The 55712-nt window shown below is 64.7% G+C and carries 58 protein-coding genes (2 of these 58 cut by a window edge); 31 read left to right on the top strand and 27 right to left on the bottom strand.

The features are described from left to right. Positions 1–282, bottom strand: the start of a protein-coding gene (locus ACM42_RS24890; RefSeq protein WP_028178051.1) for a replicative DNA helicase. The gene continues 1224 nt to the left of window position 1, outside the view; the window shows 282 of its 1506 coding nt (coding positions 1–282); its start codon is at positions 280–282; the stop codon falls past the left edge of the window. Between the two features lie 541 nt (positions 283–823). Here ACM42_RS24890 and ACM42_RS24895 point away from each other — a divergent pair. Next, on the top strand, positions 824–1030 hold the full coding sequence (locus ACM42_RS24895) for a transcriptional regulator (protein ID WP_271530371.1): 207 nt from the start codon (positions 824–826) through the stop codon (positions 1028–1030). 110 nt (positions 1031–1140) lie between these two features. Here the strand turns inward: ACM42_RS24895 and ACM42_RS24900 are convergent, their stop codons facing one another. Beyond that, the gene (locus ACM42_RS24900; RefSeq protein WP_271530372.1) at positions 1141–2391 is read right to left on the bottom strand and encodes an SAM-dependent methyltransferase; all 1251 of its coding nucleotides are present in this window, start codon (positions 2389–2391) and stop codon (positions 1141–1143) included. 276 nt (positions 2392–2667) lie between these two features. Here ACM42_RS24900 and ACM42_RS24905 point away from each other — a divergent pair, with 276 nt between their 5' ends. From ACM42_RS24905 to ACM42_RS24915, 3 genes are all read left to right on the top strand, one after another. After that, positions 2668–3633 carry a hypothetical protein gene (locus ACM42_RS24905; protein ID WP_271530373.1) on the top strand — a complete coding sequence of 322 codons (966 nt, stop codon included), beginning with the start codon at positions 2668–2670 and terminating at the stop codon, positions 3631–3633. Between the two features lie 107 nt (positions 3634–3740). Continuing rightward, positions 3741–4337, top strand: coding sequence for a TetR/AcrR family transcriptional regulator (locus tag ACM42_RS24910; RefSeq protein ID WP_271530374.1), 597 nt, complete (start codon positions 3741–3743; stop codon positions 4335–4337). Positions 4338–4348: 11 nt separating this feature from the next. Next, complete coding sequence (locus ACM42_RS24915; protein WP_271530376.1) at positions 4349–4816, top strand: PaaI family thioesterase; 468 nt, start codon at positions 4349–4351, stop codon at positions 4814–4816. A 118-nt stretch (positions 4817–4934) separates the two neighbouring features. Here ACM42_RS24915 and rplI read toward each other — a convergent pair whose 3' ends face one another. The 4 genes from rplI to rpsF all read right to left on the bottom strand — a co-directional run bounded on the left by rplI (position 4935) and on the right by rpsF (position 7406). Further along, positions 4935–5534, bottom strand: coding sequence for a 50S ribosomal protein L9 (rplI, locus tag ACM42_RS24920; protein WP_194387725.1), 600 nt, complete (start codon positions 5532–5534; stop codon positions 4935–4937). Between the two features lie 48 nt (positions 5535–5582). Then, positions 5583–6560, bottom strand: a complete 978-nt coding sequence (locus ACM42_RS24925) for a DUF2232 domain-containing protein (RefSeq protein WP_271530377.1) — start codon at positions 6558–6560, stop codon at positions 5583–5585. A 133-nt stretch (positions 6561–6693) separates the two neighbouring features. Beyond that, positions 6694–6933 (bottom strand): 30S ribosomal protein S18, encoded by a 240-nt coding sequence (rpsR, locus tag ACM42_RS24930; RefSeq protein ID WP_007592020.1) that lies wholly within the window; start codon positions 6931–6933, stop codon positions 6694–6696. 5 nt (positions 6934–6938) lie between these two features. Further along, positions 6939–7406 (bottom strand): 30S ribosomal protein S6, encoded by a 468-nt coding sequence (gene rpsF, locus ACM42_RS24935; RefSeq protein WP_024338128.1) that lies wholly within the window; start codon positions 7404–7406, stop codon positions 6939–6941. Between the two features lie 340 nt (positions 7407–7746). Between rpsF and ACM42_RS24940 the strand changes: the two genes are divergently transcribed. From ACM42_RS24940 to gmk, 9 genes are all read left to right on the top strand, one after another. After that, positions 7747–8457, top strand: coding sequence for a TetR/AcrR family transcriptional regulator C-terminal domain-containing protein (locus tag ACM42_RS24940; RefSeq protein ID WP_271530378.1), 711 nt, complete (start codon positions 7747–7749; stop codon positions 8455–8457). Beyond that, positions 8454–9479: a fatty acid desaturase family protein gene (locus ACM42_RS24945; protein WP_271530379.1), complete on the top strand. Its 1026-nt coding sequence runs from the start codon at positions 8454–8456 to the stop codon at positions 9477–9479. Before ACM42_RS24940 ends, ACM42_RS24945 begins: the two co-directional genes overlap by 4 nt. Positions 9480–9652: 173 nt before the next feature. After that, positions 9653–10612: an ACP S-malonyltransferase gene (fabD, locus tag ACM42_RS24950; RefSeq protein ID WP_271530380.1), complete on the top strand. Its 960-nt coding sequence runs from the start codon at positions 9653–9655 to the stop codon at positions 10610–10612. A gap of 102 nt (positions 10613–10714) precedes the next feature. Further along, a complete protein-coding gene (fabG, locus tag ACM42_RS24955; RefSeq protein ID WP_271530381.1) occupies positions 10715–11452 on the top strand; it encodes a 3-oxoacyl-[acyl-carrier-protein] reductase in 738 nt (245 codons plus the stop codon). Positions 11453–11768: 316 nt separating this feature from the next. Continuing rightward, positions 11769–12008 (top strand): acyl carrier protein, encoded by a 240-nt coding sequence (locus ACM42_RS24960; RefSeq protein WP_008551805.1) that lies wholly within the window; start codon positions 11769–11771, stop codon positions 12006–12008. A 107-nt stretch (positions 12009–12115) separates the two neighbouring features. Continuing rightward, on the top strand, positions 12116–13381 hold the full coding sequence (gene fabF / locus ACM42_RS24965; RefSeq protein ID WP_271530382.1) for a beta-ketoacyl-ACP synthase II: 1266 nt from the start codon (positions 12116–12118) through the stop codon (positions 13379–13381). 125 nt (positions 13382–13506) lie between these two features. After that, positions 13507–14781 (top strand): endolytic transglycosylase MltG, encoded by a 1275-nt coding sequence (mltG, locus tag ACM42_RS24970; RefSeq protein ID WP_271530383.1) that lies wholly within the window; start codon positions 13507–13509, stop codon positions 14779–14781. 164 nt (positions 14782–14945) lie between these two features. Beyond that, positions 14946–15833, top strand: coding sequence for a YicC/YloC family endoribonuclease (locus tag ACM42_RS24975; protein WP_271530384.1), 888 nt, complete (start codon positions 14946–14948; stop codon positions 15831–15833). A gap of 3 nt (positions 15834–15836) precedes the next feature. Beyond that, positions 15837–16496 (top strand): guanylate kinase, encoded by a 660-nt coding sequence (gene gmk, locus ACM42_RS24980; protein WP_271530385.1) that lies wholly within the window; start codon positions 15837–15839, stop codon positions 16494–16496. Here the strand turns inward: gmk and ACM42_RS24985 are convergent. The 4 genes from ACM42_RS24985 to ACM42_RS25000 all read right to left on the bottom strand — a co-directional run bounded on the left by ACM42_RS24985 (position 16429) and on the right by ACM42_RS25000 (position 19957). Then, positions 16429–17649: a hypothetical protein gene (locus tag ACM42_RS24985; protein WP_271530386.1), complete on the bottom strand. Its 1221-nt coding sequence runs from the start codon at positions 17647–17649 to the stop codon at positions 16429–16431. The two genes, gmk and ACM42_RS24985, sit on opposite strands and share 68 nt — an antisense overlap. Before the next feature lie 149 nt (positions 17650–17798). Beyond that, positions 17799–18293, bottom strand: coding sequence for a hypothetical protein (locus ACM42_RS24990; RefSeq protein WP_271530387.1), 495 nt, complete (start codon positions 18291–18293; stop codon positions 17799–17801). Between the two features lie 28 nt (positions 18294–18321). Then, positions 18322–19668: a caspase family protein gene (locus tag ACM42_RS24995; protein WP_271530388.1), complete on the bottom strand. Its 1347-nt coding sequence runs from the start codon at positions 19666–19668 to the stop codon at positions 18322–18324. Positions 19669–19696: 28 nt separating this feature from the next. Next, positions 19697–19957: a hypothetical protein gene (locus ACM42_RS25000; RefSeq protein WP_271530389.1), complete on the bottom strand. Its 261-nt coding sequence runs from the start codon at positions 19955–19957 to the stop codon at positions 19697–19699. A gap of 267 nt (positions 19958–20224) precedes the next feature. Between ACM42_RS25000 and ACM42_RS25005 the strand changes: the two genes are divergently transcribed. From ACM42_RS25005 to ACM42_RS25015, 3 genes are all read left to right on the top strand, one after another. Next, the gene (locus ACM42_RS25005) at positions 20225–20734 is read left to right on the top strand and encodes a MaoC family dehydratase (protein WP_442868944.1); all 510 of its coding nucleotides are present in this window, start codon (positions 20225–20227) and stop codon (positions 20732–20734) included. 431 nt (positions 20735–21165) lie between these two features. Beyond that, positions 21166–21780, top strand: coding sequence for a cupin (locus tag ACM42_RS25010; RefSeq protein ID WP_271530390.1), 615 nt, complete (start codon positions 21166–21168; stop codon positions 21778–21780). 75 nt (positions 21781–21855) lie between these two features. Next, positions 21856–22176: a low affinity iron permease family protein gene (locus tag ACM42_RS25015; RefSeq protein WP_028182064.1), complete on the top strand. Its 321-nt coding sequence runs from the start codon at positions 21856–21858 to the stop codon at positions 22174–22176. A 20-nt stretch (positions 22177–22196) separates the two neighbouring features. Here the strand turns inward: ACM42_RS25015 and ACM42_RS25020 are convergent, their stop codons facing one another. Both ACM42_RS25020 and ACM42_RS25025 read right to left on the bottom strand, forming a co-directional pair. Then, a complete protein-coding gene (locus ACM42_RS25020) occupies positions 22197–22898 on the bottom strand; it encodes a Crp/Fnr family transcriptional regulator (protein ID WP_035680313.1) in 702 nt (233 codons plus the stop codon). Positions 22899–22914: 16 nt separating this feature from the next. Continuing rightward, on the bottom strand, positions 22915–23151 hold the full coding sequence (locus ACM42_RS25025) for a hypothetical protein (RefSeq protein WP_271530391.1): 237 nt from the start codon (positions 23149–23151) through the stop codon (positions 22915–22917). Positions 23152–23303: 152 nt separating this feature from the next. On the opposite strand from ACM42_RS25025, the gene ACM42_RS25030 reads away from it, so the two are divergent. Then, positions 23304–24041 (top strand): Crp/Fnr family transcriptional regulator, encoded by a 738-nt coding sequence (locus ACM42_RS25030; RefSeq protein WP_271530392.1) that lies wholly within the window; start codon positions 23304–23306, stop codon positions 24039–24041. 10 nt (positions 24042–24051) lie between these two features. Here the strand turns inward: ACM42_RS25030 and ACM42_RS25035 are convergent, their stop codons facing one another. From ACM42_RS25035 to lptF, 9 genes are all read right to left on the bottom strand, one after another. Then, the gene (locus tag ACM42_RS25035) at positions 24052–24771 is read right to left on the bottom strand and encodes a Crp/Fnr family transcriptional regulator (RefSeq protein WP_271530393.1); all 720 of its coding nucleotides are present in this window, start codon (positions 24769–24771) and stop codon (positions 24052–24054) included. Between the two features lie 521 nt (positions 24772–25292). Further along, positions 25293–25529, bottom strand: coding sequence for a hypothetical protein (locus ACM42_RS25040; RefSeq protein ID WP_271530394.1), 237 nt, complete (start codon positions 25527–25529; stop codon positions 25293–25295). Positions 25530–25604: 75 nt separating this feature from the next. After that, positions 25605–26663, bottom strand: coding sequence for an alcohol dehydrogenase (locus tag ACM42_RS25045; RefSeq protein ID WP_271530395.1), 1059 nt, complete (start codon positions 26661–26663; stop codon positions 25605–25607). Between the two features lie 93 nt (positions 26664–26756). Beyond that, positions 26757–27614 (bottom strand): 16S rRNA (adenine(1518)-N(6)/adenine(1519)-N(6))-dimethyltransferase RsmA, encoded by an 858-nt coding sequence (gene rsmA / locus ACM42_RS25050; protein ID WP_239623251.1) that lies wholly within the window; start codon positions 27612–27614, stop codon positions 26757–26759. Beyond that, a complete protein-coding gene (gene pdxA / locus ACM42_RS25055) occupies positions 27614–28663 on the bottom strand; it encodes a 4-hydroxythreonine-4-phosphate dehydrogenase PdxA (RefSeq protein ID WP_271530396.1) in 1050 nt (349 codons plus the stop codon). The genes rsmA and pdxA overlap by 1 nt, the downstream gene beginning before the upstream one ends. Then, positions 28663–29598, bottom strand: coding sequence for a SurA N-terminal domain-containing protein (locus tag ACM42_RS25060; RefSeq protein ID WP_271530397.1), 936 nt, complete (start codon positions 29596–29598; stop codon positions 28663–28665). Before ACM42_RS25060 ends, pdxA begins: the two co-directional genes overlap by 1 nt. Positions 29599–29659: 61 nt before the next feature. Then, positions 29660–32146 (bottom strand): LPS-assembly protein LptD, encoded by a 2487-nt coding sequence (locus ACM42_RS25065; RefSeq protein ID WP_271530398.1) that lies wholly within the window; start codon positions 32144–32146, stop codon positions 29660–29662. Further along, entirely contained in the window at positions 32146–33243 is a 1098-nt protein-coding gene (lptG, locus tag ACM42_RS25070) for an LPS export ABC transporter permease LptG (RefSeq protein ID WP_271530399.1), read from the bottom strand. The genes ACM42_RS25065 and lptG overlap by 1 nt, the downstream gene beginning before the upstream one ends. Then, positions 33240–34409, bottom strand: coding sequence for an LPS export ABC transporter permease LptF (lptF, locus tag ACM42_RS25075; protein WP_271530400.1), 1170 nt, complete (start codon positions 34407–34409; stop codon positions 33240–33242). The genes lptG and lptF overlap by 4 nt, the downstream gene beginning before the upstream one ends. A 338-nt stretch (positions 34410–34747) precedes the next feature. Between lptF and ACM42_RS25080 the strand changes: the two genes are divergently transcribed. The 3 genes from ACM42_RS25080 (at position 34748) to ACM42_RS25090 (ending at position 37354) form a co-directional block, all read left to right on the top strand. Further along, the gene (locus ACM42_RS25080; protein WP_271530401.1) at positions 34748–36247 is read left to right on the top strand and encodes a leucyl aminopeptidase; all 1500 of its coding nucleotides are present in this window, start codon (positions 34748–34750) and stop codon (positions 36245–36247) included. Positions 36248–36253: 6 nt separating this feature from the next. Beyond that, positions 36254–36706, top strand: coding sequence for a DNA polymerase III subunit chi (locus ACM42_RS25085; protein WP_271530402.1), 453 nt, complete (start codon positions 36254–36256; stop codon positions 36704–36706). Positions 36707–36871: 165 nt separating this feature from the next. After that, on the top strand, positions 36872–37354 hold the full coding sequence (locus ACM42_RS25090; RefSeq protein WP_271530724.1) for a hypothetical protein: 483 nt from the start codon (positions 36872–36874) through the stop codon (positions 37352–37354). Between the two features lie 35 nt (positions 37355–37389). On the opposite strand, the gene ACM42_RS25095 is transcribed toward ACM42_RS25090, so the two are convergent. Next, positions 37390–38373: a helix-turn-helix transcriptional regulator gene (locus ACM42_RS25095; RefSeq protein ID WP_271530403.1), complete on the bottom strand. Its 984-nt coding sequence runs from the start codon at positions 38371–38373 to the stop codon at positions 37390–37392. A 515-nt stretch (positions 38374–38888) separates the two neighbouring features. Between ACM42_RS25095 and ACM42_RS25100 the strand changes: the two genes are divergently transcribed. The 8 genes from ACM42_RS25100 to ACM42_RS25135 all read left to right on the top strand — a co-directional run bounded on the left by ACM42_RS25100 (position 38889) and on the right by ACM42_RS25135 (position 46368). After that, positions 38889–39191, top strand: a complete 303-nt coding sequence (locus ACM42_RS25100; RefSeq protein ID WP_271530404.1) for a hypothetical protein — start codon at positions 38889–38891, stop codon at positions 39189–39191. Between the two features lie 226 nt (positions 39192–39417). After that, the gene (locus ACM42_RS25105) at positions 39418–39618 is read left to right on the top strand and encodes a hypothetical protein (protein WP_271530405.1); all 201 of its coding nucleotides are present in this window, start codon (positions 39418–39420) and stop codon (positions 39616–39618) included. Positions 39619–39673: 55 nt separating this feature from the next. Then, entirely contained in the window at positions 39674–41617 is a 1944-nt protein-coding gene (locus ACM42_RS25110; protein WP_271530406.1) for an alkyl/aryl-sulfatase, read from the top strand. A 20-nt stretch (positions 41618–41637) separates the two neighbouring features. After that, positions 41638–43050 (top strand): DUF1254 domain-containing protein, encoded by a 1413-nt coding sequence (locus tag ACM42_RS25115; RefSeq protein WP_271530407.1) that lies wholly within the window; start codon positions 41638–41640, stop codon positions 43048–43050. Continuing rightward, positions 43047–43292: a DUF3302 domain-containing protein gene (locus ACM42_RS25120; protein WP_271530408.1), complete on the top strand. Its 246-nt coding sequence runs from the start codon at positions 43047–43049 to the stop codon at positions 43290–43292. Before ACM42_RS25115 ends, ACM42_RS25120 begins: the two co-directional genes overlap by 4 nt. Continuing rightward, a complete protein-coding gene (locus ACM42_RS25125; protein WP_271530409.1) occupies positions 43289–44230 on the top strand; it encodes an HlyD family secretion protein in 942 nt (313 codons plus the stop codon). The genes ACM42_RS25120 and ACM42_RS25125 overlap by 4 nt, the downstream gene beginning before the upstream one ends. Positions 44231–44243: 13 nt before the next feature. Beyond that, on the top strand, positions 44244–45260 hold the full coding sequence (locus ACM42_RS25130) for a SphA family protein (protein WP_271530410.1): 1017 nt from the start codon (positions 44244–44246) through the stop codon (positions 45258–45260). A gap of 142 nt (positions 45261–45402) precedes the next feature. Continuing rightward, positions 45403–46368 carry a tripartite tricarboxylate transporter substrate-binding protein gene (locus ACM42_RS25135; protein ID WP_271530411.1) on the top strand — a complete coding sequence of 322 codons (966 nt, stop codon included), beginning with the start codon at positions 45403–45405 and terminating at the stop codon, positions 46366–46368. 144 nt (positions 46369–46512) lie between these two features. Here ACM42_RS25135 and ACM42_RS25140 read toward each other — a convergent pair whose 3' ends face one another. From ACM42_RS25140 to ACM42_RS25150, 3 genes are all read right to left on the bottom strand, one after another. Further along, positions 46513–48372: an ABC-F family ATP-binding cassette domain-containing protein gene (locus ACM42_RS25140; protein ID WP_271530412.1), complete on the bottom strand. Its 1860-nt coding sequence runs from the start codon at positions 48370–48372 to the stop codon at positions 46513–46515. A gap of 46 nt (positions 48373–48418) precedes the next feature. Further along, positions 48419–48589 (bottom strand): hypothetical protein, encoded by a 171-nt coding sequence (locus ACM42_RS25145; protein WP_271530413.1) that lies wholly within the window; start codon positions 48587–48589, stop codon positions 48419–48421. 211 nt (positions 48590–48800) lie between these two features. Next, positions 48801–49055 (bottom strand): hypothetical protein, encoded by a 255-nt coding sequence (locus tag ACM42_RS25150; RefSeq protein ID WP_028178706.1) that lies wholly within the window; start codon positions 49053–49055, stop codon positions 48801–48803. A gap of 309 nt (positions 49056–49364) precedes the next feature. On the opposite strand from ACM42_RS25150, the gene ndk reads away from it, so the two are divergent. The 3 genes from ndk (at position 49365) to ACM42_RS25165 (ending at position 53243) form a co-directional block, all read left to right on the top strand. After that, the gene (gene ndk / locus ACM42_RS25155; RefSeq protein WP_271530414.1) at positions 49365–49787 is read left to right on the top strand and encodes a nucleoside-diphosphate kinase; all 423 of its coding nucleotides are present in this window, start codon (positions 49365–49367) and stop codon (positions 49785–49787) included. Between the two features lie 44 nt (positions 49788–49831). After that, complete coding sequence (locus ACM42_RS25160) at positions 49832–50692, top strand: TerC family protein (RefSeq protein ID WP_271530415.1); 861 nt, start codon at positions 49832–49834, stop codon at positions 50690–50692. 307 nt (positions 50693–50999) lie between these two features. Beyond that, entirely contained in the window at positions 51000–53243 is a 2244-nt protein-coding gene (locus tag ACM42_RS25165) for a TonB-dependent receptor (RefSeq protein WP_442868945.1), read from the top strand. Positions 53244–53250: 7 nt separating this feature from the next. On the opposite strand, the gene ACM42_RS25170 is transcribed toward ACM42_RS25165, so the two are convergent. After that, positions 53251–53562, bottom strand: a complete 312-nt coding sequence (locus ACM42_RS25170; RefSeq protein WP_271530416.1) for a DUF3240 family protein — start codon at positions 53560–53562, stop codon at positions 53251–53253. Next, positions 53559–55712: the 3' portion of an efflux RND transporter permease subunit gene (locus ACM42_RS25175; RefSeq protein WP_271530417.1), read on the bottom strand. The gene runs 921 nt beyond the window's last position; only the last 2154 of its 3075 coding nucleotides appear in the window; its start codon lies off the right edge, out of view; its stop codon occupies positions 53559–53561. The genes ACM42_RS25170 and ACM42_RS25175 overlap by 4 nt, the downstream gene beginning before the upstream one ends.

Consider the following 55712-nt stretch of genomic DNA (forward strand, 5'->3'; position numbering starts at 1 on the left):
GCCGACATCGGTATCGGCGGGCAGGAACGTCTTCAGCGTGACGGGCGTCGCGATCTTGCCCATCCGGATCAGGCTGCCGGCGGTCTCGAAGATCGTCTGGTGTAGCGGCTCGAAGAAATGCTTCGCCTCCAGGAAGTCGGAGACGCGGTAGAAGGCGTCGTTGTTGACCAGGATCGCGCCCAGAAGGCTCTGTTCCGCCTCGATATTATGCGGCGCGCTCCGATAGGCGGGAGTCCCGGCATCGGGCGCGAGTTTGAGAACGTTCGAATCAGTCAGGGCCATGGTCGGACGTGCTTAGCAATTTTCTTGGGCAGATGCGGGGCCGGGATAAAGCGCCGCCGCAGGCGAAAGCGGAAGCAAAAGCTGACCGCTATCAACCGCTCAGTTAAAATGGTGGATGATTAGCGGTCGCAGCATGCGCCGCGCTTGACGGATTTCCGCGGACCTCGCGCGGCGGAAGCGGCCGCGCCATCGAAAAATACCGGAACCCATGAACCCTATCGACGGGCGCGCAGACGTATGGAGAGCGCGCGAAATGACGCACGCTGGCCGCGGCCGGTTCGGTTCAGACCAGCAGGAGGTAGACCAGCGCAACCAAGGCGGCCCCGACGCCGGTGACGATCAGGGCATAATCGGTACGGAGGTCGTCCGGCACGTCCAATGAGGTTCGGGTCTCTTTGCTCATGGTGACGGTCTAAGACAGCCCTGACCAGACTTATGTGAAGCAGATCACATCTCCCCGGATTCTTTCGGGGATCATGCGGAACAGCCAGGCCGGCCGGGGATTGTCCATTTCCGCGCCAACAGAGACATGAGGCGAGCGATGCAGCCAGAACGGCAGCACCAGAACTGGCGAAGCGAGGCTGGCAGCCGGCTTTGGCTGTCCGGGCTGATCGCGGCCATGGAGCACGCGGAACGGCCTGACGTCCGTCGCCAGCCGGTCGCACCCGAGATCCTGCTGCAGCTGCGCGCGCAACTGGCGCTAAGGGCCGCTTTCCGGACCTCCCTGATGTCGACCTTGCGTCACTAAAGCATGATCCGGAAAAGTGCGCAGCGGTTTTCCGAAAAGATCATGCTTAAACAACAACCTAAAGCGCGATGACGATTCATCCTAATCGCATCGCGCTTTAGGACCAGGGTCTATTCACCAGCCAGCTTGAGCCTGGGCATGGCCGAGCCCTCACGCGCCCGCAGCCGGGCTTCCTCCCGCTGGATGTAGTCGCGGGTTATCGGCACCACACCCTGGCGACGGGTAAGCTGGATCTGGAAGTTCATCATGGCCTGCTTGCGGAACGTCATCTCGCAGGCCGCCAGATAGAACTCCCACATCAGGGCGAAGCGCTCGTCGTAGAGCTGCACCGCCTCCTCGCGCCGCGCCATGAAGCGCTCTCGCCAGGCCTTCAGCGTCTCGGCGTAGTGCAGGCGCAGAATCTCGATGTCGCAGACCAGGAGGCCCGCTCGCTCGATCGCCGGCAGCACCTCCGAGAGGGCGGGGATGTAGCCGCCGGGGAAGATGTACTTGGCGATCCAGGGATTGGTCGAGTCCGGGCCCTGCGAACGGCCGATCGCGTGCAGCAGCATGACGCCGTCCTCGCTCAGCAATTCGGCGCAGCGCTGAAAGTAGGCGTCGTAGAACCTTGCCCCGACATGTTCGAACATGCCGACCGAGACGATGCGGTCGAACGTACCGTCAATGTCGCGATAGTCCTGGAGCTGGAATCTGGCCGAGTCCGTCAGGCCCTTTTCGGCAGCGCGCGCATTGGCGACCTGCAACTGCTCGGTCGACAGCGTGATGCCGGTGAGATCGGCGCCCGCGATCTCGGCGAGATAGAGCCCGAGGCCGCCCCAGCCGGAGCCGATGTCGAGCACGCGCTGGCCGTCCTTGATGAGAAGCTTCGCTGCAATGTGCCGTTTCTTGGCAAGCTGTGCGTCGTCGAGCGGCATCTCGGGCGTTTCGAAATAGGCGCAGCTATATTGCTTGTCGGCATCGAGAAAGAGCGAATAGAGCCGGCCGTCGAGATCGTAGTGATGGGCGACGTTGTGGCGGGAGCGGGTGCGGGGATTGAACTGCTTCAGGTGCCGCGTCAGGTAGCGCAGGTGCCACCACGGTTTGGCCCAGTGCGGCAATAGGTCGGGTTGATCGAGCAGGATCGCGAGGGCATCAGCTATGGTGCCGCGCTCGACCACGAACTCGCCGTCCATGTAGGCCTCGCCGAGCCCGAGCTCGGGATTGATGAGGCTCTTCCGCTCCGCGTCCGCGGTGACGAAGCGCACCGCGACCGGCTCGCCGGAGCCGTCGCCGACCGTGAACTTCGATCCGCTTGCGCTGGTCACCGTCATCGACCCGCGCCGGATGAATTGAGACAGGAATTTACGCAACAAACGGTCCATCGACATTTCCTCTCGAGCGAACCCGAAAGATGCGACTAACCCGGCTTTCACATCTGACGCCCAGGCGCCGCAGCGGTTCCTATGCGTTTGCATCCAAATCTAGCGAGGCGGTTCCGGCCGCGCTATTGCGCTGTATTCAAAGCCGATATTCGAAAATGGCTTAATCACATCCTTGCGCGTGGAGCCTGCTTCCATTCGCGGCTCAATCGGTTAAAAGGTGACCGCCGCCGCGCCGGAGGCCGGCTGCATTCGCGGAATTCAATGGAGATGATGGGAATGTCGAGCCGAGCGCTCAGCCTCGCGACGGTATTGCTTCTGACCGGCTTCGGCGCGGCCGATACCGTTCTTGCGCAGGCGACGAACCTCGAGGCCGGCAAGACCCCGTCCCAGCTTTTCGCGCAGACCTGCAATGCCTGCCACAAGAGCCCGCGCGGACTCTTGAAGTCCGTGACGCCGGGTTCGTTGCCGGGATTCCTGCGCCAGCACTACACCACGAGCTCGGACATGGCGGGCGTCCTCGCCTCCTACCTGGTCTCCAACGGTGCCACCGACACCCGCTACCAGGCCAAGGACGGCAAGAAGGACGGCGCCAAGGAGAAGGAAGCCAACTCCGCTCCGGGCCAGTCGCCTGAGCATCAGGGCCGCCGCCACCGCTCGCAAGAGGCCGCCAGGCCGGAGGGCGAGGGTGCTGCTCCGGCCCCCGAGGGCGCGCGTCAGAAGCGCGCGGCGCGACCCGCCGAGGAAAGTGCGAAGCCGGAGGGACAGGCCGCGCCCGAGCCGCGCAAAGGCAAGCGGCGCGCCAAGCCGGGCACTGAGGAAGCCCCGAAGGTCGATGCTGCCGCCCCGGCGACCGAGGACAAGAAGAGCGAGCCAAAGCCTGAGGCCGTCAAGCCCGACAGCGCCAAGCCCGACAGCGCCAAGGCCGAGCCCGACAGCGGCAAGGCATCCGAGAAGCCCGTTGAGCCCAGGCCGGATGGCTCAAAGGTCGAGACGCGCGGCAGCGAAGCTCCGGCACTGCGATCCGACCCGGTCCCGCAGGTGACGCCGGCTGCACCTGCCGCGGCAAAGCCCGCCGAACCGGCGTCGTCCAAGCCGGCGGACGAGGCCGCTTCCAAGCTGGCCGCGCCTGCAGCGAGCCCCGAACCGGCGGCCAGGCCGCAGCAGGACCCGGCACCGCCCGCGACCGCTGCAGCCCCGCCGGCGCAGTCGTCCGGCCCGCCGGTGCCGCCGATCTCGCGCTAGATCCGCTACCCTCTCACCGACATGCGGAGGCCGCTTTCAATGCGGCCTCCGCATTGCATTGACTAAGACTAGAGTATTGCTCTAGAGTGCTACTCTAGGAGGCCTCGATGGCGGCGAGCGTGCGAGACGATCTGTTGGCAGCCGGGCTGCTGGTGTTCGACCGCGTCGGTTTCGAAGCCGCGACGGTGGCCGCGATCCGCACCCGGGCCCGCGCCTCCAACGGCAGCTTCTTTCATGTCTTCGGATCGAAGAAGGAGCTTGCCGGTGCGCTGTTCCTGGAGGTCTTGCGGCACTATCACGCCGCGGTGCTGGCCGCGCTCGATCCCGTGCCCGATGCGGAGCAGGGCATCGATCGCCTGATCCGGGCTCATCTCGACTGGGTCGTGACCAGCCGGCGCGAGGCGCGCTACCTCTTCGAGATCTCACGCAGCGAATGGGGCGAGGACGTGCGCGATGCCCAGCGCGCGCAGAACGCGCGGCTTGCCGAAGGCATCGAGCGCTGGCGGGCGCCGCTGGTTGCAGGCGGCGAGCTTTTGCCGATGACGCCGGTGATGTTCGTCAGCCAGCTCATCGGTCCGGCGCAGATCTTCTGCCGTGCCTTTCTGTCGGGGCGCGATCGCACCGATCCGCGCATTGAGGCCGACACGCTGATCGCTTGCGCCATTCGTGCGCTGAGGCCACTCGATCGCATCAACAAGCAATAGGGAGAGACCGCATGCGGGCCGAAGCTGATCCGGAATTCGCGCCAATTGCCGAACGCATCCACGCCAATGTCGGCCGGCAGGGTTTCATGAACCTGGTGGGCGCCGAGCTCTCCGAATTGTCGCGCGGCACCTGCACCATCGCCGTGGAGCGCCGGCCGGAGCTGCTTCAGCAGCACGGCTTCTTCCATGGCGGCGTTACCGCGTTCCTGGTCGACAACGCCACGACGATCGCTGCCGCGACCTCGCGCGGCCAGCCGGCGCTGACGGCCGAATACAAGCTCAATTTGTTGTCGCCAGCGGTCGGTGAAAAGCTGATCTGCCGGGCAAAGGTGATCAAGCCGGGCCGACAGGTCGCTGTGGTTGCGGCCGATGTGTTCTGCGTCAGCGACGGAGTCGAGAAGCATACGGCAACTGCGCTGGCCTCGATCGCGATGCTGAGCGAGGACGTCGCCGGCAGAACGAAAAGCCCGGCCGCCTGAGGCGACCGGGCTGATCTCTACTGCCGTCATTCCGGGGCTCGCGAAGCGAGAACTCTGGTGCGCAATTGCGCACCTGAGGTCTGGTCCTTCGGACTATCCCGGAATGACGGCTTGTGGCTTACTTCTCTTCCGCAGCCGGGGCCGGCTCGACTTCGTCGTGCTGGGCGTCCGGATCGAAGAATTCGCCGGCGGCGGCGATCGCCTCGGCCGCCGCATCGCGATCCTCGTTGCGGGTCGAGATATCCTCGCCGCGGTTGATGCGCTCGGCCTCGTCCTGGCTGCGCGCGACCGTCACGGTGATCTCGACCTCGACCTCGGGGTGAACGGCGACGGTGATCGTGTGCTTGCCGATGGTCTTGATCGGCGCATCGAGCTGGATCTGCGGGCGAGCCAGCGAAACGCCATCGGCTTCGAACGCGATGACGATGTCACGCACGTTGACCGAGCCGAACAGCTGGCCGGCTTCCGACGCCTGGCGGATCACGATGATGTTCTTGCCTTCGATCTTCTCGGCGACCTTGGACGCCTCGGCCTTCGAGGCGAGGTTGCGGGCCTCGAGCTCGGCCTTCATGCCGTCATACTTGGCCCGGTTGTCGGCGGTGGCGCGCAGCGCCTTGCCGCGCTTGAGCAGGAAATTGCGAGCGTAGCCGTCGCGAACCTTCACGACTTCGCCCATCTGGCCGAGCTTGTTGACGCGTTCCAGCAAAATGACTTCCATATTCGTTCTCCTCTTGAAGTGCTCTGTAGGTTTCAGTTTCGGGGTGACTTAAGGGGTTGGCAGTGGGGGCGGCTGCCGGCTGCGCAGGAAGCGCTCGCGAAAGCCGAACACGGCATCCGCTAGACCGAGGATGACCATGGCGATCACTGGCCATCCGAACACGACGACGACGGCGTAGGTCGAGCCGAGCCAGAATGTGCGGCTCTTCAACGCGAGTGTCAGCGTATGCAGCACGGCGAAACCGGTCAGCGCATAGGCCATCATCAGCGCGGCCGTGGCGATCTGCGCGACGATGGCAAGCAGCCCGCCGGTGAAGCAGAAGGCGAGCGCGATGCAGAGCGCCACCAGGGTCATCGGCGGCAGCTCGGCTGCCATCAGATCCGGCCAGGGACGGCGCAGCCGGCCCGACGTCGCGGTCACCTTGGCGCTGAGCCAGAGGTTGAGAGTCAGCGTCATCATCGCGATGATCGTGGCGCCGGCCGGTACCATGCGCACCAGCGCGTCGACGAACTGGCCGGCTTCGCCCGAGGTCTGCGGGTCGGTGGTGCGGAGGAGGCGCATCAGCCCGCGCCGCAGCGTACCGGTGATGGTCTCGGCGTCGCTGCCGAGCGTGAGCAGGGCGGCGATCGTGGTCAGCGTGGCGAAGCCTGCGATCCAGAGCAGGAGGCGGCCGACCGGATACCACTCGATCTCGGGCTTGGCCGGTGGTTCGCCGCCGGCGTCCGGCGCGAGGCTGCCCACCGGCCGGCCGAGCAGGGCGAGATGACCAAGCCACCAGGCCGGCAACGCGACGGTGACGGCGAAGGCGATGCAGTAGGGCAGGCCGAACAGGGCGCCGAGGCCGATCGCGGCGGCAATGCCGCCGAGGCTCGCGCAAAGCGGTCCCCAGCCGATCGCGGCGACCATCAGCGGCAGCGGTGCGAGATAGAACAGGACGAGCGAGATCATCGCGCCCGAGATGATCGAGGCGAACATCAGGGCCGACGCGGCGCCGGCGATCAGGGCAATGAGTACAAATGCCATCATCAGCTGTCCCGCTCCCTTCGAGCGGTTAGAGGCGTCGTTTGCCCCAACCATCGGCGACCGGACGACCCGGAAGCCTTATGAGTTCAGAAAGTCACGACCGGCGGCCCAGCGGCCGCCGGTCGAATTGGTCGTATCAGCGAATGACGTAGGGCAGGAGGCCCAGGAAGCGCGCGCGCTTGATGGCGCGGGCGAGTTCACGCTGCTTCTTTGCGGACACCGCGGTGATGCGGCTCGGCACGATCTTGCCGCGCTCGGAGACGTAACGCATCAGCAGCTTGGAGTCCTTGTAGTCGATCTTCGGCGCATTGGCGCCCGTGAACGGGCAGCTCTTGCGACGACGGAAAAACGGGCGACGTGCACCAGCTTCAGCCATTGTTCTTACTCCCCATCCGTGGTTTCAGCTTCGTCGCGCGGACGGCGCGGACCGCGATCGCCGCGGAAGCCGCCCTCGCGGTCACCCCGGAAGCCGCCTTCGCGCTCGCCGCGGAAGCCGCCGCCACGGTCGTCACGCTCGCGATCGCGGTCGGCCTTGCGCATCATCGCGGACGGGCCTTCCTCGAGCTCCTCGACGCGGACGCTGAGATAGCGGATCACGTCTTCGCTGATGCGCTCCTGGCGCTCGATCTCGGCGATCGCGGCGGACGGCGCGTCGATGTTGAGCAGCACGAAGTGCGCCTTGCGGTTCTTGTTCATGCGGTAGGTGAGGGAGCGTACGCCCCAATTCTCGGTCTTGGTGACCTTGCCGCCGAGGCCTTCGACGATTCCGGTCATCTGCGCAGTCAGCTCTTCGACCTGCTGCGGGCTCGCGTCCTGACGCGCGAGAAAGACATGCTCGTAAAGAGGCATGGAAGTCCTTTCCTCATGTTGGCGCATCGCCCGGCGTCAAGCCCTTGAGAGACCTTCGGAAAGGACTCTGGGATGAAGCTCAGAAGGCGGAAACACGGGACGACGGGTCGACTGGCCCTGCCACACCAAAATCACGAATGATTTGCTGAGACCGTCCGTTCAGCTCCCGGCCGGGGTCTGCGGATGCGCGCCTTATACGGATTTTGGCCGGCTTTGCAAGGTTGGGGGCAGGTTGTCGGCCCGGATCCCGCGCCGGTGAAACTGGACCACCCTCCCATACCACATCCGCTTGACCCGTTTGTTTGTATGTCATACAAATAAATCGACGGAGAGGACCTCCATGGCAGAAACCTCGGCCCGCGGGCCGCTCGAGGCGGCAGGCGATCCCAAGCACGCCGCGCGCGCGACGCGCTCGGCCGGCCGAAAAATGCGGTCGTTACTCTTGGATGCCGCGAGCCCGCTGTTTCGGGAGCGGGGGCTGTCCGGCACGGCAATCACCGACATCGCGGCCGCCGCGGACGCGTTCCCGAGCCAGATCACCTATTACTTCCGCACCAAGGAGGCGCTGTTCGTCGAATGCGCCTGCCGCGATCTGCTGTATCTGGCGCGTGCGACCGAGCAGGCGGCGCTGAGGGCGCGCACGCCGCGGGAATATACCCACGCGCTGGCCGAGACGGTCACGGCGAGCGATTCGGTCGCTTTCTTCGCGGAAGCGCTGACATTGACGCGCCGTCGCCAGGATCTCGCACCGCTGGTCGAGCGGACCATCGAGCGCCTGCACGGCGAAGGCGCGCGCGCCTATGCCAGCCAGGTGGCGCGGCACGGCTGGCGCTCCCTGCGCGCGCCCGACGAAAGCTCTCGGCGGTTCTGGGCCGTCGCCATCGGCGTCATTCTCGAAGGCTACGCCATGGGCCGTTCGCCCGAGGAGCTCTGCGCCGAGATGCTGCGCGTGCTGGGCGAGCAGGCGAAATCCACCGGCGACACCGGGCGCCTGCGTCTCGTCGAGGAGGCCGGCGCGTCCAGCGATTCGAATGGAGAGGGTAGGCCATGACCGCGCTTCGCATGCGTGCCCGCGATTTCCTGACCGACGATCAATTGGCCGACGTGCGCCAGCGCGTGACATGGAAAGGCGCTGCGCTGATCGCGCACGCCTGGGCGCTGATATCAGGGGCGATCGCCTTGGTCGCGTGGTGGCCCAATCCGATCACCTACGTCCTCGCCGTCGCCATCATCGGCTCGCGCCAGCTCGGCCTTGCGATCCTGATGCATGACGGTGCGCATGGCTGCCTGTCCGCCGACGAGAAGACCAATCTGGCACTGAGCCAGTGGTTCTGCGCCTATCCGCTGTTTGCGGAGACGCGCAGCTACCGGCGCTATCACCTGCAGCATCATGCGCGCACCCAGCAGGAGGACGATCCCGATCTCGTGCTGTCGGCGCCGTTTCCGATCACCAAGCTCAGCTATCGCCGCAAGTTCGTTCGCGACATCACCGGCCAGACCGGCTACCAGCAGCGCAAGGCGCAACTACTCAACGCGCTTGGGCCAAAGGACTGGCCGTGGCGGCAGCGCGTGGCGCATTTCTGGGAGAAGCTTGGCCCGCAATGTGTCGTCAACGCGATCATGTTTGCGGCGCTCGCTGCGGCTGGCGTGTGGTGGGCCTATCCGCTGCTATGGCTGGTGCCGCTCCTGACCTGGATGATGGTCATCACCCGCATTCGCAACATCGCAGAGCACGCCGTCGTCCCCGATAGCAGCGATCCCCTGCGCAACACCCGCACCACGCATGCCAATTTTCTCGAGCGCCTGTTCATTGCGCCGTACTACGTGAATTATCACCTCGAGCATCATCTCTTGTTCTACGTGCCCTGCTACAATCTGCCGAAGGTGCATTGTCTCCTGAGTGCGAGCCGGTATGCCGGCCGCATGGAAGTGCAGCCGAATTACGCGGCGGTGCTGCGGCTGGCGACGGCCAAGCCGAACCGCGAGGATCGGCCGGGGCAACTCGTCAACAGTGCGCGCCGCGCGCAGGCCGGGGCGGAAGTCGATGCCAACCAGACCGCCGGCGGGTTTTGAGGGGGCGCATTCCCGGTTGAATGCCGGCCGAAGCTCCCATCTCAGCTTGACAGTGCAGCCCCGGACGGTGTCTACGGCCCCCTTTGGAGCATGATCCGGAACCATGGCCTAAGGCCGTGCCACATCGGCTGCCGGTTCTCGCAGGGACCATGCCCGACAAGCAGGGAGCGCCGATGACGGCTGCATTCACATTTCCTGGGCAGGGTTCCCAGGCGGTCGGCATGGGCAAGGCCCTGGCCGACGCCTTTCCGGTGGCGCGTGCCGTGTTCGACGAGGTCGATGCCGCGCTTGGCGAGAAGCTGACGGCCATCATCTGGGAAGGTCCGGCCGAAACCCTCCAGCTCACCGAGAACGCCCAGCCGGCGCTGATGGCGGTGTCTGTCGCCACGTTGCGCGTGCTGGAGGCCGAGGCTGGTTTTTCCGTGGGACGAGATGCGGCGTTCGTCGCCGGTCATTCGCTTGGTGAATATTCGGCGCTGGCCGCGGCCGGCAGCCTGACGGTTTCGGATACCGCCCGTCTGCTTCGCACGCGCGGTCTCGCAATGCAAAAGGCGGTCCCGGTCGGCGCCGGCGCGATGGCCGCGCTGCTCGGTCTCGACTACGAAGCCGCCATGGAGGTCGCCAACGAGGCGGCGCAGGGCCAGGTCTGCCAGGCCGCCAACGACAATGGCGGCGGGCAGGTGGTGGTCTCGGGCGACAAGGCCGCGGTCGATCGCGCCGTCGAGATCGCCAAGGCCAAGGGCGCCAAGCGCGCGATGCTGCTGCCGGTGTCCGCGCCGTTCCATTGCAAGCTGATGCAGCCGGCTGCGGACGCCATGGCGGCCGCGCTGGCCGAGGTCACGATCAAGGCGCCGGCCGCGCCGCTGGTGTCGAACGTGCTGGCGAGCGCCATCACCGATCCCGACGAGATCCGCCGCCGCTTGGTCGAGCAGGTCACCGGCACGGTGCGCTGGCGCGAGTCGGTCGCTTACATGGCCGGGCAGGGCGTCACCCGCTTCTTCGAGATCGGCGCCGGCAAGGTGCTGACAGGTCTCGTCAAGCGCATCGCGGACGGTGCCGTGGGCGTTGCGGTCGGCGGTCCGAACGATATTGCCGCCGCCAGGGATGCATTGGCCGCCGCGAAGCAGGCTTAAAGCGCGACGAATGGTCGTCGCGCTTGAGTTCTCGAGTTGACGCACGATCTTTCCGGAAAACCGCTGCGCATTTTTCCGGGTCGTGCTTTGGAGGAGTTATCGATGTTCGATCTGACTGGCCGAAAGGCGCTCGTCACCGGCGCGACCGGCGGCATCGGCGGCGCGATCGCGCAGGCGCTGCACGCGCAGGGCGCCACCGTCGCGATATCGGGGACGCGGAAGGAAGTGCTGGACGAGCTTGCGGGCAAGCTCGGCGAGCGCGCCCATGTGCTGCCCTGCAATCTTTCCAAGGCCGACGAGGTCGAGGCGCTGGTGCCGGCTGCGGAAGCTGCGATGGGCCAGGTCGACATTCTCGTCGCCAACGCGGGCATCACGCGCGACAACCTCTTCGTGCAACTTCGTGACGAGGACTGGGACGAGGTCATCAACGTCAATCTGACCGCGACCTTCCGCCTGGCGCGCGCCGCGACCAAGCTGATGATGCGCAAGCGCTTCGGCCGCATCATCGCCATCACCTCGGTGGTCGGTGTCACCGGCAATCCGGGGCAGGGCAATTATACTGCGTCGAAGGCAGGCCTGATCGGCATGATCAAGACGCTGGGTGCCGAGTACGCCAAGCGTGGCGTCACCGCGAACTGCATCGCGCCCGGTTTCATCAAGACGCCGATGACGGATGCGCTCAACGACAAGCAGCGTGAAACGATTCTAAGCAAGGTTCCGGCCGCCCGCTTGGGGACGCCCGAAGACATTGCGGCAGCCGCGGTCTACCTGAGTTCGAACGAAGCGTCCTATGTCACCGGGCAGACCATCCACGTCAACGGCGGCATGGCCATGATCTGACGCCTCGTGCCGCACTGCCGTCAAGGCGGTGCCGGATGCCGGATGCGGCAAACGGCCGTTTCCGGAGCGAAATGAGGCTTGTAGTCAAGGCAATTGAAGTATGATAACCGGACCTTCAACGGATGGGCAAAGAACGCCATTGCAGGTTTTTGAAACCCTGTATATTGGCGATGCGGAGCCTTTGGCCGTCGTTCGCCGGGCCTGCATCGGTTAGGATGGGCCAAATCAAGTTCGTAAGCGAAGGCAGTCAAACGACCACGACGGCTCGTATCGTCCCGGGGGGTCGGGTCTACAGGGAACAACACGAGGTTAAGCAATGAGTGACATTGGCGAGCGGGTTAAGAAGATCGTGGTCGAACACCTTGGTGTTGAGCCCGAGAAGGTTGTCGACAACGCGAGCTTCATCGACGACCTCGGCGCCGACAGTCTGGATACCGTCGAGCTGGTGATGGCGTTCGAGGAGGAATTCGGTTGCGAGATTCCGGACGACGCTGCGGAAACGATTCTCACCGTCGGCGACGCCACGAAGTTTCTCGAGAAGAACGCGAAGAGCTAAGCTCTTCATTTTCGCGGGGACAACATTGAAACCGGACGGGCCGCTTCGCAGCGGTCAGCCGGTTTCTTGTTATTGGCCGTGAGTCTTTCGATGCGGAGTTTTCGGATATGAGGCGGGTTGTCGTCACGGGCCTCGGCATGGTCTCGCCACTCAGCTGTGGCGTCGAACCGACCTGGAAGCGCATCCTCAACGGCGAAAGCGGTGCGCGCAGGATCGAGAGCTTCGATGTCTCCGATCTTCAGACCAAGATCGCCTGCACGGTCGTGCGCGGCGACGGGACCAACGGCAGCTTCAATCCCGACAAGTGGATGGAGCCGAAGGACCAGCGCAAGGTCGACGACTTCATCATCTTCGGCATGGCCGCGGCCGGCCAGGCGCTCGACGACGCCAACTGGCATCCCGCGACTGAAGAGGACAAATGCGCGACCGGCACCATGATCGGGTCCGGTATCGGCGGGCTCAACGGCATCGCCGAAACCGCCATCCTCCTGAAGGAGCGCGGACCGCGCCGGGTGTCGCCGTTCTTCATTCCGGGCCGCCTGATCAATCTCGCCTCCGGCTACGTCTCGATCGCGCACGGGTTGAAGGGGCCGAACCATGCCGTGGTCACGGCCTGCTCGACCGGCGCACATGCGGTCGGCGATGCTGCCCGCCTGATCGCACTCGGCGATGCCGATGTGATGGTCGCGGGCGGCGCCGAGTCGCCGATCAGCCGCATCGGCATTGCCGGCTTCAACGCCGCGCGCGCGCTCTCGACCGGTTTCAACGAGACACCCGAGAAGGCCTCGCGTCCCTACGACAAGGACCGCGATGGCTTCGTGATGGGCGAGGGCGCCGGCGTCCTCGTGCTGGAAGAGCTCGATCACGCCAGGCGCCGCGGCGCCAGGATCTACGCCGAGGTGATCGGCTATGGCCTCTCGGGCGACGCCTATCACATCACCTCGCCGTCGCCCGACGGCGATGGCGGCTTCCGCAGCATGTTGGCGGCGCTGAAGCGCGCCGGCCTCACGCCGTCCGATCTCGACTACATCAACGCGCACGGCACCTCGACGCCGCTCGGCGACGAGATCGAGCTCGGCGCGGTCGAGCGTCTGCTCGGCAATGCCGCCTCCAAGGTCGCGATGTCCTCGACCAAGTCGTCGACCGGCCATCTCCTCGGCGCGGCGGGTGCGATCGAAGCGATCTTCGCGATTCTCGCGATTCGCGACAACGTCGTGCCGCCAACGATTAACCTCGACAATCCGTCGGTCGAGACTGCGATCGATCTCGTGCCGCACAAGGCGAAGGAGCGTGAGGTCAACGTCGCGTTATCGAACTCTTTTGGTTTTGGCGGTACCAATGCGTCGGTGATCTTCCGGCGCTTGGCCAGTTAGTTTGCGTTTGAGACGAAACCACCGTTTTGCCGCATTCGGCGATAGTCATGGACGTGGGCGCGTGCATTTTGGCAGGGCAAGCGATTGTCGGCCGCGTTTGAACCGGCAGGATTCAGGTTGTTTCGATGAGTGAAAGGCCGCCCATTTCACCCCGGAGTCCGCGGGCAGCGCTCGAGCCCGAGCAACTCCCGCCGCCGCCCAAGCGATCGGACCGCGCGCGCAACCCGCTCGTGATCGTCGGCAACGCCATCATCACCCTTCTACTGATTACCATGCTCGGTGCCGGCGGCGTCTACTATTACGGACGGCAGATGCTCGAGGCGCCGGGACCGCTGAAGGACGACAAGATCGTCAACATCCCGCAGCGCGCGGGCAAGCGTGACATCGCCGAGACGCTGAACAGGGAAGGCGTGACCGACGTCAACCCCTGGGTGTTCATCGCCAGCGTCGCCGCGTTGAAGGCGAGCTCGGACCTCAAGCCGGGTGAGTATTCGTTCCAGAAGAACGCGTCGCTGCGCGACGTCATCGCCACCATCGTCGAGGGCAAGGTGGTGCAGCATGCCGTCACGATTCCGGAAGGCCTGACCTCCGAGCAGATCGTGGCACGGCTGTCCGACAACGACATCTTCACCGGCAGCGTGCGCGAGCTGCCGCGCGAAGGCACGCTGTTGCCGGAGACCTACAAATTCCCGCGCGGCACACCGCGCGAGCAGGTGGTCCAGCGCATGCAGCAGGCGCACAAGCGCGTGCTGGCCGAGATCTGGGAGCGCCGCAATCCGGACATTCCGGTCAAGACGCCGGAGCAGCTGGTCACGCTGGCGTCCATCGTCGAAAAGGAAACCGGCAAGCCCGACGAGCGCAGCCGCGTCGCCGCGGTGTTCGTCAACCGATTGAAGCAGAGGATCAAGCTGCAGTCCGATCCGACGATCATCTATGGCCTTGTCGGCGGCAAGGGCACGCTGGGCCGTCCGATCAAGCGCAGCGAGATCACGCAGCCCTCGCCCTACAACACCTATGTGATCGAGGGCCTGCCGCCGGGCCCGATCTCCAATCCGGGCCGGGCCTCGCTCGAGGCCGCCGCCAATCCGGCCCGCACCCGTGACCTCTATTTCGTCGCGGACGGCACCGGCGGGCATGCCTTCACCGAGACCTACGACGCGCATCAGAAGAACGTCGCGAAGCTCCGCGCCATGGAGAAGCAGATCCAGAACGACACGGTCGAGCCGGCCGAGGAGGCGCAGCCGCCGGCGGGCAGCGCGCCGGCTGCCGCCGATACGCCGACCGCGACCACGCCGGCGCGGCCGAGCCAGCAGAAAAAACCGCCGGCCACCCGCCCCGCCAATCCCGCGCCGGCCCGGCAGGGCGCGGTGCAGTCCGCGCCGCCGGTGGTCCAGCGCTAAAGCATGATCCGGAAAAGTGCGCAGCGGTTTTCCGAAAAGATCATGCTTTAGGCTTGCGGAGCTTGCCTGCGGACATTGCGGATTCCACTTTCCGGCAAAATAGTCTTAAGATTCGCGTGGCTTGATAGCCTCGCGAATCCCGTGTTCCTGGAGAATCTGAACCGATGGCGCTGTCGTCCATGACCGGCTTTGCCCGAAGCCACGGCGCGAGCGGGCCGTACACGTTCGAATGGGAATTGAAGTCGGTCAACGCCAAGGGGTTTGACCTCAGGGTGCGGCTGCCGCAGGGCTTCGAGGAACTGGAGGCCCATGCCAAGAAGCGCGCCGGCGAGCTTCTGTCGCGCGGAACGGTCTACGCCAATCTGAACGTCAAGCGCACCAATGCGGCCGCCACGGTCCGCATCAACGAGGACGTGCTCAATGCGGTCCTCAAGGCCGCCGCGCTGATCTCCGGCAAGGTCGACGCGGTGGCGCCGAGCATCGACGGCCTGCTCGCCATCAAGGGCGTGGTCGAGATCGCCGAGCCCGAGGGCGACGAAGAGGAGGACAAGGCCGCGCGTGCCGCTGCGGCCGAAGCCTTCGACAAGGCGCTCGCCGACCTCGTCGAGATGCGCAGGCGCGAGGGGATTTCGCTCGGGCAGATCCTGACCCAGCGTGTCGACGAGATCGAGCAGCTCGCGAGCAAGGCGGAAGCTGCGCCGGGCCGCAAGCCTGAGGCGATCAAGGCGAAGCTCGCCGAGCAGATTGCAGCCCTGCTCGACACCTCCGACCGGTTCGATTCCGACCGCCTGATGCAGGAGGCGATCCTGATCGCGACCAGGGCCGATATCCGCGAGGAACTCGATCGCATCGCCTCCCACATCGCGCAGGCGCGCGAGCTGATGGGCAAGGGCGGCCCGATCGGGCGCAAGCTCGACTTCCTGGCGCAGGAGTTTCACCGCGAGGTCAACACCTGCTGCTCGAAGTCGAACGACATCGAGCTGACCAACACGGGCCTCGCCATGAAGAACGTGGTCGAGCAGTTCCGCGAGCAGGTCCAGAATCTGGAGTGATCGATGACGACGGGCGGTCACGGAACTGACGGTGTCGAGCGGCGCGGATTGATGTTCGTGCTGTCCTCGCCCTCGGGTGCGGGCAAGACGACACTGTCTCGTCTCCTGATCGAGCGGATGCCGGGCTTGAAAATGTCGGTCTCGGCGACCACGCGGCCGATGCGCCCGGGTGAGGTCAACGGCAAGGACTATACGTTCGTCGACAAGGCCACATTCGATGCCATGGTGAAGGCCGACGAGCTGCTGGAATGGGCGACGGTGTTCGACAACAGCTACGGCACGCCGCGTGGTCCCGTCGAGGCGGCGCTGTCGGCCGGGCAGGACGTGCTGTTCGACATCGACTGGCAGGGCACGCAGCAATTGAAGCACAAGGCCCGCGAGGACGTCGTCAGCGTCTTCATCCTGCCGCCGTCAGCGGCCGACCTCGAGAAGCGCCTGCATTCGCGCGCACAGGATTCCGACGAGGTGATCCGCAAGCGCATGAGCCGCGCCAGCCACGAGATGAGCCACTGGGCCGAGTACGACTACATCGTGATCAACCACGACGTCGACGAGGCCTTCGCCGAGGTGCAGTCGATCCTGAAGGCCGAACGCCTCAAGCGCGAGCGGCGGATTGGCCTCGTAGGCTTCGTGCGAAGTTTGCAAGGTCAGCTTCAAGGTTAGGCCGCGACAGGCGCGGCCCTTCCTTCGCCAGCTGTTCGAGCATCGTCGTGATGACGTCGATGTCGACCGCGTCGGTGTCATGACCTTGCGGCGCGCTATCGCGATTCTCGCCGATTTCGTTGGCGGCGAGCTGCGGAGCTGCGGCCACGGTCGCGATTGTCTTGCCGACCGCCTTCATCTCGACCTTGTCTCTTCTGACCTCGACAGGTTCTGCGGCCGGGGCGGCGGCCCGTTGCCTGCGCGCGTCGATCAGCTCGATCTCGCGACCGATCGCGGCGAGTTTTGTCCCTTGTTTCTTCGGCTGCGGACGTACCGCATCGAAGTCGATGGGGTGCGGCGGCCGGGCGTCGGCCGGCGTTGAAGCGAGCCAGGGCGCACGGCTTCCGTCTTCGTTCTGTATCTCCCGATCGCCCCAATGTCCGTGGCGGTCGGCGGACTGGCGGCGGGCGCGCACGCCGGCGAGGCGGTAGACGACGCTGCCAAGGATTCCAGCGAGCGCCAGCGCGCCGCCGATCACGAGCAACAGCGTCTGGAGCGAGCCGGTCGGCTTGTCGGTCGTGCTGTCTGCCGCGGCGAGCGTCACCGGGGACGGGGATTTTGACGGCTTTGCGCCCGGTTGTGCGGGTGCCGCGACGACGGTTGGTGCCGGCGGCGCAGGCGGAGCGGACGCTGTGGAGACATCGGGCCATGGCGGAGCGCCGGCGGGTTGCTGCGCGTTGCCGTCTGCGGTCTGCTCCGCGACTTGTTGGACCGGTGTCGCGGCGGCTTGCGCGGGGGCGTTCGGCGTCTTCGCGGCGGCGCTGCTCCGCGGCGTCAGATATTCGGCGCGCGCGTCCTGCACCGCGTGCTGCTGCGGCGCCGGCGCATCTGCCGTCGGAGTATCGCTCGGAGCCTGCGCAGTCTGTGCGGCTTTCGCGCTGTCCTTGTCGCCGGCGGCACGCAGGTACCAGCATTGCCGCTTGGTGGTGCGTTCGAGGCGGTAGTACCAGTGCTGTCCCTGCGGCGCGGCGCCCTTTGGCGCTGCGAGGCAGTCGGAAGCCGTGCTGGCAGCGCTCGATGGGGCCGGCGCGTTCTGCGACACGGCAGCCAGCGGTGCGCCGGCAATGATGCCGCCAATAAGCGCAGATACGAATTTTGCGGTTCGGTTGCCCATCCTGGTCTCCCGGTTACGCATGACGCAACTCTCAACCAGCCCTTTCTCGTCAAAGAGTTGGGTGGCAATGAGCCGCAAATCCGGAGAGGATGTGGCTTGAATCGGGCCTGTGGCGCGTGTGTTCCGCCGCGATGTCAGGCTTTTCCGCCTTACTGCTTGGCTGAACTCCAGGTTCCGCCGCAGCCGTCGGAGCGACGCCACGTCCCGGACCCGCTGCGGCCGCCGAGACGGCCGGAGCCCGTGAAGGTCACGCCATCGCCTTGACCGACTGTCCGAACGGAGCCGCTCGGGCTGACGGTACCGCTGACCCCCTGGCCGATGACCTTGCCCGAGGAGACGACGACCGCACCGGACGTGGTGCCACCGCAGCCGACGCTGGTCACCACCCAGGCGCCGTCAAAGCCGCCACCGCCGCTTCCGCCACCGCTTCGCCGGGATGACGAGCGCGGCTCGTCGGCCGGCTTGCTCCGGCGTGCGGACGGAGCCGGTTCGGCCGAGCGGTCCGAACGCGAGCCCGACAGCGACTTCTCGTCATTGCCGATCGAGCCGCCGGCGCTGCCGGACTGCGCGAAGGCGGACGACGAGGCGATGACGAGGTTGAGGAGAAAGGCGAGGGCAGTCGTACGGGTGACGGCGTTGGACATGAGCAAAAAATCCGAATGAAAAAAGGTATCAGCGGCCGGAGCCGTCCGCACAGACGGATCCGATAATGCGGCAAGCTTTGCCAGCCTTGCCGCATTCGTCAAGCGCAGCGTCTTTCGCGCGCTGCACGCTGTCGCGCTGGACCAGCGACCACGACTTGTCGGAAATGGCGAAGGCACCGCAGCTTCGGCCGTAGAACGAGAGCTCGATCGGACATTTGGCGCCGGCGCAATTGCCACGCGCATCCGCGACCGAGGCACGCCGCGAGGCGTGGTTCCACGACATGCCCCATTTGCTGCTGTCGGGCCCGTAGACGATCGAGCCCCAGGGCTTCAGGTCTTCCATCTTGCGCATTCGCAGCAGCAGGCCTTCGGTTGCTTCACCTGTCGCGGCCATCGAAATCCGCTGCTGGAGTTTCGTGATGGCGCGCGTCAGGCCGTCGGGCGTGTCAGGATCGAAATTGAGCTCGTAAAGCCGCTCGCTCAATTCACTGAGCAGCGCGGCATCGCGCAAGGGCACGCGGTCGGGGTCGGCGCGCAGGCGCTCCGCAGGCAGGGGATCGGGCTGCATCGCCGCGACCTGCGGCGGTGCGGTTTGCGTCGGCGGCACGAAATAGAACGTGCCGTCGATCGGCGAGGACGACACCCAGGGCTGCTGCGCGCCCGCGGTGGCGCGTTTCACGGCAAGACCGACCTGGTTGAAGGTCTGAAACACGTCGAGGCCAGCGACCCGGATCGTGGTCGCCAGCGCCTTGGTATAGGGACTGTGGCCGTCGCTGCCGTCCTGGGCAACGTTGCCGGGCTGGGTCGCGTAGGAGATCAGCGTGCCTTCGGGCGCGCGCATCTGTGCCAGGCCGCCGTCCGAGCCGCGCAGGCCGCGTGAGCCAAAGGGGTTGTTGCGACACGCATCGAGGATCACGAGGTTGAGCCGCGTGCCGGAGCCCTGCATCTGGCGCAGCACGAGGTTGACGTCGGTCATCTGGAAATCGACGTCGGCTTCGCGGGTCGGGTTGGCGCCGACGGGCACGAGGTAGTTGGAGCCCGCCACCTGCACGCCGTGGCCGGCATAATAGAACAGCGCGACGTCGGCGCCCTGGACCTGCCGGCCAAAGCTCTGCACCGCGATATCCATCGCGCCCTTGTCGAGATCGAGCTGCGCGCGTCCGCCGACCAGCGTGAAGCCGAGCACGCCGAGCGTCTCCGCCATCAGGCTCGCGTCCCTCGACGGGTTGTCGAGCGGGGTGATGTTCTTGTAGGCGGAGTTGCCGACCACGAGCGCGATGCGCTTCTCGGCCGAGGCTCGAAGCGTCGTGGCAGCGAGTATGATGGCGACCAGCGCGGCCAACCCCAGGACGCGATTGAAAATCCTCGCGCGCATCAAAATGCCTCAAAATAACGGCGCCATCCTACCAGCCCGGCGCGCGGACGGAAAGCGGCGTGACATGCCGTGCGATGCCGCCTGTCCATTCGAACCGACGAGCGCACATGCCTTCGCGATCTCGCGGCGTGTGTCGCCCGAGGCTTGCTGTCGTTCCCGCCCGATGGTGGCCAAAGGGCGCAGGGAAGGCCGGGCGCCGGCGACGGAAAGCGATCTTGCCGTCCGTGCCAAAGACTTCCTTCCCGATGTCGATGCCGATCGAGGCCAAAGGCTGTGTGGTGGTGTCCATGGGCTGTTTTTCCGCATGCTGCAGGGTAGTCTTTGCAGACTATCCCCGCGGAGGAAGCAGCCGGTCCATCCCATTAGCCGACATTGGTCGCAGCAATCAGGCCACTTGAATAGGCTCGCATCAACGGATCGGCATTGCCGCGTAGTTGCCGACCTAGCATGATTGACATACTGCCCATAAGTTATCTCTGGGACCATGCTTGGCCGGGTCATGGTAAGAAGCCGAATAACGGGCAAAGCGAGACTTGGGTATCCGAGGAAAGCAAGAGTGTCGGACACGGAACGGGCTGCAGAGGCCGAAGCGATCCGCAGCAAATTGATAGCGCTGGAAGAATACCGAAAGCTTCTCAACGGCAGTGAACTGACGTCGAATTGGCTGCTCGTCAATCAATCCATGATCGACACATTTGCTGATGCCACTAGAGATCATCAATTTATCCATGTCGATCCGATGCGCGCCAAGGCTGAAGCTCCGTTCGGAGGAACGATCGCGCACGGCTTCCTGACACTATCATTGCTATCTACCCTCGCTTTCGACGTCATGCCGGGCGTCGAAGGGACCCGCATGGGCGTCAATTACGGTTTCGAGCGCGTGCGTTTCCTGAGCCCCGTCAAATCCGGAACACGCGTGCGCGGGAGATTTCGTTTAATCGGTCTGACGGAACGCGCGGTATCCTTGCAATCCGCGTGGGAAACCGTGGTTGAAGCGGAAGGCGCAGCTAAGCCCGCGCTAGAAGCGCACTGGATTACTCTCGCGTTAGTAGACCCGCCGCAATGACTAGCTTTGTCATGCGCACAAGTCTTTACGAAAGCATAGGCTTCCTCCCCACATCAATTGGGAACAAGGAGGAGAGGCCCATTCTCGTTACTACGTCCTTAGGGTAGCAAAGGGGGCGGACCTACATTCCCCTAATCGCCGATTTCTGCAACTAGGCAAGCAGGTCTGCTGTTGCCCCTTAGCTGATGCCGCTGCGGCTGAGGTTGAGGTCAGCTGTGATCCGGAGCGAGACTTCTCTCGCATTTGCCTACGCCCTTGCTGGCTGCGCCAAATGGGTTTGGCGCCTTTTCCGACCTTCATGCTTCAAGCCACTTGCCGCATCCCTCAGGCGATCGGTCGTACGACGGATTGAGTCCTTGCGCCCGATCAAGCCCGTTCCACCTCGAAACTTCTCGCCTCCGCCGTCGTTGAATCGCGGCTGAGGAGCAAGCATGCCGGTCAAGGATCAGATCAAGAACTTTGCCAGAAAGCTCGTGGAGGAGCATCCCGATGCGGCGACGCTGCGGGCGCTGGTGCGGACGCGGAAACCGGCTGCCATCCATCTTCGCGACGATGGCATCGTGCCGAACAATCCGCGTTTTCCGGTGCTGCTTTATCGCGGGGCGGTGAAGCTGAAGGGCCGGCGTTTTCCGCCGGAGGTCATCATCGACACGCTGTTCGACACGAACGGCTGGCGCCGGTCGTGGCGCGACACCGTGTACGACTTCGTCCACTACCATTCGCAGATCCATGAAGTGATGGGCGTGGCGCGCGGCACGGCGAGGATCGAGTGCGGCGGCATCAAGGGTCGCATCCTGAATGTGAAAGCCGGTGACGTTCTGGTCCTGCCCGCGGGCACGGGACACCGGCTGATCGAGTCCAGCCGGGACTTTCTTGTCGTCGGAGCATACCCGCAGGACGGCACGTACGACGAGTGCACCGACACGCGGGAGCGTGCTGATGCCGTCAGGCGCATCGCCAAGGTCCGGAAGCCGAAGACAGATCCTATCCTCGGGCCCCGCGGCGCGCTGGTCCAACACTGGCGGGCGCAGCCGTCGCGATCGTAAAGGATTGGATGCGCGCGTGATCGACGCATGCCCGGTCTCTCCGGGAACGCTGGCGGCCTACGCGAGTTGCCGCACATGTCTCTTCCGAAGTCAAAAGGCTGGCTTACCGAGATCGGCGTCGCCACCTCGCGCCCGGCCGCGTTTGCCGTCTTCCTGGCCTATGGCATCGCCTGGATCACGCTGGGCAACGGACTCGAATGGCACTCGTTCGCGACGCTGGCGACATGGGGCATGACGCTGGTGATCCAGCGCGCCGAGCACCGCGACACCCAGGCGATCCATGCCAAGCTCGACGAACTGCTCAAGGTGGCCGGCCGCGACCACGTCATGAAGGTCGACGACGAGGACGCCGAGGAGGTCGAGACCCGGCGGGAGGAGATTCGACGCACGAGCTAGCACCTCCTATGCCGGCTCGCTCAGCTCAGATAGTCGGGCCTGAAGTCCGCAAGCCTGCGCAGCTCGTCGGGCTGGAGCAGCTCGATCTCGCTGCCCTCCCATGCAATCAGCCCGCGATGCCTCAGTTCCTGGATGGTACGATTGACGTGGACGATCGAGAGCCCGCAGGCGTCCGCAACATGCCGCTGCGTCATCGGAATCTGGAAACTGCAGTCCCTGACAAGGCCGACGATCTCCAGCCTTGCGGCAAGTTCGCAGATGAGATGCGCGACCTTGGGCAGCGCTGCCTGCGCGCCGAGGCGCGCGATCCATTGCCGCGAGATCGCCGCGTCGATCAGCGTCTCGCGCCAGAAGGCGCGGGTCAGGTGGATCGAGCCGTCGAGAAGCTGGCGCAGCTGGCTGTGCGCGACGGTGCCGACGATGGTCGGACCGAGCCCGACGAGGTCCGCATCCATCCGCGAGACCAGCAGGGTGTGCAGGCACGGCATGTCGCCGGGCACGTGGAAGGCGACGATCTGGCTGCGATCGGCGACGATGCGGGCCTGGTAGAGGAAGCCGCTGACGACGAAGACACAGCGTGAAGCGGCCTCACCCTGGCGCAGCACGATCTCGCCATCCGCAACCTGGCGCAGCGTGGACGGCAAGCCCGCGATCTGGCGGCGTTCGTCCTCGGACAGGCCTTCGACCGCCTGGAGACGTGCGATGAACTTCGGATGCGGCATGGGACCAGTGGCGCGCTCAGTCGTCCCGCCGGGTCGCGTCGAGCGGGCGCTGCGAGAGTCTTGCGATGGTCCGGTCCGAGACCGGCACGGAGCGGAACTCGCGGATGGCACGGGCCAGCTCCTGATCCGACATCGGGTGGGCCGGCTCCTGCAGCGTTCCCTTGAGCAGGGCGTCGCCGATGCTGTCCAGGTGCTCGTGCGTGTCAGATGCAAACAGGCCGCAGATGCGTTCCAGGATCGTGGTAGGGCTCATGAGATGGCCGGCTCGGTGCGAGATTAGGGATGCGGCTGCGATCCGGTACGTCGCAAGCCGGTTAGCAACCTGTGCTTCCGACCGGCGTTCTAGTCCGCTGAACCCAAGCCGGACGTATCATTTGATAGAACCGGCGCGATTTTTGGCGCTCCATGGAAAAAGCCCACGACGTACTGATCCGGAACCTCTCCGAGCATACCGCTCTGGCAGACGAGGACATCGCGGAAATCCGGGCGCTCACCTTCACGCTGCGCGATTTGGAGCCCAACGAGGATTTCATCCGTCAGGGCGACGAACCCGAACATTCGGTGCTGGTCGTCTCCGGCATGGTCGCGCGCTACCACCTGCTCGGGAGCGGGCGGCGGCAGTACCTGGCGTTCCATCTCACCGGCGACCTTCCGGATGCGCAGGGGCTGTTCATCGACCAGATGGACCACGGATTGAGCGCGCTGGGGCCGGCCTCAGTTGCCTTCATCCCGCATCGCGAATTGTTCATCGCCTTCCGGCGGCGGCCAACCTTTGCGCTGGCCGTGTGGCGCGAGACGCTGCTCGATGCCGCGATCTTTCGCGAGGCCATCACCAACAACAGCGCCCGGTCGATGCAGGCGCGCATGGCACACCTGTTTTGCGAGCTGTTCTACCGCGCCCGCTCGGCGCAGCTGGTCCGCGGCAATCGCTGCCGCGTGCCGATCAGCCTGGCCCAGCTCGGCGAGACGCTGGGCATGGCGATCGCGACGGTGAACCGGACGCTCGCCGACCTCAGGCGAAGCGGCATCATGGATCTGCGCGAGGGAGAGCTGATCGTGCTGAAATGGCGCGAGCTGCAGCGGCTCGGAGATTTCAGTCCGGTCTATCTGCACCTGAGGCGGCAGTCGCCGCCGGTTGCGTGAGGCGAGGACATTAGCCCTCGGCGGTTGCCGCTGCGCCTCGCACCTCATCGAAATACTTGTTCACCCAGTTGTTGCAACAGCAGGCTCTTGCTTCGAGTGCCGATGCGTCGAGGATCAGGATGGCGCCGCGGCGGGTCGCGAGGATGCGCCTCGCCTTGAACATCTGGATGACACGGCTGGCATAGCTGCGGGAGACGCCCAGCATGCCGGCGAGCTGCTCGTGGGTGAGAGGGATCTCGGCTCCGCCGATATGCTCCTGCGCGGAGATGATCCATTTGGCGGCGCGCTGCTCGATGGAATGGGCGGCGTTGCAGGCCGCGGTCTGCAGCAGCTGCGCGAACTGGCAGTCGGCATAGCGCAAGAAGACCTCCTGGAGCGTGGCCGACCTCTGCTGCGCCTGCTCGAGCGCGCGCAGCGGCAGCCGGACCAGGGTGCCGCCGAGCTTCACCACGATGCGCGAATAGGCGAGCGAAGGCGTGCGGCCGGCGGCAATGCCCACCGCACCCTCGCGTCCCACCAGCAGGCTTTCGACCTCGCGATCATCCTCGACCGGCACCGCGAAGGACACGAGGGCGGGACCGCAGGGGAAATGAACCGCTGCGACGTCGTCGCCGGCGTGATGCAGGATGTGGCTCGCCTCGAGTTCGACCGACTGGAGGTGAGGCGCGAGCAGTTCGAAGTCCTGGGGATTGAGCTGCCGGAGCAGATCGTTCTGGGGCCGACCGGTCACAATGTGTTCTCTTGGCGGGCCGCGAATCGGCGCCAGCGGAAACCTACTTTTCCGCGGCGGAACCGACGGTTCCAAAGTGCACACAACGGATGTTCGGACGTTGAAAACTACGCCTTCAGCTTCCGGGATTTCCGGCCTTGCCCGACGGCCACCCGTCCTCGATCCGGTCCTAAAGCATGATCCGGAAAAGTGCGCAGCGGTCTTCCGAAAAGATCATGCTTAAACAACAACCTAAAGCGCGATGACGATTCATCCTAATCGCATCGCGCTTTAGAGCGTGATGAGACGAGGCTTGATCGCTGCAACGACGGAGGTGCACTCCCTCTCCCGCTCGCGGGAGAGGGTCGGGGAGAGGGTAGTTCCGCGATGGGACAATCCCCAAGAGGAGAAAGCCCTCACCCGGCGCTTCGCGCCGAGCTCTCCCGCAAGCTTGCGCGAGAGGTGAACGAGCCGCGGCAATCGATTCAACCTAAAGCCATTCCGCTTTAACCCCGCCGGGCGGCGCGGGAGGCGATGATCCTTCATCTGAAGTGCGCTTCGCAGTCCGGCGAAGATCGGCTTAGCGCGGCGTGCGCGCGGTAGGCATCGATAGCCTTGTTCGCCAGCATCAACTGCCGGCGCTCACCGGTCCTGAGCTGCGCTTCGATGGAGTCGAGCAGGAAGTTCGCGCTCTCGTCCGGTGGACCGAGCTCGCCGCTCGTCTCCAGGCAGCTCCAGGCGATGAAGAACGCGCTTTCGACGGTGCAGCGAATGGACATGCGCAGCCAACGCGGCCGGGCTGAAGGCGTTCCGTGCGGCGGGCGAGACTTCGGTCAGGCCCGCCGCTCAGTGAGTCAGTTCTTCAGCACGATGCGGCCGACGACCTTGCCGGCACGCAGCTCGTCGATCCATTTCTGGACGTCGCCCATCGGCTCCTCGCGCATCGGCGTCGGCTTGATCTTGCCAGCGCGCGCCAGCGCCATCAGCTCGTGGGCTTCGGCGAGCGTGCCGACCATGAAACCTTCGATGGTCATGCGCTTGTAGACCCATTGCACCATGGGCAGCGTGAACTGGCCGCCCATCAGGCCGGAGACCACGATCTTGCCGCCGCGTGCGGCGACCGCAACCGCGAACGCCATCGACTTCTCGTTGCCGGCGAAATCCACGATCTCGTCGAAGCCGCCCTCGGTCTCCTTGAGGATGCGCTTGATGACGTCAGGCTCGGCCGGGTCATAGGCGACGGCCGCGCCGTTCTTGAGCGCGGTCTCGCGCGCGGCCGGCGAGAGGTCGGCGACCGTGATCGGCTGCTTGAACATCGCCTGCGCGAACGACAGGCCCATCATGCCGACGCCGCCGAGGCCGATCAGCAAGAGGTTGCGCTGGCGCGGACGATCGACCAGGCGCTTGAGCGCGCCGTAGGCGGTGACGCCGGAGCACATCAAGGTCGCAGCCTGGTTGACGGGAAGGGGATCGTAATCGAGCAAATATTTCGCGTCGGGCACCAGCACGTGGGTGGCGAAGCCGCCGTCGATGGAGACGCCGAGGAAGCGCTGCTTGACGCAGAGGTTCTCGTCGCCGTTCTGGCAATCGCGGCACTGGCCGCAGCCGATCCACGGGAAGACGGCTTTCTTGGCGCCGACGAGGCTGGCGGCGACATCCGGGCCGACTTCGTCGACGACGCCGGCGATCTCGTGGCCGAGCGTGAAGGGCAGCGTCATGCCGCGCGTGGTGTCGAGCTTCTTGCCGCCGCCGAGATCGGCATAGCCGTCCTGGATGTGCAGGTCGGAATGGCAGAGGCCGCAGCGCTCGATACGCACCAGCACCTCAGCGCCTTTCGGCTTGGGCGTGTCCACGATGGTCTCGCACAGCGGCGCATCGAACTTGACCAGGGATTGCCGACGCATCAACGCCATATTCCTTCCTCCGAAATTAGTTCATTGTTTGAGCATGACCTGTTTCGGAAGACCGCTTCGCACGTTGCGCTAACGCGGCCCTTCGGGTCCGGATCATGCTGCTTCGCTGCGTATATCGGCCAATTCGCGCGCCATGGCAACAAAGCCTGGAATCGGAATGGTCTCGGCGCGCCGCGTCGCATCGACGCCAGCTGCGCTCGCGAGCCGCGCGGGATCGACGCCGAGCGACTTCAGGCTTTGCCGCAGCATCTTGCGGCGCTGGCCGAACGCTGCGGCGGCGACCTGCTCCAGGAGCCTGCGATCGCAGGGCAAAGGCTCCGGGCGCGGCACCAGGCGCACGACGGAGGAGGTGACCTTCGGCGGCGGCACGAAGGCGGACGGCGCAATGTCGAACAGGATCTTGGTCTCGCAGCGCCAGTTGGCGAGCACGCCGAGCCGGCCATAGGCCTCCTCGTCCTCGCGCGCCACGATGCGCTCGCCGACCTCGCGCTGGAACATCAAGACCATCATCTCGTACCAGGGCGGCCAGGGCTCGATGGTGAGCCAATTTATGAGAAGCTGGGTCGCGATGTTGTAGGGCAGGTTGGCGACGATTTTTGCGCGTTCGCCCGAGAGCAGCGGGCGCGGATCGAACGTCATGGCGTCGCCATGCACGATCTCGAGCCGGCCGGGATAGCGCGCCGAAATATCCTGCAAGGCGGGGATCGCGCGCTCATCATGCTCGATGGCGATGACGCGCCGGGCGCCGAGCGCGAGGAGCGCCCGCGTCAGCCCGCCCGGGCCGGGGCCGATCTCGACGATGGTCGCCTCGTCCAGCGGCGCGGCTGCGCGCGCGATGCGCGCGGTCAGATTGAGGTCGAGCAGGAAGTTCTGGCCGAGCGATTTCCTTGCCGACAGCGCGTGCTGGCGAATGACCTCGCGCAGCGGCGGGAGGTCGTCGATCGCGCCCATCAGCTTTGGGAAGCGGCCATGCGGCGCGCAAGCTTGAGCGCCGCGATCAGGCTCGCCGGATTGGCCTTGGCCGTCCCGGCGATGTCGAAGGCGGTGCCGTGATCGGGCGAGGTGCGGATGAAGGGCAGGCCGAGCGTGACGTTGACGGCGTCGTCGAAGGCGACCGTCTTGATCGGGATCAGCGCCTGGTCGTGATACATGCAGACCGCACAGTCATAGGTCTGTCGCGCAGCCTCGTGGAACATGGTGTCGGCGGGCAGCGGGCCCCTGGCTTCGATGCCCTCGTTGCGCAGCACTTTCAGCGCCGGGGCGATGACGGTCTGCTCCTCGTGGCCGAGCGATCCGTCTTCGCCGGCATGCGGATTGAGGCCGGAGACCGCGATGCGCGGCTTTGCGATGCCGAAGCGGGACTTCAGTTCGGTGGCGACGATGCGTACGGTCGAGACGATCAGGGCGCTGGTGAGCTGGGCCAGCGCATCGCGCATCGAGACGTGGATGGTCACGGGCACCACGGCGAGCTGTGGCGACCACAGCATCATCACCGGCTGCGGCACGTGGCCGTCCTCTGCGGCAAGCTCGGCGAGGAACTCGGTGTGGCCGGGATGGCGGAAGCCGGCGCGGTAGAGCACGCTCTTGGCGATCGGGTTGGTGACGACGGCGCCGGCACGACCCGCGCGCACGTCCATGACCGCCTGACGGATCGAGGCGAGCGCGGCCGGCGCGCTGGATGCGTCGGGCTTGCCGGGCTCGGCGGTCGCGCGCTCGCCGGTCGCGACCACGGGCAGGGCATCAGTAAAGGCGGAAGCGGCCTCACTGGGGCTCACCGCAGCGATCCTGATGTCGGCGCCGAGCGCTTTGGCGCGCTGCGCGATCAGCGCCTCGTCGCCGAGCAGGTAGAAAGCGGGCAGGTTCAGCTCACGGCGCCTGAGCCAGGCCGCGATCGTGATGTCGGGGCCGATGCCGGCGGGCTCTCCCAGGGTCAGGGCAAGGGGCTTGGCTGCGGACTTGGCTGCGGACTTGGCGGAAGGCTCTAGAAGGGACTTGGCCATCAGCGGTTGCGATATTCGATCATCGCGGCCTTGCGGAGCTCATCGAGATAGGCCTTCTGGGTCTTCTCGTACTTCTCCTGGTACATCTTCTCGCGGACCTCGCGCTTCTTGGGCGTGTCGATCATGGTCGGCTTGCGCGAGCACAGGACGACCATCTCGATGCCCGCCTTGGTCACCTCGGGCGCGGTCAGGTGGCCGATCGGGGTGTCGTCGAGCACCTTGCGCAGCGGCTCGGGCAGCTCCGCGGTGGTCTTGGTGACGGTGTCGCGGATGGTGGCGTTCGGCGTCGAGCGGAACAGCGAATTGGCCTCTTCGCAGCTCCCGACGCGCGCGCGATAGGTCTCGGCTTCCTTCTTCCGTGTTTCCAGGAACGCGGGGGCCGAGCCGCGGGGCACGATCAGCACGATCGGCTGCATCTTGTATTCGGTGCCCTCGACCTGAAGCTTCTCGCCGGTCTGGGCCTGCACGGCCTGCGCGACGTCGCGCTCGCCGACCTGGAGGCGCTCCTTGTAGCGGCCGCGCACGAGGCTGGTCCAGACCATCTCGGCCTTCATGCGGCCCTTCAGCGTCTCGGGTCGGACGCCCTTGGATTCGAGGGACTTGGTGAGCTGATCCGGCGTGATGCGCATGCGCTGCGCCATGCCTTCATACGACTGGTTGATGTCGGAGACGCCGGGATCGACACCGTACTTCTTGCCTTCCTTGAGCTTCACCCTGTCGTCGATCAGCTCGTTGATGACCTCCTGGCGGCTCGGGGTCTTCTGCGTCGTCAGCTGGTCGAGCTTCGAGCGCTGCTCGATGTCGAAATCGGTGATCGGCTCGCCATTGACCATGACGACGATGTTCTGCGCGCGCGACGGCGAGGGCAGAGCGGTCAGCATCAGGCCGGCACCAATGGCGAGAAGGAGGCGGAAGACAGGGAATGGGGTCGTCATGATGTCGCTCGCATGTCAACCGCGTCGTGATGGGGCAAACGCGGCCGGCACTTCAAACCGTTCACTGGAGGCCGGAGGAACTGCTGGTCGTCGACGAGTTCGCCAGCGTGCGCAGGCCGATTTGGAGCATGAACGCGTGACTCAGCACGGGCGGTGCGGTGCCCGCGGAATAGCTATACGAAGTTACATAGTTCGCCGCCAGCACGAAGCAATCGTCGACATAGCCGGCCCCGACCACATACTGGTTGATCTTGTTGGCCTCGAGGTCCCAGCGCGCCGAGCCCGACACCACCCAGTTGGTCGCGATCTTCAGCGAGCCTGTGGTCAGGATGCCCTCGCGGCGGGTCAGATAGCCGAGCTCCGGCTGCGCCGCGTAATTGCCGTACATCATGCTGACCGACCAGCGATTGAAGTTGGCGCGGCCCTCAGCCTCGAAGCGCTGCACGTTCCAGGTCTGCTCGTCCATGCGGGAGCGGACGCTGAACGTGTAGGTGCTGTTGGGCGAATAGCTGGCGCTCGCGACGTAATCGGACCGCGGCTTGTCGAGGCCGGAATCCAGGCCGGTATTGATGCTGTCCCGGACCGCGTAGGAGTTCAGGCCGAACAGCTGATAGGACTGGCCGAACAGCACCTTGACGGCGCCGCCCTGGTCGAACTGCGTGGTGGACTGCACGCCGACATTGGCGCGGCCGCCGCCCTCGACGCGGTCGTAGCCGGAGAACTTGTCCACGCTGAACAGGTTCGAGGTGTCGAACACCATGCTCTGGGCGTCCTCGTTCGGCAGCTTGCCGGCATAGGTCTCGTTCGGGCGGATGATGATCTGCGCGATCGGCTCGATGGTGGTCGAGCCCCAGGGCTGGATGTTGATGAAGGGATAGCGGTACTCCAGGCCTACGGTCGGCATCAGGCGGAGCGCCTGGGTGTCGCCGACGGGCAGGTAATTCGACACGCCGGGCTGGTTGGAGACCGAGGAGTTGATCGCGTCGGCGCGCAGGCTGGCGAACGGCGTCCAGATCTGGCCGAGCGGATCGGTGAAGGATTTGCGCCACTGCGCCTCCGCCGTGAGGCGGGTGTAGGTGCCGGGGAAGCCGCGCAGCAGGCACTGCGAGGGCGTACGGGCCAGCGGATCGGCCGACGCCGTGGTGCACAGGCTGCTGGTGTTGGCGACCGTCGTGATCGGATCGAACACCGCCTGGTCACGCGACAGGTTCACGAAATTGGTCTTGTAGCTGAACTCGCCGCCGAACACGGGATAGTTGAGCACGTTGGAGTAGTCGATCACCGGATAGACGATCGGCACCTGGCTCTGGTTGCCCGAATAGCTCAGCCAGTACATCGTGCGCGCATCGAAGAAGCTGCGGTTGCCGACGCCGGTCAAATAGAGCTGCGACAGCGCTTCCGTCGGCAGAAGCAGGAACGAGCCGAGCGGGTCGCGGTACTGATAGAGCCGGTAGTCCGAGAAGAAATAATAGTCGGACATCAGGACGCCGTCCCAGCCCCAGACCCATTTGTCGTTCAATGCGAACTGACCCTTGGTGTCGATGGCGCCGCGGAAGTCGCGGTCGCCGGGCTGCCCGGCAAACGCTCCGGGATCGAGCTGGTTGATGCCGTACGCGCGGATCTGGTAGGCGCCGTCGAGCAGGCGCTGTCGGAATTCGCCCTGCAGCAGCACGCCTTGCCGCGACAGGAAGCGCGGGGTGAAGGTTGCGTCCATGTCGGGCGCGATCGCCCAATAATAGGGAACCTCGACCCCATAGCCCGTGTTGTCCGTGCCGGAAATATAACCCGGCATCAGGAAGCCGCTCTTCCGCTTCACGGTCGGGTCGGGCGTCGAGAAATAGGGCATGTAGGCGAGCGGCACGCCGAAGAATTCGAGCTGTGCGGTCTCGAAATACAGCATCTTCTCCTGCTGGTCGTGGATGATGCGCGCACCCTTGACCTGCCACAATGGCGGCTTCTTCGGATCGTCCTTGCACGGCGCGCAGGCCGTGTAGACGCCGTTCTCGAACACCGTGTAGTTGCCGCTGGAGCGGTCGGCGCGGCTCGCGGCCATGCGGGTCTGGTCGGCCGTGTCCACGCGCAGCGAATCGACGAAACCGTCGCGGTAATCGTCGGAGAGATCCATGATCTCGGCATAGGTGATCTTGCCGTCGGCATCCGTCATGCGGATGTTGCCTTCGGCATGCAGCCGCTTGGTCTTCTGGTCGTAGATGACCCTGTCGGCCTCGACGCTGGTGCCGTTGTAGAACAGCTGGACGTTACCGACCGCGGAGACGCGCGAATTGTTGTAGTCGTAGTCGACCTCGGTCGCCTGAACCAGCATCTGGTTGTCGTTGGCGGCCCTTGGCGGCTTGGGGCGCGGCGGCAGCGGATTGTAGGTGTATTGGGCGAAGGCCGGTGCCACGGCGGCAATGTCGATCAGCCCGCCGAGCGAGGCAGCGGTAACGACGGCAAGCAGCAGCCTGAGGATGGACAAGCCCCCCCCGTTCGCGCGCACCACGGTACGCCGCGTCAAACGAGACACGAGCCCTCGGCGGACGGCAGTCACTATCCGTCCTCCTGATAGAGCAAGGCCAAAAAGCCGGTGAGGCCGCCCACCACAACGGGCAACCACGCCGCAGCGATCGGATGCATCAACTCAGCCTTGCTCAAATCCTCAGTTACTTTCGACAGAACGTAGAGCAGAAAGCCTGCGCCCACGCCACTCAAAACCATCTTCTGCACGCCGCCCATCCGGAAGAAGCGCAACGACACGGAGGCCGCGAGCATCACCATGGCCGCAAGCAAAAACGGCTGTGCCAGAAGCTTCTGATACTGGAGTCGGTAACCGGCTGTCGCGAAGCCCGAGCTTTCGGAGGAGCGGATGTAGCTCGGTAGTTGCCAAAAAGACACAGTTTCGGGTGTGGAAAAGCTGTTGCGGACCTGCGCCTCGGTCAGCGTGGTCGGAATCTCCAGGCTGGCCTGCTCGATCGGTGGCGCGTCCAGCGAGAAGCGGCGGACGCCCTTGAACAGCCAACGGCCGGCCTCGAGCGTCGCCTCGCGCGCCTCGACCCGTTCCTTGAAGTGCTGGTCCGGGTCAAACCGGAACAGCGTGAGCCCCGTGAGCCGGATGCCCTGCTGCTCGCTCCGCGCCGCATTGATGATCGTCTGGCCGTCGTTGGTCACCTGATTGAGCCAGAAGCCGGAGGCGTCCTGGATACCGCCGCCGGGCGCCGAGCCGAACAGCTCGGCTTCCATGCGCTTGGAGGCCTCGCGTAAGTTGGCCGACATCGGATTGTAGGCGACGGTGGCGATCACCCCGATCAAGAGTGCGCTGCCGAGCGCCGGCGAGATGAACTGCCATGCGGAGATGCCGGCGGCGCGCGCCACCACGAGCTCGAGCCGGCGGGAGAGGGCGAGATAGCAGGTCATGGCGCCGATCAGCATGCAGAACGGCGTCAGCTTCTCCAGCAGCTGCGGCACCCGGAACAGCGAGGTCTCGGCCACCATGATCGCGGAGGCGGAGGCGAGGCCCGAGGTCTTGCGCACCATCTCGATGTAGTCGACCAGCACCAGCAGCAGGAAGATGCTGGCGAACACGCCGAGCGCCGCCACCACGAAGCGGCCGGCGAAATAGCGCCCGAGTGTGTTGGTGAGCATGCTCATGCGGCGGCCGGGCGTCCGAACAGCCGCGCGATCCGTGCGTTCGACCTGTTGATGGCCTCCATCAGGCCGGGAGGCGGCTCGACCACGAGGCCGCCGACAATCATCCACAGCCCGACGCCGATGGCGCCCGTGACCATCGCGTATTGGACCAGCACCGCGCCCGGAGATTTCACCGCCATCACCGAGCAGGCGAAGCCGGCCATGCGCAGGCCGAACACGGCGAGGATCGAGGAGCCGATCGAGAAATTGCGGCTCTGGCGGGTGGTGCGAGGCGCGCCCAGGAAGGCGAAGGTCAGTACCGCAAAGGCGAAGGGATAGACCGGCGCCAAGATGCTGTCGTGCAGGGCCGAGCGGAACTGGCCGGGAATCTGCTTGTAGACGGGATCGTCCTCGGACGGCGAGAACAGCTCCCAGAGATACCGTTCGCGGATGCCGAGGGTGACGTCGCGGCCCTGGCCCGAGAACTTCGACATGTCGAAGCCGTAGCGGCCGAAGGCCACCAGCGCGGGATCGCGCTTGCCCGCCTCGAAGCGCTGGAGATTGCCGGTCTCCAGCACCAGGAAAGAGCCGGTGTCGTTCTTCACGACCTCGCCATGCTCGGCCACGATCGAGACGCGCTCGTTGGGATCGCGGCGGTCGTCGATGAAGATGCCGGCGAGGATGCCGCCGGGCAGGCGCTCGCGGATCCGGATCGTCAGGTTCTTGTCGAGCTGGGCGAAGCGGCCGGGCTGGAGGATGTTGGTGAGCACGTCCGCGGTGATCTCGGCGTCCCACTGCTTGATCCGCCGCATCCCGTCGGGGGCGAGATAGGCCGCGATGAAGGCAACCAGCAGCGCCACCACGCAGGTGGCATAGAAGAACGGATAGAACAGCCGGAACGGCGAGAAGCCGGCGGCATTCATCACGATGATCTCGGAATCGGTCGCGAGCTTGTTCAGCGTGTGCGAGATCGCGATCATCAGCGCGATCGGCGAGATGATCAGGACCAGGGCCGGGATGACCAGGCTGGTGATGCCGAGGAAGGTGAGGATGGTCTGACCCTGGCTCGTCATCAGGTCGATGCCGCGCAACGCCTGCGTAATCCAGATCACGCCGGTGAGGCTGACCAGGACCAGCGCAAACGACGCCAGCGTCGTGCGGAAGATATACCTATCGATCGACCCCATGCGCTACCGCACGAATCCCCATCAGCCCCGATGTCGACCAGAATTCCGGCTGTCCAACCAATCCCCGATCAGGGGATCCCCAAGGTTGGCCGTCAGCTCTTCCGGCGGTTCACTTTCTCACTACCATCCCTTTGATCCGTCAACAAAATGGCTGCCCCGTGGCACCTTCAATATATGGTTAATATTTCGCTGGTTGTGGCCGGGCGGCCACGGCGGCGCTTGGCATCGGGCGGGCCGCTGGCCCATAGTAGGGCAAGCCTCAGTGAATCGCCGTTCAGCTTCGGCTGGGACCGGCACCGCCGAACGGCGAAAAGTTACATGCATTAAAGGAGTTATCCATGTCCGATGCCATCAAGGTCGGCTTTGTCCCCTTGTCTGCCGCCCCCCGTGGCATCCTGGTGGTGTTCTGCGATGACGGCCTGAAGCTCGGTCCGGCGACGGCCAAGGCACTGGGTGGCGCTGTCGATCTTGTGAAGCGCGCGGCAGCCGCAACCGCCTTCAAGGGTAAAACCGGGGCCGCGCTGGACATTCTGGCGCCGGAGGGCGTCAAGGCGACCCGGCTCATCGTGATCGGCGCCGGCAAGGCGACCGGCCTGAAGGCGAACGATTTCCTCAAGTTCGGCGGGGTGGCAGCGAGCAAGCTGCCCTCTGGCACCAGCGCCATGACCATCATGGCGGAGCTGCCCGGCGGCGCCATGACGAGCGAGCAGGCGGTGGGGATCGCCTCGGGCCTGCGGCTGCGCACCTACAAGTTCGACCGCTACAAGACGAAGAAGAAGGAGGGCGAGGAGGGCGGCTCGCGCGCCGACGTCTCGCTTGCAGTTGGCGATGCCGGTGCTGCGAAGAAGGCGTTCGCCTCGGCCGGCCACGTCATCGACGGCGTGATCATCGCGCGTGACCTCGTCAACGAGCCGCCGAACGTGCTCTTCCCCGAGGAATTCGCGCGCCGCGCCGGTCAGCTCCGCAAGCTTGGCGTCAAGGTCGAGGTGCTCGACGTCAAGGCGATGCAGAAGCTCGGCATGGGTGCGCTGCTCGGTGTCGGTCAGGGCTCGGCGCGGCCGAGCCGCACCGTGATCATGCGCTGGGACGGGGCCAGGAAGGGCGAGGCACCGGTCGCTTTCGTCGGCAAGGGCGTCTGTTTCGACACCGGCGGCATCTCGATCAAACCGGCCGGCAGCATGGAGGACATGAAGGGCGACATGGGAGGCGCGGCCTGCGTCGTCGGCCTGATGCATGCGCTCGCTGCGCGCAAAGCCAAGGTCAACGTGGTCGGCGCGATCGGCCTCGTCGAGAATATGCCTGACGGCAACGCCCAGCGGCCGGGCGACATCGTCACCTCGATGTCCGGTCAGACCATCGAGATCATCAATACCGACGCGGAGGGACGCCTCGTGCTGGCCGACGTGCTCTGGTACGTCGCCAAGAAGGTGAAGCCGAAATTCATGGTGGACCTGGCGACGCTGACCGGCGCGATCATGGTGGCGCTCGGCACCGAGCACGCCGGCATGTTCTCCAACAATGACGAGCTCGCCGACCGGCTGCTCGTGGCCGGCGTCGAGAGTGGGGAGAAGGTCTGGCGGATGCCGCTTGGCCCCGAGTACGACAAGCTGATCGATTCCCAGTTTGCCGACATGAAGAACACCGGCGGCCGCCATGGCGGCTCGATCACTGCGGCGCAGTTCCTCCAGCGCTTCGTCGACGGCACGCCCTGGGCGCATCTCGACATCGCAGGCACCGCCATGGGCGCGCCGAAGACCGACATCAACCAGAGCTGGGGAAGCGGCTACGGCGTCCGCCTGCTCGATCGCCTGGTCTCCGACCATTACGAGCGCAAATGACCCGAGATGACTGAAGTATTGTTCTACCATCTCCAAAACATGACGGTGGAGAATGTGTTGCCGCCGCTTCTCGAGAAATCGCTCGAGCGCGGCTGGCGCGTCGTGGTGCAGTCGAGCTCGGAGGAACGCGCCGATGCGCTCGATTCGCATTTGTGGACCTATCGCGACGATTCCTTCCTGCCGCACGCGACATGGCGGGTGAACGACGTTGCCGATCAGCCGATCGTGCTGGCGATCGAGGGGGCCAATCCCAACGGGGCCAATGTCCGCTTCCTGATCGACAATGCCGTGCTGCCGGAGGACTCACAGGGCTACGAGCGCATGGTGCTGCTGTTCGACGGCGACGATCCGGATGCGCTTGCGCTCGCCCGCGCGGCCTGGACCGATTGCAAGGCACGGGGATTTGATGTCACCTATTGGCAGGCCGACGAGCGGGGCCGGTGGCAGAGGCGGAATTAGCGGCCGTCAGCAATTAATGATAATTTGCACTTTTCGAACGATCCTGGCTTCGGCCACCTTCGTGCCGCAAAGGGATGTTGGGACAATCGTTTAGGGCTGGTCCTTCAGGCGGGGAATTAGTTTATCGTGCGACATCAAAAGCTTCCCGGCTCGCTCATGATTGCGTTGGCCGCCGTAGCACCGCTGGTCGCGGGCTGCTCAGGCACTGATCTGCTGTCGAAGGACGCAGAATGGTTCCAGAAGCCGGGCCGTATCTTCATCAAGAACATCTCGATCGAATCGCCGCCGCTCACGCCTGACAAGCCGGTGGGAGCCGAGGACCTCGTCAGCGCCGATGGCGCCTGTCCGGGCATGGCGCCGCCTCCCGGGCCGGCCGACGCCAATGCGTCGACGACGGCGCCAGCTCCGATGGGCGGCACGGTCGCGCTCGGGCATACCGAATGCGATGTGGTGCGCGGCATCGGCGCGCCTTCGAACGTCAACCTGTCCGCCGACGCCATCGGCCGACGCGTCGCCGTCGTCACCTGGACCACCGGCCCGCGCGCCGGCATCTACACCTTCACCGCCGGACGTCTGTCCTCGATCGAGGGCAATCCCGAGCCGCAGCCGGCGCCGAGGGCGGTGAAGCCGAAGAAGAAGCACGCGTAAGTGGTATGCGGGTTGCTGATTTCGACGGCGTGCTGTCAGCTCCGGATTGAATGTCTGTTCAACGTCTCGGATGGATTTTCACCGAAGAGGGCGCGGTAGTAGGCCGAGAATCGGCTGAAATCGGCAAAGCCCTGCCTGAAGGCAACCTCCGCCACGGTGACATCGGTTGCAACTCCGTGTTGCAGAAGCAGCCGCGCCTCGCACAACCGCTTTTGCCGAAGGTACCTCATCGGTGGGATGCCAAGGATCTCGTCGAAGGCTCTATGCAGCGCCCGCCGGGACACCCGCAAATGGGAGAGAAGCTCCGAGATGTGCACGGGAGCATTGCCCGCACCGTCGAGGTACTCCTGAGTTCTCCTCACCAGCCGTTGCGGTGAAGAAACGAAGACGTCCGATTGTTCTGAGTTCGCAATCGCGTAGCACGCGCTTTCGATGATGGCCCGCTTCCAGTACTCCGCCTCGGACGGCCCCAACCTGCGCGCGTGTCGATCGAAGCCGGCCATGATGCGTCTGAGGACCCGGGCCGAAGCGTCGCCCGTTTCAGGGTTGGTGTGGAACGCGCTCTTTCTCAGCCATGCCGTCGGCTCGCTGAACCGGCTGTCGGGTCCGAAGAAACGCGCCATATCCCCGGTCGAGGCCGAGATGGCACCAAAGGATACGCCCGCGAAGTACCGGCTCTGGTGCTCCACGCCGGGAGACCAGATCCTAATGCTGCCAGTGCCACGCTGGCGAGCTCTTTGCCTGCCGATCTCCGTGAGGAAACCTATCGTCACGCGGTCATCGCTGTAGACGCCGCGCGAAATAACCCCGTGCGAGAACGTGCCGAAACCAAGCGAAAGTCCCGCGACGCTCGCATGCTTCAGACGACCTTGCATGCGACCGGGCTGGATCTGGATGATCTCGGAACTGCTCGTCGGCGTGGCGGCCTGAAGTTGCTCGAATCCGTTGATCGCGATCTCAGTGCAGTTGATGGTGCTGCGATCGCCGTTCCGGCCGATGATCCCGACGACGCCCGGCATGTCCCGTTCTCCGGCTCCGCGTCATATGCTTCGCCTCCATTGCGACGGAAAAGCGGCGTGGGCCATTTAAATCAAATCTCGCGCATATCATCCGATTGAAAGACCGTCCATTTCTCGGCCGAAAGCGACAAGGCGTCGCATCGGCACAAACTGCGCATCACAGGAGCTCTCAGGGGAGATACCATAGCTTTGCAACCACTGCGGGACGGCTCTCAAAGAGTGTCGCATTCAACGGGAGGACGAACGGGGACACGAGAGGCCGACATGGGCGCTCGCGCGGTTCGCGGGCCGATGAGAAATTGGAGGGCCTGACTATGCAGTCATGTCGATTGAATTTCGTTTACGTACCACCTGCCGTGAATTCCCGGATCTGGCCGACGATTTTATTCACCGCAGCTATGTGCTGCGCCGCCCCCGGAATACTTCACGCAGCGCCCTTGGCGTCTCACCCGTCAGCCTTCCGATTCCAAGACGATCTCACGCAGGTGCGTGCAACCGTGCACCGCGGACGCGCTGTGGTCGGACCGCGAGGCGGCGCCGTTGTCCGGCGCGGCAGCGCCGTCGTCGGGCCTCGCGGCAATGTCGCGGTGCGTCGAACGACGGTGGTCCGGCCCGGCTATCACGGCGGCGGCGTGCGCTGGGCACGGCCCGGCTGGTATCGCTGGCCGGCCGGCGGCGCGATCGCCGCCGGCGCAGCGATCGGTTTCGTGACAGCAGGGACTGCAGCGGCGTGGGCGGGTGCCGCACCCGCGCCCGGAATGTGCTGGTACTATACCGATCCCTCACGCACCCAGGGCTTCTGGGACTATTGCCAGTAACCGCGAAGCGGATGGGCCGCCATCATGTTGCAGGCAGGGGTCGGTCATGGTCGTCAAGGTCGCGCGTCGATCGACGACATGGTCTGGATTGCCGGCGTCCACGATATGATCGGCAACGTTGGTGCAGGGCGGGTTCTCGCCGGACCTGTCAACAATGGTGCCGGAATTCCTCGAGCAGATAAGGCAGAGCAGGTGAAGCCGGGCGATCGAGGCCCTGATCTCCGGCATGCCCGCCGTCAACTTCGACCTGACGCTGCAAGTGGCGTTGAAGGTCGGAGCCAAGGAAAACCAGGTCGTATTCTGGTCGCGAAATCCGGACTGGAAGGATCAGACGCTCACGCCAAATCCCAGCACGATCTATTCGGAGCGAAGCAATGATCTCTCGCGAAGCGCGACAATCTCCCGCTACCCAGGATACCGTCTCTAGTGGTCCTGACAGGCGCCAACTCGTGTTGGCCGGCTCTGCCCTGGCATTGCTAGGGTTGTCGCCTGGAGTCATTCCCGCCGCTGCAGCGCAATCTTCAAGCGGGACGCAACCCAAGCCTGCGACAGCTTTAACGAAAGCTGCGAACGATGCGCTGCGGCAGTACCTCAATTTCGATGACAAGGAAGACTTCGACAACGCGACGCGCGGCCTCATTGCCAGGCCCGAAACGCTGACGATCCGCGACGAGAAGGGCGGCATCGTCTGGGATCTGGAGAGCTACAAGAAATTCATCGACCTGAACAAGCCGGCGCCCGAAACGGTCAATCCGAGCCTCTGGCGCAACGCCCAGCTCAACATGCAGTACGGTCTCTTCCGCGTGCACGACCGCATCGCGCAGGTGCGGGCATACAACCTGGCCAACGTCACCTTCGTGCAGGGCGATACGGGCTGGATCGTGCTGGATGCCGGCAGCGACACCGAGAGCACGAAAGAAGCCTATGAACTCGTCAGTCAGCATCTCGGCCGCCGGCCTGTCGTCGCGGTGGTCTACAGCCACTCACACGGCGATCATTACGGCGGCGTGCGCGGTCTTGTCGACGAGGCGGACGTGCGGGCCGGAAAGGTCCAGATCCTGGCGCCGCTCAATTTCACCGAACATGCGATCAGCGAATTCGTGATTGCCGGTAACGCGATGGGACGCCGCGGCATCTACATGTACGGACCGCTGCTGCCACGTAACCCCCAGGGCGGCGTGAATGCCGGACTTGGTCAGACGGTCAGCCACGGCACGACCGGGCTGATCCTCCCCACGCGCGAAATCAAGCAGACCGGGGAGGAGGTCGTCATCGATGGCGTGCGCATGATCTTCCAGATGACTCCCGGCACCGAGGCGCCCGCCGAGATGAACACCTACCTTCCCCAATTTCGCGCGATGTGGATGGCCGAGAACACGACCAACACCATGCACAACATCCTCACCCTGCGCGGCGCCCAGGTGCGCAACGCCTTGAACTGGGCGAAGTACATCAACGAGACGATCGACCTCTACGGCGAAGGCGCCGACGTCAAGTTTCAGGCCCACCATTGGCCGATGTGGGGGAACGCAAAGATCGTCGACTACTGGAAGAAGCAGCGAGATCTCTACAAGTTTATCCACGATCGCTCGGTGCACCTGATGAACAGGGGCTACACGGGCGTCGAGATCGCCGAGATGATCAAGCTGCCGCCGGAGCTCGACAAGGCCTGGTACAATCGCGGCTACTACGGCTCGCTGAAGCACAATTCGCGCGCCGTCTACCAATTCTACATGGGCTTCTACGACGCAAATCCGACGACCCTCGACCAGTTGCCTCCGGAACAGGCGGCCAGGAAGTACGTCGACTACATGGGCGGCGCGGCGGCGGTCCTGCAGAAATCGAAGGCGGACTTCGACAAGGGGGAATATCGCTGGGTCGCCGAAGCGCTCAAGCATGTCGTCTTTGCTGATCCCAACAACAAGGAAGCCAAGGAATTGCTCGCCGACGCCTATGAACAGATGGGCTATCAGGCTGAAAGCGGCACATGGCGCTCGGTCTACCTCCAGGGCGCATCCGAGCTTCGGCACGGCGTGCCCGATGCCGGCAGCATCGAGACGGCCGGGCCAGACACGGTCAGGGCCATGCCGCCCGAGATGACATTCGATTACCTCGCAGTGCAGCTCGATGCGGAGAAGGCTGCCGGCAAGAAGCTTTCCCTCACCGTGGCCTTCGACGATCTCGACCAGGCCTACGCGCTGTTCGTGGAAAACAGCGTCCTGAACTATTCGAATAAGCCCGCGACCACCGATGCCAAGATCACGCTCTCCAGGGCGACCTTCGACCGCATGCAGTCCGGTGAGTTGAAGGCAGAACAAGCCATCGCCTCCGGAGACGTGAAGGTCGAGGGGCGCAAGGAGGCGGTTACGGAGTTCGTCGGCCTGTTCCAGAAGCCGTCCTTCTGGTTCAACATCGTGACGCCTTGACCGGAGAGGAGGATCTCCCGATGAGGAGACGACTGTTCATTGCGCTGGTGATCGCGTTTTGGACAGGCTGGGCGCAGGCGCAGGCTGTAAGTCGGGACGATCTGCTGGCCCGAAGCATGCGAGCGCGCGCGATCGAGGCCGTGATCTGGGGCATGCCCGCCGTCAACTTCGACCTGATGCTGCAAGCGGCGTTGAAGGTCGGAGCCAAGGAAAACCAGATCGTATTCTGGTCGCGAATTCCGGATTGGAAGAATCAGACGCTCACGCCCAATCCGAGCACGATCTACCTGATGCCGTTCTTCAACACGAAGAGTACAGGTCCGATGGTGCTCGAGATCCCGCCGGCAAGCGGAGGCGAGATCACCGGCACGATCATGGATGCCTGGCAAGCCGCGCTCGATGACGTGGGACCGGCGGGAGCGGACAAGGGCAAGGGCGGAAAGTACCTGATCCTTCCGCCAGGCTACGCCGAGAAGACCCCTGACGGCTACATCCCCCTCGCGTCCGACACCAACTTGGGCTACGCGCTGCTGCGCTCCAACGTCGGCAGCGGCAGCGAGGCGGACGTCGCGAAGGCGGTCGCCTACGCGAAGCAGATCAAGCTCTGCCCGCTGTCCCAGGCGGCCGCTCCGCCCTCGACGGCCTTCATAGACGTAGTCGACGTCACCTACGACAGCACGATCCCTTACGACATCCGCTTTTTCCAGGCGCTCGACCGCTTCATCCAGCGGGAGACGTGGCTCGAACGCGACAAGGCCATGATCGATCAGATCAAGGCGATCGGCATCGAGAAGGGCAAACCGTTCGATCCCGGTCCTCAAGCGCAGAAGATGCTTGAGGAGGCGGCCCGAGACGCTCGCGAGTGGCTTGATCTCCGGTATGAAAGTCTCTTCAAGCCGTCCTTTTATGAAGGTGGCCAATGGGCGCTGCCGGTTGCGCACGACGTCACCGAAGGGCTGGCCAATCTCTTCGCCAAGCCAAACGTCTACCCGGTCGACGACCGCGGCGCGTTCTACTCGTTCGCATTCTCGAGCGTGAAGCACCTGGGGACCGGCCAATTCTATCTTGTCACGATCCGAGACAAGGACGGCAAGGCGCTCGACGGGGGAAGCACCTACCGCCTGACGGTGCCGGCAAACGCGCCGGTTTCGCTCTACTGGTCCGGCACGGTCTACGATCGCGAGACGCATGGCCTCATCAGGGATACGAAGTGGTCGAGCCGGGGCTCGAACACGCCAGGGCTGCAGACCAACCCCGACGGCTCGGCCGAGATCTTCTTCGGCCCGAACGCTCCCGCCGGGAAGGAGTCGAATTGGATTCCGACCAGGGCCGGTGGAGGATGGGAAATCATCTTCCGCTTCTACGGCCCGAAAAAAGCTCTCTTCGACAAGACCTGGCGCTTACCGGATATCGAAAGGATCGCGGCGCAATGAGCGGTCTCGATCTCTTCGCCTGGGTCGTCTTGATCATCGTGCTCGCGGTGATCGTGATGGTGGTCTGGCTGATGGGATCGCTGCCGGGGCACGTGGCGAGGCGACGAGGACACCCATGGGCCGAGGCGGTGGGTATCGCCGGCTGGATCACGCTGATCTTCGGCTTTGTGCTGTGGCCGGTTGCGATGATCTGGGCATACGTAGACGTCCCGGCGAAGCGGACAATGGAGCCCCGGCCATGATGATAGCCCTCATGGCGCTCTATCTGGCGCTCCTGTTCACGCTGGTCTGGGTCGGCGCGATCCGCTTCAACGCGTTCTGGAAGGCCTCGCCTCTGATCGTGCTGCTTCTTCTGAACATCGGACTGTTCATCCCGATGGGATGGGGCGCGCCTCAGGGTAAGGCTTTGGTCTATCGGAACGCCGTCTCGATCGTTCCGGACGTCGCCGGCGAGGTCGTCGACGTGCCTGTCCGGCCGAACGCGCCTTTGAAGCAGGGCGACGTCCTCTTCCGGATCGATCCTACCCCCTACGACGCCCAGGTGAAGGCGATCGAGGCCCAACTCAAGCTGTCGAGCACGCGCCTGAGCCAGATGACCTCGCTGTACGAACGCGACGCAGGCCGTGGCTTCGATGTCGAGCAGCGGCAGTCGGAGGTCGACCAGTTGAAGGCCCAACTGCAGAACGCGCGATGGAATCTGGATAAGACCGTCGTGCGGGCACCCGCTGCCGGCTACGCGACCAACGTTGCACTTCGGAAGGGCGCGCGCGTCGGAAACCTGTCGGCTTCGCCGGCGATGGCGTTCATCGACACCTCGGAGACCGACGTCGCAATCGAGATCGATCAAATCGATGCCCGATATGTCGCCCCCGGTCAGAAGGTCGAAATCGCCTTCAAGTTTGCTCCCGGAAGGATTCTCACCGGCAAGGTCGAGAGCATCCTGCAGGCGGTCGCGACCGGGCAGACCCAGGTCTCGGGGCAGGCCGTCATGCCCAAAGCGATCGAGACCATGCCGTTCGTCGTGCGAGTGACGCTCGATGACGGCGAGGCCGCGAAAACTTTGCCGGCCGGCGCGACTGGAACGGCTGCCATCTTCACGGATCGCGTCGTCGTCAGTCATGTCATCCGCAAAGTGCTGCTGCGGCAGATCGCGATCCTCAACTACGTCGTTCCGTTCTGAAGGGGAGGGCGCCATGAGAACCAAGGCATCACTCGCGGCTGTTGCGACACTTGGATGCGTGATGACTTCGCTTCCTTCCCAAGCCTGGGCCGACGCCGGCGGTGTCGGGTTCTGGCTGCCCGGCATTTTCGGCAGTCTTGCCGCCGCGCCGACTGTGCCCGGCTGGGCCTATGCTTCGATCTATCTGCACCTGCAGGCTGATGCGGGAGCCACCAAGAATTTCGTCACCAGCGGCGCAGGCAGCGGCTCGGTTGTCACAGGCCTGAACGCGCATGGCGATGCTCTCGCACTGGGCATCACTTACACGTCGCCTCTCCCTGTGTTGGGGGGCCAGGCTGCGGTTTCAATCCTCACGGCGCCGGGCAATGTCGGTCTCGGCATCGACGCCACGCTGACTGGCCCTGCCGGAAATGCCATTTCAGGGGTCAGAACCGACAATCGGACTACGGTTTCCGATGTATTCTATCAAGGCACGCTCAAGTGGAATCAGGGTGTCCACAATGAGATGGTCTACATCACCGGCAATATCCCCAGCGGGACCTATGATCCGAATCGTCTCGCCAACCTGAACCTTGGCTTTGTCGCTTGGGATGCAGGTGCCGGCTACACCTACTTCGACCCGAAGACCGGTCATGAATTCTCGATCGTCGGCGGGCTGACCTACAGCCTGCCCAATCCGTATCTGCAATACCAGAACGGCATCGACTTCCATGTGGACTGGGCGGCGTCACAATTCCTGAGCAAGAATTTCCAGATCGGCGTGGCCGGCTACTTCTACCAGCAGATCACCGACGATTCCGGTCCGGGCGCGAAGCTCGGAGGTTTCAGGGGACGCGCGATCGGCATCGGACCTCAGATCGGGTTCATCATTCCCATGTCCGACGGGTACCAGGGCTATCTCAATCTGAGGGGCTACAAGGATCTGGAGGTCGAAAACCGCGCGAGCACGTGGAGCACCTGGGTGACGTTCGCGGTTTCGGCGGCGCCACCCGAACATGCATCATCAAAGCCAGCGGTGCGGAAGCATTAATTGTCATCCTGCTTGCAACGCCGATGGTTCCGCTCTGGCGCCACGGCCGTGCGTCCCGGCGGCACTGACAGAGCCTGCTTTCGTAATGGCCACGCGCCCCGGAATGCGCTTTGATGGGGCCAACAACAATCCGGAGGAAACCATGCGGTTCACTGCCTTCGTGGCGGCTCTGCTTCTGCCGCTCGGCGCGGCCGTCGCCCAGGACTATCCGACGAGGCCCATCACCATACTGGTGCCGTTCGCCGCCGGCGGGCCGACCGACACCATCGCACGCCTGACCGCGGCGGGGATGGCGAAGTCCCTGGGACAGCAGGTCATCGTCGAGAACGCGACCGGCGCCGGCGGCACCATCGGCACGACCCGCGCGGCGCGCGCTCAGCCGGACGGTTACACGCTGCTGATCCATCATGTCGGCATCTCGACTGCCGCTACGCTGTACCGCAATTTGAGCTATGACACGAAGACGGCCTTTGCGCCGATCGGGCTCGTGACCAACGCGCCGATGACCATCATCGCGCGTCCGGATTTCCCGGCCAACACGCTCAAGGAACTGGTCGCCTACGCCCAGCAGCAGGGCGACAAGCTGACCTACGCCAATGCCGGCCTTGGAGCGGCATCGCATCTCTGCGGCATGCTGTTCATGACGGCGATCCAGAAGCAGCTCACCACGGTGCCCTACAAGGGCAACGGCCCGATCATGAACGATCTGCTCGGCAAGCAGATCGATCTCACCTGCGACCAGGCGACGAACACCACCGGTCCGATCACGGCCAAGCAGGTCAAGGCCTATGCGATCACCACCAAGGAGCGGCTGAAGAGCCTGCCAGATCTGCCGACGGCCGACGAGGCCGGCCTCAAAGGCTTCGAGCTCGGCGTCTGGCACGGCATCTATGCGCCAAAGGGCACGTCGCCGGCGGTCGTTCAGAAGCTGACGGCGGCGCTCCAGACCGCACTCAAGGATCCGGCGCTGATCGCCCGGTTCAACGACATCAACACCGAGCCGGTCCCGCAGGACAAGGCGACGCCCGAGGCGCTGGGCGCGATGCTGACGAGTGAGATCGACCGCTGGGCGCCGATCATCAAGGCAGCCGGGCAATACGCGGACTGAGCTATTATAGTGCGCCGGGAATGCATTCTGAGCGTATAAAGATCAACCAGATCAATGGTTAGCTTGCCGGTGTTATAATGCCGGTACTGTGCATGGGGTTGTTTTGCACGTTTTTGATGGCGCGCGGCTTCGTGGATCAAGGCGTTACCCCGCCGCCTCATCAAACTGCGTGCTCGCCTCCAGCCACTGCTCCTCCGCGCGCGCCAGCGCGTCGGCGGCATTGGCGCGGGCCTTCGACAATTGCGCAGCCTGCTTGGGGTCGCGCGCAAAAATGTCGGGCAGTGCGAGCGCCGTGTCGATCTTGGCGATGATCTCGCTGACGCGGGCGATCTCGGCCTCGGCTTCCGCGATGCGCTTCTTCAGCGAGCCGCGATTGTCCGACCTCACGCGCTGCGGCTTCTCGCTTGCGCCGTTGCGCTCGCGCGGGGCTTCCGCGTTGCGCGCCGACAGCACCAGGCGGCGGTATTCGTCGAGGTCGCCGTCGTAATTGGTGACGGTGCGGTCGGCGACGATCCAGAGCCGGTCGGCGCAGGCCTCGATCAGGTAGCGGTCGTGCGAGACCATGATGACGGCGCCGGGGAATTCGTTGATCGCTTCCGCAAGCGCGGCGCGGCTGTCGATGTCGAGATGGTTGGTCGGCTCGTCCAGGATGATCATGTTGGGGCCGAAGAAGGTCGCAAGACCCAGCAAGAGCCGCGCCTTCTCGCCGCCCGACAATTTGCCGGCCTTGGTGTCGGCGGCCTTGCCGGAGAAGCCCATCGCGCCGGCGCGGGCGCGCACTTTCGCCTCCGGCGCATCGCCCATCAGCTTGCGGACGTGATCGTAGGCGGAGGCGTCCTCGTTGAGCTCGTCGAGCTGGTGCTGCGCGAAATAGGCGATCGACAGCTTGTCCGCGCGCGTCACCTTGCCCGAGAACGGCGCGAGCCGTCCGGCGAGCAGCTTCACGAGCGTCGACTTGCCGTTGCCGTTGGCACCGAGAAGCGCGATGCGGTCGTCATTGTCGATGCGCAGGGTGACGCGGTTCAGCACCGGGCTCGCCGGATCGTAACCGACCGAGGCGTTGTCGACCGCGATGATCGGCGGCGACAGGATCTTCTCCGGCGCCGGAAAGCTGATCTCGCGCACGTCCTCGGTGACCAGCGCCGTGATCGGCTTCAGCCGCTCCAGCATCTTGACGCGCGATTGCGCCTGGCGGGCCTTGGAGGCCTTCGCCTTGAAGCGATCGACGAAGGCCTGCAGGCGCGCACGCTCGGCCTCCTGGCGCTTGACCGCCTTCGCGTCGAGCAGCTCGCGCGCGGCGCGCTGCTCCTCGAAGGAGGAATAGGTGCCCTTGTAGAGCGTGAGCTTGCCGCGCTCCAGATGCAGGATCTGGTCGACCGAGCTTTCCAGGAGGTCGCGGTCATGGCTGATCACGATCACCGTGCGCGGATAATGCGCGAGGTGGTCCTCCAGCCACAGCGTGCCTTCGAGGTCGAGATAGTTGGTGGGCTCGTCGAGCAGCAGAAGGTCGGGGGCCGCGAACAGCGTGGCGGCGAGCGCGACACGCATGCGCCAGCCGCCGGAGAATTCGGCGCAGGGGCGGAGCTGATCGGCAGCCGAGAAGCCGAGACCGGAGAGGATGGCGGCGGCACGGCTCGGCGCCGAATGCGCGTCGATATCCACGAGCCGGGTCTGGATCTCGGCGATCCGGTGCGGATCGGTCGCGCTCTCGGCTTCGGCGAGCAGCGCATCGCGTTCGAGATCGGCCTTGAGCACGACCGTGATCAGGCTTTCTGGGCCGTTCGGCGCTTCCTGCGCGAGGCTGCCGATGCGCCAGCGGGGCGGAAGGGTCACCGAGCCGTGCTCGGCCGCGAGCTCGCCGCGGATCACCTTGAACAGCGTCGACTTGCCGGTGCCGTTGCGCCCGACCAGGCCGACGCGTGATCCGGGCGTGATCTGCACGGAACTCTGGTCGATCAAAAGGCGTCCGGCGAGACGGATGGAGAGATCGGTGATGGACAGCATGCGGCCTTGTCACCGCAAGGCGCGTCGAACGCAACTCGTTTTTCCGTCAGTGCTCCCGCTCGCGCTGCCTCAATTCGTTGAGGAGCTGCTCGAGATGTGTCGGGAGGCGAGGCTCGGGGCGAAGGCTCTGCTGCAGCCGCTCGCCCACGGCATCGCAAATCGAGCGGCTGGTGCGGCGGTCGATCTGTTCGCTGTCATTGGCAAGGAGGCCAGCCATCGCGAAGTTCCGTGCTCTCAAAGTAAGGACACGGTACCAAGTCATTGCCGCCCAAATAGTTTCGCCGTCGGCGGGCCATGTCGGGCATTCTCGTAAAAATTGTATGAACTGCGCCTTTTCCGCTCAAGCCAAAGCCCCGGCGAGGGGGCGCCGGGGCTTCTCCTGGAAGGTACCTGGGGGGCTTGGTACCCTCGGGAAGGTGCTGACGGGCTCAGTAGCAGCGGTTGATCAGCCGCCAGCGGGGTCCCCAGGGGGTCGGGACCAGCCGGCGCACATAGCAGCCGCCATAACCGTAGGAGACGGGGCCGCCGGCGTAGAAGCGCGGTCCGCCCCAGCCGTGGCCGTGGTGCCAGCCGCCGCCGTGCCAGCCCCGGCCGCCGTGCCAGTGCGCGGAGGCCGAGGTCGGTGCCAGCGCGGCTCCCAGTGCGACCGCGGCGACGGCGGCAAGCGAAAGTTTCCTCCACATGGTGATCTCCTAAAGACTGCCGGCGCGGGGCTATCGCGCCGATGCAAAGGCCGCCGAAACGATCCGCCTGGTGATCAGGCTTCGGTTTCGATGGGTCCGACCTTACGCCGGTGAAGCTGAACCGATCCCTGACGGCGGTTTCAGATTGGGTTCATCTGGGTGAAATCGTTGTCATCCATGCTGGAATTGGCAGCCGCCCCGCGGCAAGCGCCAGTGCGGGCCGTTTCGGCGGGTCGCTTGCCGTCCGGCAAAGGCGCCGATATAAGCCCCGCAACTCCGAACCACCGCTTTCTTCCCAAGGACAACATTATGGCCATCGAACGCACTTTCTCGATCATCAAGCCCGACGCGACCGAGCGTAACCTGACCGGCGCGGTCAACGCCGTGATCGAGAAGGCGGGCCTGCGCATCGTCGCGCAGAAGCGCATCCGCATGACCAAGGAGCAGGCCGAGACCTTCTACGCCGTCCACAAGGCGCGCCCGTTCTTCGGCGAGCTCGTCGCGTTCATGACCTCCGGCCCGGTCGTGGTTCAGGTTCTGGAAGGCGAGGGCGCGATCGCCAAGTACCGCGAGGTGATGGGCGCGACCGATCCGGCCAAGGCCGCCGAGGGCACCGTCCGCAAGCTCTACGCAAAGTCGATCGGCGAGAACTCGGTGCACGGTTCGGATGCGCCGGAGACGGCCGCGGTCGAGATCGCGCAGTTCTTCTCGGGCAACGAGATCGTCGGCTGATCCATCGGCGGACAGGTTAGGGACGACGGGCGAAAGGACTGATTGTGGACTGGCTCTGGCAGATCTTCGATCCCGCTACGATCGGGGCATTCTTCACCCAGTTCCGCAATGAGATGGCCGAACCGACGTTCTGGCTTGCGGTCGGCAAGATCATCTGGATCAACATTCTGCTCTCCGGCGACAACGCGCTGGTGATTGCGCTCGCCTGCCGCGGTCTCTCGCCGCGCCACAGGCTCTGGGGCATGATCTTCGGTGCCGGCGCAGCGGTGATGCTGCGGATCATCTTCACCGGCATCGTCGCCACACTGATGGGGCTGCCGTACCTCAAGCTCATCGGCGGTCTCGCGCTGATCGTGATCGCGGCCAAGCTGCTGGTGCCGGAAAACGAGGACGAGGACGACGTCGAGTCCGCCTCGCATCTATGGCACGCCATCCAGATCGTCGTGGTCGCCGACATCGTCATGAGTCTGGACAACGTCATTGCGGTCGCTGCCGCGGCCAATGGCAGCGTGCCGCTCTTGATCCTTGGCCTCGCCATCAGCGTGCCGCTGATCGTCGCCGGCGCCGCGCTGATCATGGCGCTGCTCGCAAAGCTGCCGGTCCTGGTCTGGGCTGGCGCTGCGCTGCTCGGCTGGGTGGCGGGCGAGGTGATCGCGACCGACCCGGGCGTCGCGCCGAAGCTGCACATGCTGCTCGACGGCCCGCTGGGCACCTCGCTGGACAGCATGCTCGGCGCGCTCCGCATCCCGCCGCAGTTCGGCCATGGCGGGGCAGGCGGCGAATATCTCTGTGCCGTGCTCGGCGTCGTGGTCGTGCTGGTGGTCGGCTACATCTGGCGCCGACGCAGCCTGACCCAGGCAGCGCTCGAATCCTCCGAGCGCCACGCCAAGGCCTCGGCGGAGTGACTTCGACGGCCGACGGTGCCTGCGCCGAACCTGCTGCGATCGACGGATGCAGCGCTGCAGTGGTCAGCGGCGCGGTGTAGCGCTTTTCCCCATGTTTAGATCTTATCTTATTCTAAACTACTGAAAACAAATGCACTTTCGTTGACTTGGTGACGGTTCCCGCATCACGTCGCTCCGGTATTCATCTTATCGAACCGGAAGCTGCCGCGAGATGCCGTCGAGAGTCATTTGCCGTCCCATTGCTATCCTGGCGTCCACCGTCAAAGCGCTTCCGAGGTTCTCTAGCCCGACGGCATTGGCGGCCTCCATGGTCTCCATCGCCCTGTTCAGCGACGGCCTCGTGCAAGTCGCCAATGCGCAAAGCGCTGCGACGGGGACGGAGCAGGCAGCTACGTTGCCGCCGGTGACCGTCACCGCAGATGCGCCAAAGCCGCGCGCACGTCCACGATCCAATCCCGGCCGAAGGGCGGGCCGTCAGACTGCACCCGCGAACGAGCGGGCCAGGATGCAGGCGGAAGCGACCCCCACTGCTGCGAGGCCTGGAGCGCTCCCGCCGTCCTACGCGGGCGGGCAGGTGGCCCGCGGCGGACAGATCGGCTTGCTCGGCAACAAGGATTTCATGGATACGCCGTTCAACGTCACGAGCTACACGGCGAAGAAGATCGAAGATCAACAGGCCGTCACGGTCGCCGACGTCGTCAGCAACGATCCTTCGGTCCGTTTCACCGGCCAGACCGGCGGCATCCTCGACTCCTTCTTCATCCGCGGCTTTCCGATCGGCGAGGGGAATGTCGGAGAAATTGCCTTCAACGGCGTCTATGGCGTTGCGCCGAACTACCGTGTGTTCACCGACTACGTCGAGCGAATCGAAATCATCAAGGGTCCGACTGCGCTGCTTTACGGCATGGCGCCAAACAGCAGCGTCGGCGGCACCATCAACATCGTCCCGAAGCGTGCAGGGGACGTCGACCTGACGCGGGTCACGACCGACTACGCGACGAGCACCCAGCTCGGCACCCATCTCGATGTGAGCCGACGGTTCGGCGAGAACCGCGAATTCGGCATTCGCGTCAACGGCAGCTATCACAATGGCGATACGCCGCTGGACAACCAGACCCGGGAGGCGCATGTCGGCTCCGCGGCGTTCGATTATCGCGGTGAGAAATTCAGAGCCTCGCTCGACTTCATCGATCAAGAAGAAAAATTCGACGCGCCCACGAGGCCGTTTCTGGTCGCAACGGGCGTCGCCGTCCCGACGGCGCCGGTCGGGCGGCGCAATGTCACGCAGTCCTGGGAATGGGCCAAGGTTCACGACAACTCGCTGCTGGCGCGCGCCGAATACGACGTGACTGAAACCGTGACCGTGTTCGCTGATGCCGGTGGGGGCAGGACCCAGGTCGATCGTCTGTTCGGCACACCGACAATCCTGAACGCGGCCGGTGACACCACGTCGACACCAGGGCGCTTCAAGTTCGACATCGACAGGAACGTGGCCGACGCCGGACTTCGCGCCCGGTTCGACACCGCAGCGATCAGTCACGCCGTGACCTTCCAGGGCAGCTATTACATTGACGAGGTTTCGCGCGGCTCGGTGAACGGCACGCCGGTGCTATCCAACATCTATGCGCCGATCGCTCGTCCCCAGCAGCTCGTTCCGGCTCCCGCGACTGTGCCGAAGCTGTCAGACACCGAGCTGACCGGTCTTGCGCTGGCCGACACCATGTCGGTTTTCCAGGAGCGCCTTCAGCTGACCCTCGGCGTCAGGCAACAGGGCGTCAAGTCGAACAACTACAACACCACCACGGGAGCCGTGACCTCCGCCTACGACCAGACGGCGTACACGCCCATGGTCGGCGTCGTCGTCAAGCCCTGGAGCCACGTTTCGCTGTACGCCAACTACATCGAAGGGCTCAGCAAGGGCGACGTCGCTCCGACGACGGCGAGCAATCAAGGAGAGGTCCTGGCGCCCTATTTCAGCAAGCAGAAGGAAGCAGGCGTCAAGGTCGATCTCGGCATGCTCGCCACCACGATCAGCCTGTTCGAGATCACCAAACCCTCGGGACAGCTGGGCCTCGACAAGGTTTACCGGGCGGACGCCGAACAGCGCAATCGCGGCGTGGAATTGACCGTGTTCGGAGAATTGCAGCCGGGAATTCGCGTGCTCGGCGGCGTGACGTTGATCGACGCGGAGCTGACAAAGACGAGCACGGCAGCCAATCTGGGCAAGACGCCGATCGGCGTGCCCCAGGTGCAGGCCAATCTGTCCACAGAATGGGACACACCGTTCGCACCAGGACTGACGCTGGTCGCAAACGCTATCTATACCGGGCATCAATATCTGGATGGAGCAAACACGCAGGTCGTTCCGGCCTGGACCAGGCTCGATCTCGGCGCGCGCTACAGCACGCGCATCAACAATCGGCCCGTCACGCTGCGGGCCCTGGTCCAGAACGTGTTCGACACCAATTACTGGGCCGGCGTCGCAAGCTACTCGGCACTCGCGCAAGGCGCGCCGCGAACCCTGCTCTTGTCGATGTCGACGGATTTCTGAGCTGGTTTCACTCGATCGTGCCGAATTCCGTCACGGGCATCGTCCAATAGGCGAGCTTGGTTCCGGCAAACGAGACCCGCAGCCGGTCGAGCAGGCTGCTGGCATCTCTCTCCGCCAGGATCATCTGCACGGCGGTCTGATCGGCGTGGCCCTTCACGCGTTCGGCGGCCGTCTGCAATCGGACTTCGGCACCGTGACCGGCTCCGTGCGATGCCGTGAATCCCGAAACGAGGTCGGTCTGTTCGGCGAGATAGTCGAACACCTCGTCACGGAGCTGACGCGGCACGATCAGCGTGAGACAGACCGGCTGGTCGGTCATTTCGCCACCTTCGATGTTCCGCCGTAGCGGCGATACAGGATCGGCAGGAGAATCAGGGTGAGCAGGGTGGAGGACATCAGCCCTCCGATCACGACGATGGCGAGCGGTCGCTGCACTTCGGACCCTGGCCCGGACGCGAACAGCAGCGGGATCAAGCCCAGCGCCGTGATGCTCGCGGTCATCAGCACCGGCCGAAGCCTGCGCATGGCACCTTCGACGACGATGCGATCCTCGCTCAGGCCATGGGCCCGGAGTTGGTTGAAGTAGGACACCAGAACGACTCCGTTGAGGACGGCGATGCCGAGCAGCGCGATGAATCCGACCGAGGCCGGCACCGACAGATACTCACCGGTCAGGACCAGTGCGAAGACGCCCCCGATCAGGGCAAAAGGAATGTTGACCAGCACCAGCAAGGCCTGCCGGATGGCCCCGAACGTGGTGAAGAGCAGCAGGAAGATGAGACCGATCGCGACGGGGACCACGATGGACAGGCGTGCGGCGGCGCGTTGCTGGTTCTCGAACTGCCCGCCCCATGTCAGCCGGTAGCCGTTCGGGAGCGGAAGTTCGGTCGCAACCTTCTGGCGGGCTGCTTCGACGAATCCGACCATGTCGCGGCCGCGGACGTTGGCGCGAACCACGCTCATGCGCGCGCCATCTTCGCGGTCGATCTTCACCGGCCCGTCCACGCGCTGGATTCGCGCGACCTGCGACAGCGCGACATGCTGTCCGGAAGCGAGCATCAGCGGCAGGCTCGCCAGCAGCGTCGGCGCCTCCCTGGTCGTCTCGCTGCCGCGGACGAGAATGGGCGTGCGACGGCCCTCCTCGAGCGCGGTCCCGATCGTTCGGCCCTCGATCTGGGTACGGAGCGAGTTGACGATGGAATCCACCGTCAGGCCGAGGCGGCCGGCTTCCATGCGATTGACTGCAACCGTGTAGTATTGAGCGCCTTCGTTCAGAGTCGTGTAGACGTCCTCGGCACCGTCGATGCTGGACAGGATGGCCGACAGCTTGGCCGCAGTTTCGTTCAGCTTGGCGATATCGGGACCGAAGATCTTGACTGCGACGTCGCCGCGCACGCCGCTGATCATCTCCTGCACCCGCATGTCGATGGGTTGGGTGAAGCCGAGCGAGATGCCGGGAAAGCCGGCCAGAACCTCGCGGAGTTTCTGCAGCAGGGCCTCGCGATTGTCGGTCTGCCTCTCGGCAGCGGGCTTGAGCACGAGGAACGTGTCCGTCTGGTTGGGGCCCATGGGATCGAGGCCGAGCTCGTCCGACCCGGTTCGCGCAACGATGCCGGCAATGTCCGGCACGGCCAGAAGTGCCTTCTGGAGCCTCGCATTCATGGCGAGCGACTCGTCGAGGTTGACCGAGGGCAACGTCTCCACGCTGACGATGACGTCGCCTTCGTCCATCGTCGGCATGAAGGACTTGCCGAGTTTCGTATAGGCGAATCCCGCAGCGATCAGGCTGATCAGCGCCGCAGCCATCACCTTACGCTCGTTGTTCAGGGCCCAGTCCAATGCAGGCGCGTAGACCCGTTGCGCCGCACGGACCAGCATGGGATTGCGATGCGACCCAGACTTGAGCACATAGGAGGTCATGACCGGGACCACGGTGAGCGCCAGCAGCAGCGAGCCGGTGAGCGCGAAGATGATGGCCAGGGCGACTGGGATGAACAGCTTCCCCTCCAACCCCTGCAGCGTCAGCAGGGGTATGAACACGATGATGATGATGAGGACGCCCGAGGCCACCGGTTCCAGGACTTCGCAAACCGAGCGGTACACCAGGTGAATCACCGAGGCGGCTTTGCCCGGTTCGTGCTTGCCGAGATTGCCGACGATGTTCTCGACCACGACAACCAGCGCGTCGATCAACATGCCGATCGCGATTGCAAGTCCGCCGAGGCTCATCAGGTTGGCCGACATCCCGACCACGCGCATGGCGATCAATGCGATGACGATGGCCAGCGGCAGGCTGAGAGCGATCACCAGCGAGGCCCGCCAGTTGCCGAGGAAGAGCAGCAGGAGAACGATGACGATGGCGGTGGCCTCGCCGAGCGCTCGCACCACGGTGCCGACCGCGCGGTTGACGAGGTGGCTGCGGTCATAGAACACGTTGATGGAGACGCTTTTCGGCAGCGAGGGTTGCAA

This window comes from Bradyrhizobium sp. CCBAU 25338 (assembly GCF_028128965.1).
Classification (GTDB): Bacteria; Pseudomonadota; Alphaproteobacteria; order Rhizobiales; family Xanthobacteraceae; genus Bradyrhizobium; species Bradyrhizobium liaoningense.

Bases quoted from the DNA above. Each gene is read 5' to 3' on its own strand.
- ACM42_RS24895 (WP_271530371.1), top strand. From the start codon at position 824: ATGCAGCCAGAACGGCAGCACCAGAACTGGCGAAGCGAGGCTGGCAGC.
- ACM42_RS24900 (WP_271530372.1), bottom strand. From the start codon at position 2,391: ATGGACCGTTTGTTGCGTAAATTCCTGTCTCAATTCATCCGGCGCGGG.
- ACM42_RS24905 (WP_271530373.1), top strand. From the start codon at position 2,668: ATGTCGAGCCGAGCGCTCAGCCTCGCGACGGTATTGCTTCTGACCGGC.
- ACM42_RS24910 (WP_271530374.1), top strand. From the start codon at position 3,741: ATGGCGGCGAGCGTGCGAGACGATCTGTTGGCAGCCGGGCTGCTGGTG.
- ACM42_RS24915 (WP_271530376.1), top strand. From the start codon at position 4,349: ATGCGGGCCGAAGCTGATCCGGAATTCGCGCCAATTGCCGAACGCATC.
- rplI (WP_194387725.1), bottom strand. From the start codon at position 5,534: ATGGAAGTCATTTTGCTGGAACGCGTCAACAAGCTCGGCCAGATGGGC.
- ACM42_RS24925 (WP_271530377.1), bottom strand. From the start codon at position 6,560: ATGATGGCATTTGTACTCATTGCCCTGATCGCCGGCGCCGCGTCGGCC.
- rpsR (WP_007592020.1), bottom strand. From the start codon at position 6,933: ATGGCTGAAGCTGGTGCACGTCGCCCGTTTTTCCGTCGTCGCAAGAGC.
- rpsF (WP_024338128.1), bottom strand. From the start codon at position 7,406: ATGCCTCTTTACGAGCATGTCTTTCTCGCGCGTCAGGACGCGAGCCCG.
- ACM42_RS24940 (WP_271530378.1), top strand. From the start codon at position 7,747: ATGGCAGAAACCTCGGCCCGCGGGCCGCTCGAGGCGGCAGGCGATCCC.
- ACM42_RS24945 (WP_271530379.1), top strand. From the start codon at position 8,454: ATGACCGCGCTTCGCATGCGTGCCCGCGATTTCCTGACCGACGATCAA.
- fabD (WP_271530380.1), top strand. From the start codon at position 9,653: ATGACGGCTGCATTCACATTTCCTGGGCAGGGTTCCCAGGCGGTCGGC.
- fabG (WP_271530381.1), top strand. From the start codon at position 10,715: ATGTTCGATCTGACTGGCCGAAAGGCGCTCGTCACCGGCGCGACCGGC.
- ACM42_RS24960 (WP_008551805.1), top strand. From the start codon at position 11,769: ATGAGTGACATTGGCGAGCGGGTTAAGAAGATCGTGGTCGAACACCTT.
- fabF (WP_271530382.1), top strand. From the start codon at position 12,116: ATGAGGCGGGTTGTCGTCACGGGCCTCGGCATGGTCTCGCCACTCAGC.
- mltG (WP_271530383.1), top strand. From the start codon at position 13,507: ATGAGTGAAAGGCCGCCCATTTCACCCCGGAGTCCGCGGGCAGCGCTC.
- ACM42_RS24975 (WP_271530384.1), top strand. From the start codon at position 14,946: ATGGCGCTGTCGTCCATGACCGGCTTTGCCCGAAGCCACGGCGCGAGC.
- gmk (WP_271530385.1), top strand. From the start codon at position 15,837: ATGACGACGGGCGGTCACGGAACTGACGGTGTCGAGCGGCGCGGATTG.
- ACM42_RS24985 (WP_271530386.1), bottom strand. From the start codon at position 17,649: ATGGGCAACCGAACCGCAAAATTCGTATCTGCGCTTATTGGCGGCATC.
- ACM42_RS24990 (WP_271530387.1), bottom strand. From the start codon at position 18,293: ATGTCCAACGCCGTCACCCGTACGACTGCCCTCGCCTTTCTCCTCAAC.
- ACM42_RS24995 (WP_271530388.1), bottom strand. From the start codon at position 19,668: ATGCGCGCGAGGATTTTCAATCGCGTCCTGGGGTTGGCCGCGCTGGTC.
- ACM42_RS25000 (WP_271530389.1), bottom strand. From the start codon at position 19,957: ATGGACACCACCACACAGCCTTTGGCCTCGATCGGCATCGACATCGGG.
- ACM42_RS25010 (WP_271530390.1), top strand. From the start codon at position 21,166: ATGCCGGTCAAGGATCAGATCAAGAACTTTGCCAGAAAGCTCGTGGAG.
- ACM42_RS25015 (WP_028182064.1), top strand. From the start codon at position 21,856: ATGTCTCTTCCGAAGTCAAAAGGCTGGCTTACCGAGATCGGCGTCGCC.
- ACM42_RS25020 (WP_035680313.1), bottom strand. From the start codon at position 22,898: ATGCCGCATCCGAAGTTCATCGCACGTCTCCAGGCGGTCGAAGGCCTG.
- ACM42_RS25025 (WP_271530391.1), bottom strand. From the start codon at position 23,151: ATGAGCCCTACCACGATCCTGGAACGCATCTGCGGCCTGTTTGCATCT.
- ACM42_RS25030 (WP_271530392.1), top strand. From the start codon at position 23,304: ATGGAAAAAGCCCACGACGTACTGATCCGGAACCTCTCCGAGCATACC.
- ACM42_RS25040 (WP_271530394.1), bottom strand. From the start codon at position 25,529: ATGTCCATTCGCTGCACCGTCGAAAGCGCGTTCTTCATCGCCTGGAGC.
- ACM42_RS25045 (WP_271530395.1), bottom strand. From the start codon at position 26,663: ATGGCGTTGATGCGTCGGCAATCCCTGGTCAAGTTCGATGCGCCGCTG.
- rsmA (WP_239623251.1), bottom strand. From the start codon at position 27,614: ATGGGCGCGATCGACGACCTCCCGCCGCTGCGCGAGGTCATTCGCCAG.
- pdxA (WP_271530396.1), bottom strand. From the start codon at position 28,663: ATGGCCAAGTCCCTTCTAGAGCCTTCCGCCAAGTCCGCAGCCAAGTCC.
- ACM42_RS25060 (WP_271530397.1), bottom strand. From the start codon at position 29,598: ATGACGACCCCATTCCCTGTCTTCCGCCTCCTTCTCGCCATTGGTGCC.
- lptG (WP_271530399.1), bottom strand. From the start codon at position 33,243: ATGAGCATGCTCACCAACACACTCGGGCGCTATTTCGCCGGCCGCTTC.
- lptF (WP_271530400.1), bottom strand. From the start codon at position 34,409: ATGGGGTCGATCGATAGGTATATCTTCCGCACGACGCTGGCGTCGTTT.
- ACM42_RS25080 (WP_271530401.1), top strand. From the start codon at position 34,748: ATGTCCGATGCCATCAAGGTCGGCTTTGTCCCCTTGTCTGCCGCCCCC.
- ACM42_RS25085 (WP_271530402.1), top strand. From the start codon at position 36,254: ATGACTGAAGTATTGTTCTACCATCTCCAAAACATGACGGTGGAGAAT.
- ACM42_RS25095 (WP_271530403.1), bottom strand. From the start codon at position 38,373: ATGCCGGGCGTCGTCGGGATCATCGGCCGGAACGGCGATCGCAGCACC.
- ACM42_RS25105 (WP_271530405.1), top strand. From the start codon at position 39,418: ATGCCCGCCGTCAACTTCGACCTGACGCTGCAAGTGGCGTTGAAGGTC.
- ACM42_RS25115 (WP_271530407.1), top strand. From the start codon at position 41,638: ATGAGGAGACGACTGTTCATTGCGCTGGTGATCGCGTTTTGGACAGGC.
- ACM42_RS25120 (WP_271530408.1), top strand. From the start codon at position 43,047: ATGAGCGGTCTCGATCTCTTCGCCTGGGTCGTCTTGATCATCGTGCTC.
- ACM42_RS25125 (WP_271530409.1), top strand. From the start codon at position 43,289: ATGATGATAGCCCTCATGGCGCTCTATCTGGCGCTCCTGTTCACGCTG.
- ACM42_RS25130 (WP_271530410.1), top strand. From the start codon at position 44,244: ATGAGAACCAAGGCATCACTCGCGGCTGTTGCGACACTTGGATGCGTG.
- ACM42_RS25135 (WP_271530411.1), top strand. From the start codon at position 45,403: ATGCGGTTCACTGCCTTCGTGGCGGCTCTGCTTCTGCCGCTCGGCGCG.
- ACM42_RS25140 (WP_271530412.1), bottom strand. From the start codon at position 48,372: ATGCTGTCCATCACCGATCTCTCCATCCGTCTCGCCGGACGCCTTTTG.
- ACM42_RS25145 (WP_271530413.1), bottom strand. From the start codon at position 48,589: ATGGCTGGCCTCCTTGCCAATGACAGCGAACAGATCGACCGCCGCACC.
- ACM42_RS25150 (WP_028178706.1), bottom strand. From the start codon at position 49,055: ATGTGGAGGAAACTTTCGCTTGCCGCCGTCGCCGCGGTCGCACTGGGA.
- ndk (WP_271530414.1), top strand. From the start codon at position 49,365: ATGGCCATCGAACGCACTTTCTCGATCATCAAGCCCGACGCGACCGAG.
- ACM42_RS25165 (WP_442868945.1), top strand. From the start codon at position 51,000: ATGGTCTCCATCGCCCTGTTCAGCGACGGCCTCGTGCAAGTCGCCAAT.
- ACM42_RS25170 (WP_271530416.1), bottom strand. From the start codon at position 53,562: ATGACCGACCAGCCGGTCTGTCTCACGCTGATCGTGCCGCGTCAGCTC.